The 57,671-nt window shown below is 73.1% G+C and carries 48 protein-coding genes, 1 rRNA gene, 1 pseudogene and 2 riboswitches (1 of these 52 running past the window's edge); of the genes and pseudogenes, 29 read left to right on the top strand and 21 right to left on the bottom strand.

The window, feature by feature from the left end:
* The 12 genes from rrf to ACIP37_RS32790 all read left to right on the top strand — a co-directional run.
* A 5S ribosomal RNA gene (gene rrf, locus ACIP37_RS32735) occupies positions 1-87 on the top strand; the annotation flags it as partial.
* A gap of 98 nt (positions 88-185) precedes the next feature.
* Entirely contained in the window at positions 186-806 is a 621-nt protein-coding gene (gene pgsA, locus ACIP37_RS32740; RefSeq protein WP_363585311.1) for a CDP-diacylglycerol--glycerol-3-phosphate 3-phosphatidyltransferase, read from the top strand.
* A 126-nt stretch (positions 807-932) separates the two neighbouring features.
* Positions 933-3,428 carry a mannose-1-phosphate guanyltransferase gene (locus ACIP37_RS32745; protein ID WP_063350200.1) on the top strand — a complete coding sequence of 832 codons (2,496 nt, stop codon included), beginning with the start codon at positions 933-935 and terminating at the stop codon, positions 3,426-3,428.
* A gap of 168 nt (positions 3,429-3,596) precedes the next feature.
* Positions 3,597-4,691, top strand: coding sequence for a DUF881 domain-containing protein (locus ACIP37_RS32750; RefSeq protein WP_363620831.1), 1,095 nt, complete (start codon positions 3,597-3,599; stop codon positions 4,689-4,691).
* Complete coding sequence (locus ACIP37_RS32755; RefSeq protein ID WP_030062488.1) at positions 4,688-5,020, top strand: small basic family protein; 333 nt, start codon at positions 4,688-4,690, stop codon at positions 5,018-5,020. Before ACIP37_RS32750 ends, ACIP37_RS32755 begins: the two co-directional genes overlap by 4 nt.
* Before the next feature lie 187 nt (positions 5,021-5,207).
* On the top strand, positions 5,208-6,104 hold the full coding sequence (locus ACIP37_RS32760; RefSeq protein ID WP_400811871.1) for a DUF881 domain-containing protein: 897 nt from the start codon (positions 5,208-5,210) through the stop codon (positions 6,102-6,104).
* 226 nt (positions 6,105-6,330) lie between these two features.
* Positions 6,331-7,212 carry an FHA domain-containing protein gene (locus tag ACIP37_RS32765; RefSeq protein ID WP_400811828.1) on the top strand — a complete coding sequence of 294 codons (882 nt, stop codon included), beginning with the start codon at positions 6,331-6,333 and terminating at the stop codon, positions 7,210-7,212.
* Positions 7,213-7,391: 179 nt separating this feature from the next.
* The gene (locus ACIP37_RS32770) at positions 7,392-8,087 is read left to right on the top strand and encodes a MerR family transcriptional regulator (RefSeq protein WP_363585318.1); all 696 of its coding nucleotides are present in this window, start codon (positions 7,392-7,394) and stop codon (positions 8,085-8,087) included.
* A 133-nt stretch (positions 8,088-8,220) separates the two neighbouring features.
* Positions 8,221-8,697 carry a bifunctional nuclease family protein gene (locus tag ACIP37_RS32775; protein WP_063350203.1) on the top strand — a complete coding sequence of 159 codons (477 nt, stop codon included), beginning with the start codon at positions 8,221-8,223 and terminating at the stop codon, positions 8,695-8,697.
* Positions 8,698-8,934: 237 nt separating this feature from the next.
* Entirely contained in the window at positions 8,935-9,579 is a 645-nt protein-coding gene (locus ACIP37_RS32780) for a MerR family transcriptional regulator (protein ID WP_363585308.1), read from the top strand.
* A 93-nt stretch (positions 9,580-9,672) separates the two neighbouring features.
* Positions 9,673-10,395, top strand: coding sequence for a vancomycin high temperature exclusion protein (locus tag ACIP37_RS32785; protein ID WP_400811831.1), 723 nt, complete (start codon positions 9,673-9,675; stop codon positions 10,393-10,395).
* A 51-nt stretch (positions 10,396-10,446) separates the two neighbouring features.
* The gene (locus tag ACIP37_RS32790; RefSeq protein ID WP_363631929.1) at positions 10,447-11,874 is read left to right on the top strand and encodes a DNA polymerase IV; all 1,428 of its coding nucleotides are present in this window, start codon (positions 10,447-10,449) and stop codon (positions 11,872-11,874) included.
* Positions 11,875-12,018: 144 nt separating this feature from the next.
* Here the strand turns inward: ACIP37_RS32790 and ACIP37_RS32795 are convergent, their stop codons facing one another.
* The 3 genes and pseudogenes from ACIP37_RS32795 to ACIP37_RS32805 all read right to left on the bottom strand — a co-directional run.
* Positions 12,019-13,515, bottom strand: a complete 1,497-nt coding sequence (locus ACIP37_RS32795; protein ID WP_363585306.1) for an MFS transporter — start codon at positions 13,513-13,515, stop codon at positions 12,019-12,021.
* A 179-nt stretch (positions 13,516-13,694) separates the two neighbouring features.
* Positions 13,695-14,375, bottom strand: a complete 681-nt coding sequence (locus ACIP37_RS32800) for a YsnF/AvaK domain-containing protein (protein WP_400811873.1) — start codon at positions 14,373-14,375, stop codon at positions 13,695-13,697.
* Between the two features lie 129 nt (positions 14,376-14,504).
* A pseudogene (locus ACIP37_RS32805) lies at positions 14,505-14,867 on the bottom strand (PRC-barrel domain-containing protein); the annotation flags it as partial.
* A 223-nt stretch (positions 14,868-15,090) separates the two neighbouring features.
* Positions 15,091-15,194, top strand: a riboswitch (glycine riboswitch).
* A gap of 237 nt (positions 15,195-15,431) precedes the next feature.
* Here ACIP37_RS32805 and gcvP point away from each other — a divergent pair.
* Positions 15,432-18,332: an aminomethyl-transferring glycine dehydrogenase gene (gene gcvP / locus ACIP37_RS32810; RefSeq protein WP_363585305.1), complete on the top strand. Its 2,901-nt coding sequence runs from the start codon at positions 15,432-15,434 to the stop codon at positions 18,330-18,332.
* Positions 18,333-18,423: 91 nt separating this feature from the next.
* On the opposite strand, the gene ACIP37_RS32815 is transcribed toward gcvP, so the two are convergent.
* Together ACIP37_RS32815 and ACIP37_RS32820 are read right to left on the bottom strand one after the other, a co-directional pair.
* Positions 18,424-18,615 (bottom strand): DUF5999 family protein, encoded by a 192-nt coding sequence (locus ACIP37_RS32815; RefSeq protein ID WP_363585304.1) that lies wholly within the window; start codon positions 18,613-18,615, stop codon positions 18,424-18,426.
* 394 nt (positions 18,616-19,009) lie between these two features.
* Positions 19,010-19,582, bottom strand: a complete 573-nt coding sequence (locus ACIP37_RS32820; protein WP_363631927.1) for a hypothetical protein — start codon at positions 19,580-19,582, stop codon at positions 19,010-19,012.
* Between the two features lie 367 nt (positions 19,583-19,949).
* Between ACIP37_RS32820 and ACIP37_RS32825 the strand changes: the two genes are divergently transcribed.
* Positions 19,950-21,455, top strand: coding sequence for a glutamate--cysteine ligase (locus ACIP37_RS32825; protein ID WP_363585302.1), 1,506 nt, complete (start codon positions 19,950-19,952; stop codon positions 21,453-21,455).
* 76 nt (positions 21,456-21,531) lie between these two features.
* Positions 21,532-22,320, top strand: coding sequence for a CPBP family intramembrane glutamic endopeptidase (locus tag ACIP37_RS32830; protein WP_363585301.1), 789 nt, complete (start codon positions 21,532-21,534; stop codon positions 22,318-22,320).
* Here the strand turns inward: ACIP37_RS32830 and ACIP37_RS32835 are convergent.
* The 6 genes from ACIP37_RS32835 to ACIP37_RS32860 all read right to left on the bottom strand — a co-directional run bounded on the left by ACIP37_RS32835 (position 22,298) and on the right by ACIP37_RS32860 (position 28,007).
* Complete coding sequence (locus tag ACIP37_RS32835; protein ID WP_380426624.1) at positions 22,298-22,834, bottom strand: HAD domain-containing protein; 537 nt, start codon at positions 22,832-22,834, stop codon at positions 22,298-22,300. The two genes, ACIP37_RS32830 and ACIP37_RS32835, sit on opposite strands and share 23 nt — an antisense overlap.
* Positions 22,835-22,930: 96 nt before the next feature.
* Complete coding sequence (locus ACIP37_RS32840) at positions 22,931-24,199, bottom strand: MFS transporter (RefSeq protein ID WP_363585300.1); 1,269 nt, start codon at positions 24,197-24,199, stop codon at positions 22,931-22,933.
* Between the two features lie 60 nt (positions 24,200-24,259).
* On the bottom strand, positions 24,260-24,961 hold the full coding sequence (locus ACIP37_RS32845) for an alpha/beta fold hydrolase (RefSeq protein WP_363631920.1): 702 nt from the start codon (positions 24,959-24,961) through the stop codon (positions 24,260-24,262).
* A gap of 54 nt (positions 24,962-25,015) precedes the next feature.
* Positions 25,016-26,425 carry a sugar porter family MFS transporter gene (locus tag ACIP37_RS32850; protein ID WP_363585298.1) on the bottom strand — a complete coding sequence of 470 codons (1,410 nt, stop codon included), beginning with the start codon at positions 26,423-26,425 and terminating at the stop codon, positions 25,016-25,018.
* Between the two features lie 242 nt (positions 26,426-26,667).
* Positions 26,668-27,321 (bottom strand): FMN-binding negative transcriptional regulator, encoded by a 654-nt coding sequence (locus ACIP37_RS32855; RefSeq protein WP_363585297.1) that lies wholly within the window; start codon positions 27,319-27,321, stop codon positions 26,668-26,670.
* Between the two features lie 14 nt (positions 27,322-27,335).
* Entirely contained in the window at positions 27,336-28,007 is a 672-nt protein-coding gene (locus ACIP37_RS32860) for a pyridoxamine 5'-phosphate oxidase family protein (protein ID WP_363585296.1), read from the bottom strand.
* Between the two features lie 34 nt (positions 28,008-28,041).
* Between ACIP37_RS32860 and ACIP37_RS32865 the strand changes: the two genes are divergently transcribed.
* Positions 28,042-29,379, top strand: coding sequence for an aminotransferase class I/II-fold pyridoxal phosphate-dependent enzyme (locus ACIP37_RS32865; RefSeq protein WP_400811835.1), 1,338 nt, complete (start codon positions 28,042-28,044; stop codon positions 29,377-29,379).
* A gap of 225 nt (positions 29,380-29,604) precedes the next feature.
* Positions 29,605-30,822, top strand: a complete 1,218-nt coding sequence (locus ACIP37_RS32870) for a GDSL-type esterase/lipase family protein (protein ID WP_363585294.1) — start codon at positions 29,605-29,607, stop codon at positions 30,820-30,822.
* Positions 30,823-30,964: 142 nt separating this feature from the next.
* Here the strand turns inward: ACIP37_RS32870 and ACIP37_RS32875 are convergent, their stop codons facing one another.
* Entirely contained in the window at positions 30,965-32,323 is a 1,359-nt protein-coding gene (locus tag ACIP37_RS32875; RefSeq protein WP_363585293.1) for an NAD(P)/FAD-dependent oxidoreductase, read from the bottom strand.
* A gap of 169 nt (positions 32,324-32,492) precedes the next feature.
* Here ACIP37_RS32875 and ACIP37_RS32880 point away from each other — a divergent pair, with 169 nt between their 5' ends.
* From ACIP37_RS32880 to purB, 4 genes are all read left to right on the top strand, one after another.
* The gene (locus tag ACIP37_RS32880) at positions 32,493-33,248 is read left to right on the top strand and encodes a HipA family kinase (protein ID WP_079136059.1); all 756 of its coding nucleotides are present in this window, start codon (positions 32,493-32,495) and stop codon (positions 33,246-33,248) included.
* Complete coding sequence (locus tag ACIP37_RS32885; RefSeq protein ID WP_363377905.1) at positions 33,245-33,661, top strand: DUF3037 domain-containing protein; 417 nt, start codon at positions 33,245-33,247, stop codon at positions 33,659-33,661. Before ACIP37_RS32880 ends, ACIP37_RS32885 begins: the two co-directional genes overlap by 4 nt.
* 99 nt (positions 33,662-33,760) lie before the next feature.
* Complete coding sequence (locus ACIP37_RS32890; RefSeq protein WP_363585291.1) at positions 33,761-34,216, top strand: MarR family transcriptional regulator; 456 nt, start codon at positions 33,761-33,763, stop codon at positions 34,214-34,216.
* 137 nt (positions 34,217-34,353) lie between these two features.
* Positions 34,354-35,784 carry an adenylosuccinate lyase gene (purB, locus tag ACIP37_RS32895; RefSeq protein ID WP_363631915.1) on the top strand — a complete coding sequence of 477 codons (1,431 nt, stop codon included), beginning with the start codon at positions 34,354-34,356 and terminating at the stop codon, positions 35,782-35,784.
* 7 nt (positions 35,785-35,791) lie between these two features.
* Here the strand turns inward: purB and ACIP37_RS32900 are convergent, their stop codons facing one another.
* A complete protein-coding gene (locus ACIP37_RS32900) occupies positions 35,792-37,324 on the bottom strand; it encodes an MFS transporter (RefSeq protein ID WP_363585289.1) in 1,533 nt (510 codons plus the stop codon).
* Positions 37,325-37,636: 312 nt separating this feature from the next.
* Positions 37,637-37,819: riboswitch (cyclic di-AMP (ydaO/yuaA leader) on the top strand.
* Between the two features lie 2 nt (positions 37,820-37,821).
* Between ACIP37_RS32900 and ACIP37_RS32905 the strand changes: the two genes are divergently transcribed.
* Positions 37,822-38,778 carry a LysM peptidoglycan-binding domain-containing M23 family metallopeptidase gene (locus ACIP37_RS32905; protein ID WP_363631913.1) on the top strand — a complete coding sequence of 319 codons (957 nt, stop codon included), beginning with the start codon at positions 37,822-37,824 and terminating at the stop codon, positions 38,776-38,778.
* Between the two features lie 270 nt (positions 38,779-39,048).
* On the opposite strand, the gene ACIP37_RS32910 is transcribed toward ACIP37_RS32905, so the two are convergent.
* Entirely contained in the window at positions 39,049-39,768 is a 720-nt protein-coding gene (locus ACIP37_RS32910; protein ID WP_363631911.1) for a DUF2470 domain-containing protein, read from the bottom strand.
* Positions 39,769-39,947: 179 nt separating this feature from the next.
* On the opposite strand from ACIP37_RS32910, the gene ACIP37_RS32915 reads away from it, so the two are divergent.
* Complete coding sequence (locus ACIP37_RS32915) at positions 39,948-41,162, top strand: MFS transporter (RefSeq protein ID WP_363585286.1); 1,215 nt, start codon at positions 39,948-39,950, stop codon at positions 41,160-41,162.
* A gap of 77 nt (positions 41,163-41,239) precedes the next feature.
* Here ACIP37_RS32915 and ACIP37_RS32920 read toward each other — a convergent pair whose 3' ends face one another.
* The 3 genes from ACIP37_RS32920 to ACIP37_RS32930 are packed head-to-tail and all read right to left on the bottom strand — an operon-like array spanning position 41,240 to position 43,582.
* Positions 41,240-41,665, bottom strand: a complete 426-nt coding sequence (locus ACIP37_RS32920) for a RidA family protein (RefSeq protein WP_363585285.1) — start codon at positions 41,663-41,665, stop codon at positions 41,240-41,242.
* A 26-nt stretch (positions 41,666-41,691) separates the two neighbouring features.
* The gene (locus tag ACIP37_RS32925; RefSeq protein WP_063350228.1) at positions 41,692-42,441 is read right to left on the bottom strand and encodes an IclR family transcriptional regulator; all 750 of its coding nucleotides are present in this window, start codon (positions 42,439-42,441) and stop codon (positions 41,692-41,694) included.
* A 37-nt stretch (positions 42,442-42,478) separates the two neighbouring features.
* Positions 42,479-43,582: a sugar kinase gene (locus tag ACIP37_RS32930; RefSeq protein ID WP_363631908.1), complete on the bottom strand. Its 1,104-nt coding sequence runs from the start codon at positions 43,580-43,582 to the stop codon at positions 42,479-42,481.
* A 126-nt stretch (positions 43,583-43,708) separates the two neighbouring features.
* Between ACIP37_RS32930 and ACIP37_RS32935 the strand changes: the two genes are divergently transcribed.
* From ACIP37_RS32935 to ACIP37_RS32955, 5 genes are all read left to right on the top strand, one after another.
* The gene (locus ACIP37_RS32935; protein ID WP_363585283.1) at positions 43,709-45,010 is read left to right on the top strand and encodes an alanine racemase; all 1,302 of its coding nucleotides are present in this window, start codon (positions 43,709-43,711) and stop codon (positions 45,008-45,010) included.
* Entirely contained in the window at positions 45,010-46,629 is a 1,620-nt protein-coding gene (locus ACIP37_RS32940; RefSeq protein ID WP_400811841.1) for an amidohydrolase family protein, read from the top strand. Before ACIP37_RS32935 ends, ACIP37_RS32940 begins: the two co-directional genes overlap by 1 nt.
* Positions 46,626-47,267, top strand: a complete 642-nt coding sequence (locus ACIP37_RS32945; protein WP_208869124.1) for a bifunctional 4-hydroxy-2-oxoglutarate aldolase/2-dehydro-3-deoxy-phosphogluconate aldolase — start codon at positions 46,626-46,628, stop codon at positions 47,265-47,267. The genes ACIP37_RS32940 and ACIP37_RS32945 overlap by 4 nt, the downstream gene beginning before the upstream one ends.
* Before the next feature lie 171 nt (positions 47,268-47,438).
* Entirely contained in the window at positions 47,439-49,019 is a 1,581-nt protein-coding gene (locus ACIP37_RS32950) for an alpha-amylase family glycosyl hydrolase (protein WP_400845006.1), read from the top strand.
* 173 nt (positions 49,020-49,192) lie between these two features.
* Positions 49,193-50,245: a hypothetical protein gene (locus ACIP37_RS32955; protein ID WP_363585280.1), complete on the top strand. Its 1,053-nt coding sequence runs from the start codon at positions 49,193-49,195 to the stop codon at positions 50,243-50,245.
* Positions 50,246-50,540: 295 nt separating this feature from the next.
* Here ACIP37_RS32955 and ACIP37_RS32960 read toward each other — a convergent pair whose 3' ends face one another.
* Complete coding sequence (locus tag ACIP37_RS32960) at positions 50,541-52,073, bottom strand: amino acid permease (RefSeq protein ID WP_363585279.1); 1,533 nt, start codon at positions 52,071-52,073, stop codon at positions 50,541-50,543.
* A gap of 180 nt (positions 52,074-52,253) precedes the next feature.
* Between ACIP37_RS32960 and ACIP37_RS32965 the strand changes: the two genes are divergently transcribed.
* A complete protein-coding gene (locus tag ACIP37_RS32965) occupies positions 52,254-53,021 on the top strand; it encodes an FCD domain-containing protein (RefSeq protein ID WP_363585278.1) in 768 nt (255 codons plus the stop codon).
* A 96-nt stretch (positions 53,022-53,117) separates the two neighbouring features.
* Here ACIP37_RS32965 and ACIP37_RS32970 read toward each other — a convergent pair whose 3' ends face one another.
* From ACIP37_RS32970 to ACIP37_RS32980, 3 genes are all read right to left on the bottom strand, one after another.
* On the bottom strand, positions 53,118-53,882 hold the full coding sequence (locus ACIP37_RS32970) for a (2Fe-2S)-binding protein (RefSeq protein WP_400811847.1): 765 nt from the start codon (positions 53,880-53,882) through the stop codon (positions 53,118-53,120).
* A gap of 148 nt (positions 53,883-54,030) precedes the next feature.
* Entirely contained in the window at positions 54,031-55,614 is a 1,584-nt protein-coding gene (locus tag ACIP37_RS32975; protein ID WP_363585275.1) for a metallophosphoesterase family protein, read from the bottom strand.
* Positions 55,615-56,122: 508 nt separating this feature from the next.
* Positions 56,123-57,671, bottom strand: the 3' portion of a protein-coding gene (locus tag ACIP37_RS32980; protein WP_400811849.1) for a peptide-N4-asparagine amidase. It continues 116 nt past the right edge of the window; only the last 1,549 of its 1,665 coding nucleotides appear in the window; its start codon lies beyond the right edge, outside the window — the gene reads right to left on this strand; its stop codon occupies positions 56,123-56,125.

Genomic DNA, 57,671 nt, shown 5'->3' on the forward strand with positions numbered 1-57,671 from the left:
GGTTACATTCCGAACCCGGAAGCTAAGCCTTTCAGCGCCGATGGTACTGCAGGGGGGACCCTGTGGGAGAGTAGGACGCCGCCGAACAATCATTCGAGAGAAGCCCCCGCCGGGTGAACCTGGCGGGGGCTTTTCTGTTGTAGGGTCAACGTGCATTGTCGTCACACGGGACAGGAGGCCCCCGGGTGGAGGTCCAGGAGACGCGGGTCCAGACCGATCGCGTCCTCACCATCCCCAACCTGCTCAGCATGGGCCGGCTGGTCGGTGTTCCGCTTTTTCTCTGGCTGATTCTCTGGCCGGTTTTCGACGGCCCCAACAACGATGGTTGGGCGCTGCTGATCCTGATGCTGAGCGGTGTCAGCGACTACCTCGACGGGAAACTCGCGCGGCGATGGGGGCAGGTCAGCCGGGTGGGGCAGCTGCTCGATCCGCTGGCCGACCGGCTCTACGTGCTGTCCACGTTGGTCGGTTTGACCTGGCGTGAGTTTCTTCCGTGGTGGGTGACGGCGATTCTGCTGGCCCGGGAAGTGTTTATCGGTGCGCTGCTGCCCATTTTGAACCGGCACGGTTACGGGCCGCTTCAGGTGAGTTTTCTGGGGAAGGCCGCGACCTTCAATCTGATGTACGCGTTTCCGCTTCTCCTGCTCGGCAGCGTGGACAGCTGGATCGCTCGGCCGGCCGAGGTGGTGAGCTGGGCCTTCATCTGGTGGGGGACCACATTGTACTGGTGGGCCGGTATTCTTTACGCGGTTCAGGCCCGGCGGATCACCCGTGCGGGCTCGACGGGCTCCGCGTCCGCAGTCTGAGACGTGATCTGAGAGAAGTCCCACGCCGTATCGGTGCGTCGGACGATACCTTCCGGGTAGGGATCCCTCTGGAACGGTTTGATGGACCTCTGTAGGTCCACCACCGCAAAGGAGGACGCACCCGTAATGAAAGCCGTTGTCATGGCAGGGGGCGAAGGAACCCGACTCCGCCCGATGACCTCCAGCATGCCGAAGCCGCTGCTTCCGGTCGCCAACAGGCCGATCATGGAGCACGTGCTTCGGCTGCTGAAGCGGCACGGCCTCTCCGACACCGTCGTCACCGTCCAGTTCCTGGCCTCACTGGTCAAGAACTACTTCGGTGACGGCGAGGACCTGGGCATGCATCTGACCTATGCCCACGAGGAGACGCCGCTAGGCACCGCGGGGAGTGTCAAGAACGCCGAGGACGCGTTGAAGGACGACTCCTTTCTGGTGATCTCCGGTGACGCACTGACCGACTTCGACCTCTCGGAATTGATCGACTTTCACCGCAGCAAGAACGCGCTGGTCACCGTCTGTCTCACCAGGGTGCCGAATCCCCTCGAGTTCGGTATCACGATCACGGACGACGACGGACGGGTCGAGCGCTTCCTGGAGAAGCCGACCTGGGGGCAGGTCTTCTCGGACACTGTGAACACCGGTATCTACGTGATGGAACCAGAGGTCTTCGACTACGTCGCGGCAGGTGAGTCCGTCGACTGGTCGAGTGACGTCTTCCCGCAATTGTTGAAGGAGGGCAAGCGGGTCTACGGCTACGTCGCCGAGGGCTACTGGGAGGACGTGGGCACCCACGAGAGCTACGGCAAGGCCCAGGCAGACGTCTTGGAGGGCAAGGTCGACGTCGAGCTCGACGGGTTCGAGATCTCGCCAGGCGTCTGGGTGGCCGAGGGCGCGGAGGTGGACCCGGAGGCCGTGCTGCGCGGGCCGCTGTACATCGGGGACTACGCCAAGGTCGAGGCCGGCGTCGAGATCCGCGAGCACACCGTGCTCGGCAGCAACGTGGTGGTCAAGCGCGGGGCCTTCCTCCACAAGGCGGTCGTGCACGACAACGTCTACATCGGGCCGCAGAGCAATCTGCGCGGCTGCGTGGTCGGAAAGAACACCGACGTGATGCGGGCCGCCCGGATCGAGGACGGCGCGGTGATCGGGGACGAGTGCCTGATCGGCGAGGAGTCGATCATCGGTGCGAACGTCCGGGTCTATCCGTTCAAGACCATCGAGGCCGGCGCCGTTGTCAACACGTCGGTGATCTGGGAGTCCCGCGGCCAGGAGCACCTGTTCGGCGTGCGTGGCGTGTCGGGGATCCTGAACGTCGAGATCACCCCGGAACTGGCCGTGCGGTTGGCCGGCGCGTACGCCACGACCCTGAAGAAGGGGGCGACCGTCACCATTGCGCGTGACCACTCGCGTGGTGCGCGTGCGCTCAAACGGGCGATGATTTCGGCGCTCCAGACGTCGGCCATAGACGTCCGCGACCTGGAGAACGTGCCGATGCCGGTGGCCCGGCAGCACACCGCGCGAGGGAGTGCGGGCGGGATCTTCCTGCGGACCACGCCGGGGGTGCCCGACTCTCTGGACATCCTCTTCTTCGACGAGCGCGGGGCCGATCTCTCGCAGGCCGGCCAGCGCAAGCTGGACCGCGTGTACGCGCGCCAGGAGTACCGGCGGGCCTTCCCCGGTGAGATCGGGGACCTGACCTTCCCGTCCAGCGTCTTCGACTCCTACGCGGGCAACCTGCTGCGGGCCGTCGACACCACCGGGGTCCGGGAGGCCGGACTGAAGGTGGTCGTGGACACCGCGCACGGCAGCGCCGGCCTGGTTCTGCCGAGCATCCTCGGACGGCTCGGAGTGGAGGCGCTCACCGTCTCCAGCGGGCTGGACGAGGCGCGGCCGACGGAGGACGCGGAGGAGCGGCGGGCCGGGCTGGCCAGGCTCGGTGAGCTGGTGGCCTCCTCCCGGGCGGCCTTCGGCGTCCGCTTCGACCCGGTCGGCGAGCGGGTCGCGTTCGTCGACGAACTGGGCCGGGTGATCGACGACGACCGGGCGTTGCTGGTGCTGCTGGACCTGGTCGCGGCAGAACGGCGCAGCGGGCAGGTGGCGCTGCCGGTGACCACGACCCGGATCGCCGAGCAGGTCGCCGCGTACCACGGCACCCAGGTCATCTGGACCACGACGACGCCGGACGACCTGGCGAAGGCGGCCGCCACCGAGGGCACGGTGTTCGGTGGGGACGGGCGCGGCGGGTTCGTGGTGCCGGAGTTCAGCGGAGTGCTGGACGGGGCCGCGGCCTTCGTGCGGTTGGTCGGCCTGGTGGCGCGGACCCAGCTCACGCTGAGCCAGATCGACGCGCGCATCCCGCAGGCGCACATCCGTCGTCGGGACCTGGCGACGCCGTGGGCGGCCAAGGGGATGGTGATGCGCTCGGTGGTCGAGGCGGCCGGCAGTCGGCGGCTGGACACCACCGACGGCGTCCGGGTCGTCGAGGCGGACGGGCGCTGGACGCTGGTGCTGCCGGACCCGGCCGAGGCGACCACCCACCTGTGGGCAGAGGGTCCGGACGACGAGGCCACGGAGGCGCTGCTGGACGAGTGGGCGGCGGTGGTCGACGGGGCCGGGAGGTGACGACACCGGCCTGATCGTCCGACGGTCCTGACGGTCGGGGCGCGCGGCATGGTCCGCGCGCCCCGCTGTCCGTTTTAACACTGTTCGCAATGATCCGTCACTTTGTGTCGTGTGTGCAGCTCAAGGGGTGTGCGCGGGCCCCTTCGCCGACGTGGGACGATGGTCCGCATGCCAGCGACGCCGACGCCGAGTGCCCCGAACGGACGGTACAACCGCCCGGACGCCTCGATGTCCCTGCTGACCAACGTCATGGACCACAGCCTCGACGAGGGCTACGCCGAGGCGGCTGCGGCGCGGGGCGGAGACCACGACAGCCGGATACCCAGGACGGCCCGAGGCCTGCTCACGCTGGCCGCCGGGCTGGCGTTGGTCGGGGTCGTGGTGACGGTCGGCGCGGTGAACGCGCACAAGGCGGAGCCGACGCTGGCCAAGGAACGGGACGCGCTGATCCACCGGATCAACGACACCAACGGCTCGGCCGACCACCTCCAGCAGCAGGTCCAGGACCTGCGGCGCAAGGTCGAGAGCACGCAGCAGCAGGCGCTCGCCACGGGCGACGGCGACCAGGGAGGTCTGACCGGCGCGGTGGGCCTGGGCGAGGTCGCGGGGCCGGGCGTCAAGCTGGTCCTGGAGGACGCGGCGGGGACCGGCGGCGGGGGAAACGTCGACCCGCGGGCCGGGCAGGGCTTCTCCAACAGCGGCCGGCTACGGGACCGCGACCTCCAGTTGGTGGTGAACGGCCTGTGGGGATCCGGTGCGGAAGCCGTGGCGATCAACGGTCAGCGGCTCACCGCGCTCTCGGCGATCCGGGCTGCGGGAGAGGCGGTGCTGGTGGACAACCGACCGCTCGTCCCGCCGTACAACATCCAGGCGATCGGGGATGGGCCGAAGCTGCTCACCGCCTTCGAGAACGACATGGCCGGGCAGTACCTGCGGCTGCTCCAGGAGAAGTACGGCATCAAGTCGACCATGTCCGCGCAGAAGAGCCTGACGCTGCCGGCCGCGGTGGGCGTGACGCTGCGGACCGCCCAGCCGGTCACGCCCGAGCCCTCGCCCCCGGCGTCCCCGTCGGCGGCTTCGGTCACCCCGACGCCGTCACCCACCGCCGGAACCTCCGGGAGCCCGAGCGCGTCCGTTTCACCGTCTGCGGGCAGCACCGGTCGGCGTACGCCGAGCGGGTCCGCGAAGACCACGACAGCCCACTCGTCCACGACGGCCCCGACCGGGTCGTCGTCCGCAGGGACAGGAGCAGCTAGACCGTGATTGCCGTACTGGGTCTCGTGATCGGGGTGGTCGTCGGACTCTTCGTCCAGCCCGAGGTGCCGGACGCCGTCGTGCCGTACCTGCCGATCGCGGTGGTGGCGGCGCTGGATGCCGTGTTCGGCGGCGTCCGGGCGATGCTGGACGGGATCTTCAACGACAAGGTGTTCATCGTCTCGTTCCTGTCGAACGTGGTGGTCGCGGCACTGATCGTCTTCCTCGGTGACCAGCTGGGCGTCGGCTCGCAGCTGTCCACGGGTGTGGTCGTCGTCCTCGGCATCCGCATCTTCTCCAACGCGGCCGCGATTCGGCGCCATGTCTTCCGCGCCTGAGCCGGGCCGCGGGGCGGCGGAGGAGCACGCGGACGGCGGCGGGAAGGCGTCGGAGCGGGCTGCCGAGGCGCCGGGGCCGGAGTCGGCGGCCGAGGCGGGCCCGGTCGAGCCGGTGGACGGGGCCGGGGAGGTCCAGCGCGCCGAACCGGCCGAGGAGCCGGGGAGGGCCGAGGGGCCCGTGGCGGCGGTGGGGGAGCCCGAGGAACAGGCTGCGGCGAAGTCTGACGCTAAGCCTGAGCTTGATGCGGAGGCGGCGCCCACGCCCGCGGTGCGGCTCGCGAAGGCCGCAGCGCCTGCGCCCGTGCCTGCGTCTGAGCCCGAGCCTGAGCCCGTGGTGGAGCCGGCCGCCCTGGACCGCGGTGCGGGACGGCGGCGCCTCAAGGCAGCCCTGTGGCCGCCGCGGATGTCGCGCGGGCAGCTGGTGGTGGCGCTGCTGCTGTTCTCGCTCGGTCTGGGGCTGGCGATCCAGGTGCGGTCGACCAACGACCACCACAGCCAGCTCCGCGGGGCCCGCCAGGAGGACCTGGTGCGCATCCTCGACGAACTGGACAGCCGTCAGCAGCGTCTTCAGCAGGAGAAGGCGGAGTTGGAGCAGTCCCTGGCCAAGTTGGAGAACAGTTCCAACCAGGCCAAGGAGGCCCAGGAGCAGACCAGGAAGAAGGCGACGGAGCTCGGCGTGCTCGCCGGTACCGTCAAAGCCACTGGTCCGGGCATCGTACTCACGGTCGATGATCCCCAAGGGCAGGTGAAGGCAGATATGCTGCTGGACACCCTGCAAGAACTTCGAGCGGCAGGGGCGGAGGCGATTCAGATCAACGATGTGCGCGTGGTGGTCAACACCTACTTCACCGACGTGTCGGGCGGCGGGGTGCAGATCGACGGGAAGAAGGTCTCGCAGCCCTATCGGTTCACCGTCGTGGGGAACCCGCAGGATCTGACACCCGCGCTGAACATCCCGGGGGGTGTCGTCCGTACTCTGGAGAGTCACCAGGCGCGGGCGACGATCACCCAGCAGCAGAAGGTGGTCGTGGACGCCCTCGTGGATCTGAAGACGCCGCAGTACGCCAAGCCGGCTTCGAAGTGACGGGGCGCCCGACGAACGGCCCGTCACCTGCGGGCGGCACCCGGTGCGGGGCGCCGCCGTCGCGTGGGCGAGACTGGGTCGTACCAGCACGCACCGGAGCACCAACAGCAGTACCAACCGTCGGAGTACCACTCCAGCAGGCCCGATCCGCAACCGGGCCCGCAGTCTGTCCGAGGTTCTCACCCTGCCCCGCGGGCGGGTCTGTCACACGCAAGGGGATTCGCCCGTGAGTTTCTTCTCGAAGTTGTTCGGTCGTAACAAGGGCCGTGGCGCGGCCTCCGTCGAGGCGCCGACCGCGCGGCACCGCCGGCCCGAGGACGAGGCCGCCGTGCCGGGCATGCGCCCCGCTCCAGAGGGGGCGCCGTACGCCGAGCAGCAGCTGTTCCGGGACGGCGCCGCCGCCCAGTACGCAGGGAATCCGGTGGGCTACGGCGCGTCGGTTGACCCTTCCGGCGACCCGCGCATAGGTTTCCAGTCAGGACCCTCAACCTCTGGTGGAGGGTTTGCCCCCGATCCGTACGCCGGGCACAACCCGTCGGGTGTGCCGCGCCAGGAGGCTGTGAACATGGCTGGCCCCACTCCGTGCCCCAGGTGCGGCAACCAGAACCCGTCATCGGCCCGGTTCTGCTCCAACTGCGGTACGGCCCTGCGCGGTGGCCTGCTTCCGGAGGGGGCGGCGGAGACCACGTCGACCATCTCCATCTCCGGCCTGGAGTCGTACGACCCCAACACCACGACCGGCACCGGCGCGACGCCGGCCCTGTCGGCCGAGGTGCTGTCGGCGATCGACGCGCTGCCGCCGGGCTCGGCCCTGCTGATCGTCCAGCGCGGTCCGAACTCGGGCAGCCGCTTCCTGCTGGACTCGGACGTCACCACGGCCGGCCGTCACCCGCAGGGCGACATCTTCCTGGACGACGTCACGGTCTCGCGGCGCCACGTGGAGTTCCGTCGGACGCAGGCCGGGTTCAGCGTCGCGGACGTCGGCAGCCTCAACGGCACCTACGTCAACCGGGAGCGGATCGACGAGGTGTCGCTGAACAACGGTGACGAGGTGCAGATCGGGAAGTACCGGCTGGTGTTCTTCGCCGGCCACAACCGGGGGTACTGAACCCAACGTCGGTAGGAGCCCGAGTGAGTACGAATACCCCTTCATCTTCTCTCGGGGCGGCCACCCCCGCATCGTCCGGTCCGCACGCGGACCGCGGCGCGCGCGGGGTGGTCGCGGGCCCCAGGCAGCCGGTCCGCCCGGACCGGCCGGGTGGGCGGCGGCGCGGCGGTGACGAGCTGCTGAGCATCGGCGCGGTGTTGACCTTCCTGCGCGACGACTTCCCCGAGGTCACCATCTCCAAGATCAGGTTCCTGGAGGCGGAGGGGCTGGTCGAGCCGCAGCGCACGCCCTCGGGGTACCGCAAGTTCAGCCCGGCCGACGTCGAGCGGCTGGCCTACGTCCTGCGGATGCAGCGTGACCACTACCTGCCGCTGCGGGTGATCCGCGAGCACCTGGACGCCATCGAGCGCGGTGAGGCACCGCCCGCGCTGCCGCCCTCCGCCGACACCCGACCCGGGCCGGTGGAGGAAGCGGACCGGGAGCTGGGGGCCTCGGCCGACGTCCCGTCCGGAGTCCGGCTGGGGCGTGCCGAACTGCTGGCGGCCGCCGAGTCCGGTGAGCGCGAGCTGTCCGAATGGGAGTCCTACGGTCTGGTCGCGCCCGGTCCGGACGGCGGGTACGACGGCGAGGCGCTGCAGGTGGCCCGGCTGGTCGCGGAACTCGGCCGGTACGGGCTGGAACCGCGGCACCTGCGGGCCATGAAGGCCGCGGCGGATCGGGAGATCGCGCTGGTGGAACAGGTGGTGGCGCCACTGCGCCGGCACCGGAACCCGCAGACCAGGGCCCATGCCGAGGCCACCGCGCGGGAGCTGGCGACACTGTCCGTGCGGCTGCACGCGGCGATGGTCCAGGCCGGTCTGCGCAGCCGCGGATAGCGTCCCCGTGGGATTCCCGCGGGGCTCCTGCGGGGTGGCCGTCCAGACCCCGGGCGGTCGGCGTGCACCGCGCTGACCAGCGGCGTCGGCCCTGCGCTTTCATATCCGGGGCCTGAGCCATAGGGTTGCCTGTGTGAATGAGCTCGACGTCGTGGGTGTCCGAGTGGAGATGCCTTCCAACCAGCCGATCGTGCTGCTGCGGGAGGTCGGGGGCGATCGGTACCTGCCGATCTGGATCGGTCCCGGCGAGGCGACCGCGATCGCCTTCGCCCAGCAGGGCATGACGCCGGTCCGCCCGCTGACGCACGACCTGTTCAAGGACGTCCTGGAGGCGCTCGGGCAGCAGCTCACCGAGGTCCGGATCACCGACCTGCGGGAGGGCGTCTTCTACGCCGAGCTGGTCTTCACCGGCGGGGTCGAGGTGAGCGCCCGGCCGTCCGACGCGATAGCGCTGGCCCTGCGCACCGGCACGCCGATCTACGGGAGCGAGGAGGTGCTCGCCGAGGCGGGCATCGCGATCCCGGACGAGCAGGAGGACGAGGTCGAGAAGTTCCGCGAGTTCCTCGACCAGGTGTCGCCCGAGGACTTCGGGGGCAGCGGTCCGCAGTAGTGCGAACCGGATTTCCCTACAGGTCAGGCCGTTGTTTGGCTTGCCGTTTTGCCAAAAACCGTCGACCTACCCACACTAGGGGCACGAAAAACCACTCTCCTGAGTGATGTGGTTTGGCTGGCCCGGCGTGGCGATCGTTGACGGGTCATAGGGGACTGCCTACCGTCAGGAGTGGCTGTCCGGGTGACCGATGCCCGCAGTTCGGGTTGCCCGCAGCACCAGTGGACGGAGGCAGGCATGAGCAGCACCGGCGATGACACGGCCGTGGGAGGCCTGTGTGCCGTGCACCTGCCGCGCACCGCTCGCACCGTGACGGACCTGCCCCGGGTGGGCAGGTTCCCGGCCGTGCAGCCCGGTCAGCCCGCCATCGAGCGGCTGGCCCCGACGTCCGAACTGATCGGCTACCGCGGTCCGACGGCCTGCGCGGCGGCCGGCATCACGTACCGCCAGCTGGACTACTGGGCCCGGACCGGACTGCTGGAGCCCAGCGTCCGTTCGGCGTACCCGGCCACCAGCCAGCGGCTCTACAGCTTCCGCGACATCCTGCTGCTGAAGATCGTGAAGCGGCTGCTCGACGCGGGCGTCTCGCTGCAGAACATCCGGGTGGCGGTCGCCCATCTGCAGGCGGCCGAGCAGGGCGACCTGGCCGGGATGACGCTGATGTGCGACGGCGCGACGGTGTACGAGTGCACCACACCGCAGCAGGTGGTGGACCTGCTGAAGGGCGGTCAGGGCGTGTTCGGCATCGCGGTCGGAGCGGTCTGGCGGGAGCTGGAGCTGACGCTCGGGCGGCTGCACGCGGAGCGCACCGACACCGGCGAGACGCTGGTCGGCCACGACCCGTCCGACGAGCTGGCCCAGCGGCGCAACCGGGCGGTCTGAACGCAGAACTGACGAGGCCGCGGGCCCGGACGGGGAACCGTCCGGGCCCGCGGCCTCGTCGTTGCGCCTGGTGAGGCGATCGAGGGAGGACACGTGGGGTTCGGCACCGGGATAGCGGGTCTGCTGCGGCGTCGGGGCGGGCTGCTGAAGGTCCGGTTTCGGCGGCGGTCCGTGCAGCGCAGGGCCTTCCAGACGGCGACGGTGCTCTGCTCGCTGGCGCTGGCGCCGAGCGCGTGGCTGTGGTGCTCGGCCGGGGACCGGGTCGGCACGGTGGCCGGCGTGCCGTCCGCGCCGGTCGCGGTGGTCTTCGGCGCCGGGCTGGACCAGGGCAAGCCGTCGCCGTACCTGGAGCACCGGCTGAGCGCGGCGCTGGACCTGTACCGGGCGGGGAAGGTGCAGGCGATCCTGGTGACCGGCGACAACGGCCGGGACAGCTACGACGAGCCGGACGCGATGCGGACGTACCTGATCGAGCACGGGGTGCCGGCGGTCCGGGTGGTGGGCGACTACGCGGGCTTCGACACCTGGAACTCCTGCACCCGGGCCCGGCGGGTCTTCGGGGTGGAGCGGGCGGTGCTGGTCAGCCAGGACTTCCACGTCCGCCGGGCGCTGGCCCTGTGCGAGGCGGCGGGCATCGACGCGTACGCGGTCGGGGTGCCGGAACCGCACGACGGCACTTGGCTGTACGGCGGGCTGCGGGAGATCCCCGGGGCGGGCAAGGCGGCGGTCAACGCCTGGCTGCGGCCGGACCCGCTGTTCCTCGGCCCCCGGGAGGACGGCATCCCGAAGGCGCTGGCGGACGCCGCGCAGCGCTAGGGCCTGCCCGGGTTCGTACGCATTGTCGGACCCCTGCGGGATGATCGGCGGGTGCGATCACTGCCGAGCATCATCCACCTCGACATGGACGCCTTCTTCGCGGCGGTGGAGCAGGCGGCCAAGCCGAGCCTGCGCGGCAAACCGGTGGTCGTCGGCGGGCTCGGCGGGCGCGGGGTGGTCTCCACCGCCTCGTACGAGGCGCGGAGGTTCGGGGTGCACTCGGCGATGCCGATGGCGCAGGCGCGCCGGCTCTGCCCCAACGCGGCCTTTCTGAGCGGCCGGTTCGAGGCCTACAGGCAGGTCAGCGAGCTCGTGATGGGTCTGCTGCGCGAGCTGTCGCCGCTGGTGCAGCCGCTCAGCCTGGACGAGGCCTTCGTCGACCTGGAGGCCGGCCCCTACGGTCCGGTGCTGGCGGAGTCCGACCACGAGACCGGGGAGCGGCTGGTGCTCGCCCTGGCGGAGGACCTGCGGGCGGACATCCAGCGGCGCACCGGGCTGACCGGGTCGGTCGGGGCGGCCGGATCCAAGCTGATGGCGAAGATCGCCTCCGAGCAGGCCAAACCGGACGGGCTGGTGCTGATCGAACCCGGGCAGGAACGGGCCGTGCTCGGCCCGATGCCGGTCCGGGCGCTGCCCGGGATCGGGCCGGCCACCGAACAGGTGCTGCGGCGGGCCGGACTGAACACCGTGGCGGACCTCGCCGAGGCGGGGGAGGGCGAACTGGTGCAGCTGCTCGGGCGGGCGCACGGCGCGGGTGTGCACCAGATGTCGATAGGGCTGGACGACCGGCCGGTGGTGGCCGACCAGGACGCCAAGTCGGTCTCGGTGGAGGACACCTTCGAGGTGGACCTCGCCGACCGGGAGCGGGTGCTGCGCGAGGTGGAGGTGCTGGCCGCCCGGTGCGTGCGGCGGCTGCGCGCGGCCGGGCGCTCGGGGCGGACGGTGGTGCTCAAGGTCCGGCGGTTCGACTTCTCGACGCTGACCCGTTCGGAGACGCTGCGCGGGCCCACCGACGACGAGGCGGTGGTCATCGAGACGGCGCGTCGGCTGGCCTCCCAGGTGGACATCACCGGCGGGGTGCGGCTGCTCGGGGTGGGGGTCGCCCAGCTGGCCGACTACACCCAGGAGGACTTGTTCGCGCAGGCCCTGCGGGAGGAGGCGGCCGAGCACGCGGAGGCGGAGGTCGAGACGGCCGAGGAGGAACCGGAGGCGGTCGCGCCGCGCCGCTGGATGCCCGGGCAGGACGTCCGCCATACCGAGCTGGGGCCCGGGTGGGTGCAGGGCAGCGGTGTCGGGCGGGTCACCGTGCGGTTCGAGACGCCGTGGAGCGGGCCGGGGCGCATCCGGACCTTCGCGGTGGACGATCCGGCGCTGGAACCGGCCCGTCCGCTGCCGCTTTGGGGGGCCGAGGGGCCGGAGGAGACGGGGGCGCCCGGGGAGAGGGAGGGGCCGGAGGAGACGGGGGCGCCGGGGGTGTGAAACGCGAAGCGGCCCCGACCGGTGGGGGGAGTACCGGTTGGGGCCGCATACCGTGCCGGACTTCGTGCGGTCGTGATGCCCTCGCGACCGTCCGAAGGCCGGGCCGCCGCGCCCTGTCCCTGAGCGCGGCGGCCGGACGCCTGGTCAGGCGTCGGTCTTGGCCAGCTCGGGGCTGGAGTTCCGCTCGGCCGTCCCGCCCGAGGCGACGACGGTGGCGGCCGGCTTGACGCCGCGGATCAGGAACGGGACGACGCCGGCGACGGCGCAGACGACGGCCGCGGCCCAGAACGCGTGCTTGTAGGCGTCCAGCGTGGGCAGCAGCAGCGGGATCTGCGGCGGCAGCTTCATGGTGTCGCCGGTCAGGATGGCGGCCATCACGGCGGTGCCGATCGCGCCACCGACGGTGCGCAGCACGGCGTTCATGCCGTTGGCGATGCCGCTCTGCTCCACCGGGACGGCGCCGTTGATGTAGGCCGGCATCGCGGAGAACGCCAGGCCGATGCCGAGGCCGAAGATCGCCGAGGATGTGTAGATGTCGCCCTCGTGGCTGTGCCGCACGGCCAGGTAGGCCATCGCGACGGCACCCAGGACGCCACCGAGGACCAGCGGCAGGCGCGGGCCGCGGCGGGCGATCAGCATCGCGCCGACCGGAGCCGCCACCATCGAGCCGATCGCGGACGGCAGCAGCAGCAGACCGGCATGCAGGACGGTCGCGGTGAAGCCGTAGTGGGTGAGCTTCTCCGGGGTCTGGGCGAAGTTGCTGATCACCATGAACGAGCCGTACATGCCGAAGCCGATCAGCAGGCCGGCCAGGTTGGTGAAGGCGACGGCCGGACGGGACATCATCTTCATGTCCACCAGGGGGTGCGCGACCTTGGTCTCGATGACCCCCCAGATCAGGGCGACGACGGCGGCCACGGCGAACAGGCCGAGGGTCTTGGTCGAGGTCCAGCCCCAGTGGTTGCCCTGGCTGACCGCGACGAGCAGCGCGGAGAGCCAGCCGGCCAGGGTGAGGGCGCCGAGCGGGTCGGCGCCGCCCTCCTTGTCGGTGACCGGGTCGGACGGGACGCGGAACGCGACCAGGGCGACCGCGATCAGGCCGAAGACCAGGCCCATCCAGAAGATCGACTTGTAGCTCCAGTGCTCCAGCAGGAGACCGGTCGCGACCAGGCCGAGGCCGGAGCCGACACCCATCGAGGCGCTGATGGCGGCGACGCCGCCGGTCACCTTCTGCTTGGGCAGCTCGTCGCGGACGATGCTGATCGCCAGCGGGAGCACGCCACCGCCGGCGCCCTGAAGGACGCGGGCGACGACCAGCCAGGTGAAGGAGTGGGTGCTGACCGCCAGTGCCGAGCCGGCGACCAGACCGGCCAGCGAGATCAGCAGCATCGGCTTACGGCCCCGGAGGTCGCCGAAGCGGCCCAGCAGGGGAGTCAGCACGGCGGCGGAGAGCAGGTTGGCGGTCATGAGCCAGGTGACGCTGGACGCGGAGACGCTCAGTTCCTTGGCCAGCGAGGGCAGGATCGGGACGACCGCGGTCTGCACCACGCTGAACGACAGCATCGCCAGGATGAGGGCCGGCAGGACCCGGGCGCTGCTCTGCTTCTCGGCCGCGGTGGTGGGCTGTGGTGCCTCACTCACGGTTGCTTCCTCCCGTACATAGTGAATGAACTGAAGTAACCATGCCGGGAGATACTTCAGAGTGTCAAATATCCATTGGTGACGCTTTGGCAAAATCGAAGGATTCCGGCCGGGCGGCGACCGGGACGAGGCATGCCGAGGGCCCCGGACCGATGGGTCCGGGGCCCTGGGGCGAGGGGTCAGGCGAACGGGCGCAGCACGGCCGGGCGGGGGGCCTCGGCCGCCGGCGTGGCCACCGGGGTCGCCGGGGCGGCGGCGGTGTTGTCGTGGATCTCGACGTGCTCGCGGCGCAGCTCGTCCCGGATCACCTCCTCGGCGGTGTAGCGCTCCACCACCAGGCGGACCCGCTCGATCGGGGTGAGGTACTTGCGGACCACCGGGCGCTCCTCGCGCAGGGTGACCTCCTCCACCGCCTCGGCGATCTCCTTCTCGGTGAGCGAGGCGCGCTCGGCCTCGCTCACCGGCATCCGCTCCACCCGGACGCGCTCGCGGACCACCGGGACGCGGCGCTCGACCTGCTCGCTGGTCACGTACTTGCGCAGCTTCGCGGTGCCCACGATGTGCCAGTCCGTGGTGATGTCCAGGCGCTCCTCGCGGCAGGTGATCTCCACCGGGCCGTTGGGGGACGACGGGGCCGGACCGGTCGAGCGCTCCGAGGCCGGCGGGGCCACGGCCGAGTTCGTGGTCGCGGTGGTCGTCACGATCGGGGCGGGTTGCGGCTTGGGCTCGGTCGTCGTGGGGGCGGCCGCGGGTGCGGGGGTGTTGAGGGTCCGCACGCTGACCTCCGTCGCGGTGCCGGTGGGGTCGGCAGGGGCGGTGGTCGGGGCGGGGTCGAGGGAGTGGAAGGCGATGGGCTTCACGGGCTCGGCCGCCGAGGTGGTGCCGAAGTCGAGGTCGGGGCGTGCGGGTCGGCCGCCGTCCCGGCCGACCGGGCGGTCACTCTCGCGGCCGGCCGGCCGGTCACCCTCACGACTGGCGGGCCGGTCGCCGTCCCGACCGACCGGGAGGTCACTGTCCCGACCGACCGGGCGGCCGTTCGCCGGGGTGTCCAGGCCGTAGTAGCGGTAGAGCTGGAGCTCCTGGGCGGGCGACAGGTGCTGGCCGACGCCGAAGTCCGGCGACTCCTTCACCAGCGACTTGTCGTACGGCACCCGGAGCTCGTCGCCGGAGAACTCGCTGGTGGTGAGCGGGACGAAGGCGTCCCGGCCGAAGATGCCGGTCCGGACGGCTGCCCACTCCGGCTGGCCGGTGGCGTCGTCCAGGTAGACCTCGTCGACCGTGCCGATCTTGTCTCCGTTGCGGTCGACCGCCTTGTGGCCGATGAGGTCCCGGGGATCGATATCGGTTTGCACTCTTTCCTCCAGTGCGCTGCGCCTGCGGAACTCCCGCAGGACCGTGGCCGGAGCACCCGTTCCGCCTGCCACTTCACACCAAAGGCCATGAATCGGACGGGCGCGACCGGGGTGCGCCGGACGGGCTCCGGGCTGGACCGTCCGGGGGACGCGCGTAGACCCCGAGCGACCCGACGCGACCGTGATCAGGGGGCCTGCCGCTGGTACCCTGGGCGGCGACCGCCGAGCCCGCTCGGGAGAGTCCCCGGCCACGGAAAGCGCTGGTCGGGGCGCCGAAGGAGCAACTCCTCCCCGGAATCTCTCAGGCATCCGTACCGTGTGGGGTAGGTCACTCTGGAAAGCAGGGCAGGACCGTCGGCAGGGAGCCGACGGGCACCACCCTCACCGACGGTGCAAGCCGGCGGCGTGCCCACAGCGCGCCGTGCGGGTGAAGCTCTCAGGTCCCGATGACAGAGGGGGAGGCCTGTCGGGTTCGCCCGCCCGGGTCGAGCCGCTGTCCGCAGCGGCTCCGGCCGGTCGGCGTGCGCACCCCCGCCGGTCCGTGACCAGGAGGCCTCGACCACCATGAACGCCCAGCCGAACGCGGGACGCCCCACCGGCGCCTCGACCCTCACCGAGCTTGAGCTGGCCAGCCCCTTCGAGAACCGCCACATCGGCCCCGACGACGCCGCGCAGCAGAAGATGCTGGCGTCCATCGGCTACGGCTCGCTGGACGAACTCGCCGCCACCGCCGTTCCCGAGGCGATCCGCTCCATCACCGGCCTGGACCTGCCCGGCGGCCGCAGCGAGGCGCAGGTGCTCGCCGAACTGCGCGAGCTGGCGAGCCGCAACCAGGTGCTCCAGCCGATGATCGGCCTGGGCTACTACGGCACCTTCACCCCGCCGGTGATCCTGCGCAACGTCATGGAGAACCCGGCCTGGTACACCGCCTACACGCCGTACCAGCCGGAGATCTCCCAGGGCCGCCTGGAGGCGCTGCTCAACTTCCAGACCCTGGTCTCCGACCTGACCGGCCTGCCGACCTCCGGCTCCTCGCTGCTCGACGAGGGCACGGCGGCCGCCGAGGCGATGGCGCTCGCCCGCCGCGTCACCAAGGTCAAGGGCGGCGTCTTCCTGGTCGACGCCGAGACCCTGCCGCAGACCACCGCGGTGATCAACACCCGCGCGGTGCCGACCGGTGTCGAGGTCGTCGTCGCCGACCTGTCCGAGGGCATCCCGGCCGAGATCGCCGAGCGCGGCGTCTTCGGCGTGCTGCTCCAGTACCCGGGCGCCACCGGTGTGGTCCGCGACCTCACCCCGGTCATCGAGCAGGCGCACGGCCTCGGAGCGATCGTCGCGGTCGCCGCCGACCTGCTGGCGCTGACCCTGCTCGCCTCGCCGGGCTCGCTCGGCGCCGACATCGCCTGCGGCACCTCGCAGCGCTTCGGCGTGCCGATGGGCTTCGGCGGCCCGCACGCCGGCTACCTGTCGGTGCGCGCCGAGTACGCCCGCTCGCTGCCCGGCCGCCTGGTCGGCGTCTCGGTCGACGCCGACGGCAACCGCGCCTACCGCCTGGCGCTGCAGACCCGCGAGCAGCACATCCGCCGCGAGAAGGCCACCAGCAACATCTGCACCGCCCAGGTGCTGCTCGCCGTCATGGCCTCGATGTACGCCGTCTACCACGGTCCGGACGGCCTGGCCGACATCGCCCGCCGCACCCACCGCTACGCCGCCGCCCTCGCCGAGGGCCTGCGGGCCGGCGGCGTCGAGCTGCTGCACGGCGAGTTCTTCGACACCGTCACCGCCGTCGTCCCGGGCCGTGCCGCCGAGATCGCGGCCGCCGCCCGCGCCAACGGCGTCAACGTCCACCAGGACGGCGCGGACCGGATCTCGGTCTCCACCGACGAGACCACCACCCGCGAGCACCTCGCCGCCGTCTGGGCCGCGTTCGGCGTCCCCGCGGTCGAGGTCGCCGAGGGCGCCGACGCGCTGCCGGCCGCGCTGCTGCGCCAGGACGAGTACCTGACCCACCCGGTCTTCCACAGCCACCGCTCGGAGACCGCCATGCTGCGCTACCTGCGCCGCCTGTCGGACCGGGACTACGCGCTGGACCGCGGCATGATCCCGCTGGGCTCCTGCACCATGAAGCTCAACGCGACCACCGAGATGGAGGCCGTCACCTGGCCGGAGTTCGGCCAGCTGCACCCCTTCGCGCCGATCGAGCAGGCCCAGGGCTACCTCAGCCTGATCCGCGAGCTGGAGCGCCAGCTGGTCGAGGTGACCGGCTACGACGCCGTCTCGATCCAGCCGAACGCGGGCTCGCAGGGCGAGCTGGCCGGCCTGCTGGCCGTCCGCGCCTACCACCACGCCAACGGCGACACCCAGCGCGACGTCTGCCTGATCCCGTCCTCCGCGCACGGCACCAACGCGGCCTCCGCGGTGATGGCCGGCATGCGCGTGGTCGTGGTGAAGACCCTGGTCGACGGTGACGTGGACGTCGAGGACCTGAAGGCCAAGATCGAGCAGCACCGGGACAGCCTCTCCGTGCTGATGGTCACCTACCCCTCCACCCACGGCGTGTACGAGACCCAGATCACCGACATCTGCGCCCTGGTGCACGAGGCCGGCGGCCAGGTGTACGTGGACGGCGCCAACCTGAACGCCCTGGTCGGCCTCGCCAAGCCGGGCAAGTTCGGCGCGGACGTCTCGCACCTGAACCTGCACAAGACCTTCTGCATCCCGCACGGCGGCGGCGGCCCGGGCGTCGGCCCGGTCGCGGTGCGCGCCCACCTGGCGCCGTACCTGCCGAACCACCCGCTGCAGCCGGAGGCCGGTCCGGCCACCGGAGTCGGCCCGATCTCGGCGGCGCCGTGGGGCTCGGCGGCCATCCTGCCGATCTCCTGGGCGTACGTCCGGCTGATGGGCGGCGAGGGCCTCAAGCGCGCGACCCAGGTCGCGGTGCTGAACGCCAACTACATCGCCAAGCGGCTGGCACCGCACTTCCCGGTGCTCTACACCGGCCCCGGCGGGCTGGTCGCGCACGAGTGCATCATCGACCTGCGCCCGCTGACCAAGGAGACGGGCGTGACGGTGGACGACATCGCCAAGCGCCTGATCGACTACGGCTTCCACGCGCCGACGATGTCCTTCCCGGTGGCCGGCACGCTGATGATCGAGCCGACCGAGTCCGAGGACCTGCACGAGATCGACCGGTTCTGCGACGCGATGATCGAGATCCGGGCCGAGATCGACAAGGTCGGCTCGGGCGAGTGGGCGGCCGCGGACAACCCGCTGCGCAACGCCCCGCACACCGCCGCCGAGCTGGCCGGCGACTGGGCGCACGGCTACTCGCGGCAGGAGGCGGTCTTCCCGGCGGGCGTGAACCCGGCGGACAAGTACTGGCCGCCGGTCAGCCGGATCGACGGCGCGTACGGCGACCGCAACCTGGTCTGCTCCTGCCCGCCGCTGGAGGAGTACGGCGTCTGATCCGGACCGGACGTACGGCAGGGCCCCGACGGCACGTACCGTCGGGGCCCTGCCCGTTGTCGTCGTTCGGCGGCTGCCCCCGCCGGTGCGGTCAGGCCGCGCGGGCGACGGGGCGGCGCGGCGCGATCACCCGGCCGTCGGGCAGCAGCTCTCCGGTGTCCTCGAACAGCACGACGCCGTTGCAGAGCAGGCTCCAGCCCTGCTCCGGGTGGCAGGCCACCGTGACGGCCGCCTCGCGGTCCTCGGACTCGGCCGACGGGCACTCAGGACGGTGCTGGCACATACGTACCCTCGCTTCGCTCTGCGATCCTCCCCCGTGGTGCGGCCGCCGGCGGAGCCGTCGGGAGCCGCCGCGGTAGCCGGATCCTGTCCGCGCGCCGACCAGGTGTGGACCGGCGCTCAAGTGGGTAGGACAGGTGGTCCTTCCACGCTGGTTCCCAGTGTCGGCATCTACGGTCGCGCGCGCAGGGATTTCGTGACATGCGCCACAACTCCCGGGTAGAGATCACCCGTTCAGGCGGGTCCGGCGGGAAACGGCGCACCGATGGGTCAGCTGCGGCATGGCCCGAGGAGGTCAGGGCGGATGGCCCGTCCGGGTGGTTCGGGCGGGCGAGGGCGACGCGCACGCCGCCGGGCCCCCGGGTGGTGGCCCGGCGGCCCGGCGGCGTGGGGTCGGCTCAGGAGGAGCCGAGCAGCAGTGGCTTGGCGAGCGGCGCCCGGGTGAGCAGCGGCAGCAGCTCGCCGGCCGGGTAGGCGCGGTGCGCGGTGACGCCGAGCGGGGCCGGGGCCAGCGGGATCAGCTGGTCGGCGGCCGGGTCGGCGTCGGGGCCGTGCAGCCACAGTGCTGTCGCGTACTGCCCGGGGAAGGTCAGCAGCCGGGGCTGCTGGCGGGACCGGGAGCCCTGGGCGAGCTGCCAGGCCTGGCGCAGCGCCCGGACCGTCGAGTCGAGGTAGGGGCCGGCGGTGAAGTGCGAGAAGGTGTGGCCCTCGACGGCCTGGACGACCTCCGCGGCGGCGGCGACCTCGGCGCCGTCCTTGATCAGGAATCGCCAGCCCGTCCGGCGGGCGGCGCGCAGCTCCGGGCGCGGCCCGTCCAGGACGTGGACGGCGAGCGGGTGCGCGGGGAGCAGCGGGCCGACCGGATGGCGCAGTGCTGCGGCGGCGGGTTGGCGCAGCGCGGTCTCCGAGTCGAGTGCGGCCAGGACGGCGCGCAGGGCGCTCGGCGGGGGCTGGGGGGTCTGCAGAGTCATGGCGGGGTCCGCCTCTCCGTGCGAGATCGGCGTGCGAGTGCGGCATACCGGCGTGGCGCGGCGTGTCATCGGTGACGGGACCTGGCCGTGTCCGGTTGTGCATGATCGCGGTGCCGGCGCGGTCGCCGCCGTCGACGAGGGTTTCGAGGCGGAGCGGGCCGGCCGGAGCGCAGTGCGAATTCTATCGAACAGGTGCGCAGGGTGACCTGTTTATCACAGGCGGTGGCGCCGGGCAAGTCGGCAGATCTGCTGAATATCCGTCAGTTTCCTTGCATTGCAAGCCAGTACGAGCATTCGGGTATCGATCTTCGAGGTGGGCATGATGCTTGCACGGTCGGGTCGGCCGGTGTCTCAGGAGGAGGGGACCGTGGGCGAGAAGGTCGTGGCGACTCGGGCTGATCTGGCGGACCGGCAGCTGTACCGGCGCAAGCTCCAGGCCTGCCTCGACGCGCTGGGGCGGATGCTGCGCGAGGACCGGTTCGACCGGCCGCGGGCGGTCATGGGCCTGGAGATCGAGCTCAACCTGGCCGACGAGGACGGCCTGCCGGCACTGCGCAACGCGCAGGTGCTGAGCGCGATCGGCTCCAGCGACTTCCAGACCGAACTGGGCCAGTTCAACGTCGAGGTGAACATCGTGCCGCACCGGCTGTGCGGGCACGTCTTCGAGGATCTGCGCGAGGAGCTCGAAACCGGGCTGCGCTACGCCGACCGGCGGGCCGCCGAGGCCGGTGCCCGGATCGTCATGGTGGGGATCCTGCCGACCCTGGAGCACGGTCACACCGGCCTGGACGCGATCTCCCACAACCCGCGCTACAGCCTGCTCAGCGACCAGATCCTGGCCGCCCGCGGCGAGGACATCGCGCTGGACATCGAGGGCGTCGAACACCTCCAGCTGGAGACCATCACCATGGTGGCCGAGGCCGCCGCGACCTCCCTGCAACTGCACCTTCAGGTGACCCCGGAACGCTTCTCCTCGGTGTGGAACGCGGCCCAGGCGATCTGCGGGGCGCAGCTCGCGCTCGGCGCCAACTCGCCGTTCCTGTTCGGGCGGGAGCTGTGGCGGGAGACCCGTCCGGTGCTGTTCCAGCAGGCCTGTGACACCCGTACGGCGGAACTCAAGGCGCAGGGCGTCCGGCCGATCACCTGGTTCGGCGAGCGCTGGGTGGACTCGGCGTACGACCTGTTCGAGGAGAACCTGCGGTACTTCCCCGCCCTGCTGCCGATCTGCGACGACGAGGACCCGCTGAAGGTGCTCGCCTCCGGCGGCGCGCCCCGGCTCGCCGAGATGCGGCTCCACAACGGCACGATCTACCGCTGGAACCGGCCGGTGTACGACATCGCGGGCGGGACCGCGCACCTGCGGGTGGAGAACCGGGCGCTGCCGGCCGGGCCGACGGTGGCCGACACGCTCGCGAACGCCGCCTTCTACTACGGGCTGGTCCGGGTGCTCGCCGAGCAGCCCCGGCCGGTCTGGACCCGGCTGCCGTTCGAGCGGGCCGACGAGAACTTCCGGCAGGGCGCCCGCTACGGCATCGACGCGGTGTTCCAGTGGCCGCGGGCGGGCCGGGCGGGCCGCGGCGGCGGGCTGACCACGGTGTCCGCCGTCGACCTGGTGCTCAACGAACTGCTGCCGATGGCCCACCAGGGCCTGGACGAGTGGGGCGTGGAGCCCGCCGACCGGGACCGCTACCTGGGGATCATCGAGCAGCGCTGCCTGCGCCGCACCAACGGCGCGGCCTGGCAGAGCGCGACCTTCCACCGGCTGCGCGAGCAGTACGGGATGGACCGCCCGGCCGCGCTCGCCGCGATGACCAGGCGCTACATCGAGCACATGCGCACCGGCGAGCCGGTGCACACCTGGCCGGTCGGGTAGCCGGACCGCTGTGTCAGGATGATCGCTCCGGCGGTCGGCCGACGGCCGGAGCGACGCCCGCCACGCTGGAGCCCCCGTGACCACCCTCCCGACCGCACCGGAGACCGCGAAGCCCACGCGCCGGCTGCTCGGCGTGGAACTGCTGATCGTCCTCGGCCTCTCCCTCGGGGCCAGTGGCGTCAGCGCGCTGATCAGCTTCGCGGCCTCGCTCACCGAACCGATCCAACTCGGCCAGCAGGTCGCCACGTTGAACGGCTCGCGGGCGCCCGGCCGGCCCTGGCTGGACCTGGTGTGGCAGCTGTACTACATCGGGCGCGGGCTGATGCCGGTGGTGCTGGTCGGGTACCTGCTGGTGCGCGAGGGCGCCGCGCTGCGGGTGCTCGGCTTCGACCTCGGGCAGAAGCTGCGCGACCTCGGCCGGGGCGCCGCCGTGGCGGCCGCGATCGGCGGCTCCGGGCTGGTGCTGTACCTGGCCTCGCAGGCGGCCGGCTACAACCTGACGGTGGCGCCGTCCGGGCTGCCGGACGTGTGGTGGCGGATCCCGGTGCTGGTGCTCTCCGCGTGGCAGAACGCCGCCCTGGAGGAGGTCGTCGTCCTCGGCTACCTGCTGCGCCGGCTCGGGCAGCTGGGCTGGTCGTGGCCGGCGGCGGTGGTGGCGAGTTCGGTGCTGCGCGGCTCGTACCACCTGTACCAGGGGGTCGGCGGGCTGGTCGGCAACATGGTGATGGGGGCGGTGTTCTGCCTGCTCTACCGGCGCTGGGGGCGGGTGATGCCGCTGGTCGCGGCGCACGCGTTGATCGACACGGTGGCCTTCGTCGGGTACGCGCTGCTCGCCGGGCACGTCAGCTGGCTGCCGACCCCCTGAGCGGGAGGCGGCCGGCCGGGGTGCGCGGCGGCCGGGCGAGCAGGCGGTCGACGTGCCGACGCTCCAGGCCCGGGCCCGGGTCGATCGGCAGCAGCAGGCGGTCGCGGCGCCAGAGGGAGTTGCGGACCAGCCGCGGCGGGATGACGTCGTCCACCCAGGCGAACGGGCGGCCTGCGGCGTAGCGCAGCAGCGGGGCCCACTTGCGGGCCGAGAGCAGCTCCATCAGCGGGACGCGCGGGTCACCGGGCTGCGGGACGTCGCCGGTGAAGCGGACCAGCGGGAGGGCGGGCAGGCCGATCGCCGGGGCGATGTGCGCATTGGCGTGCTCCTCCCAGGTGGTGGCCCACACGAGTTCGTAGGTGCCGGCCAGCTCGCGCAGCCAGGCGCCGTGCCGGGCGGAGAGGAGCACCGAGTAGCCGAGCAGGGTGTGGGTGTCGAACCCGGCGTCCGGGTGCGGGCAGACCGGGTTGAGCACCCCGTCGACGTCCAGGAACAGCAGCGGCTTCGGCACCAGTGGCCCCCAGAGACGGTGGTGTGACTTACCTGGTCGGACGAACCTGGCGTACCAGTGGTTGCGTACGGCCGGGCGCACGCGGGGCGCACGGGGCGCTCACGGCGCGGCCACCGGCTCGGCGGCGGCCACCGGTGCGTCGACGGTGCTCCTGCGGGCCAGCCGGCGGACCTGAGGCTCCAGCAGCACGACCGCGCTGAGCACCAGGCAGACGACGGCGCAGGCCCACAGCGCGCCCGAGAGGCCGAGCACCGTGGCCGCCGGGCCGGCCAGCGCGATGCCGATCGGGGACAGCGAGAAGGAGCCGAGCTCGTCGTACGCGGCGACCCGGGAGAACATCTCCTCGGGGATCTCCTGCTGGAGCGCGACCATCCAGTTGACGCCGAAGACGGTGACGCCGACCCCGGACAGGAACATCGCGAGGGCGAGCAGCGGCAGCGGCGCCTCCGCCGCCAGCGCCAGGGCGGGCACGCCGAACAGGAACACCCCCCAGTTGCCGACCAGCAGGATCCGGCGGGGCCGCCAGCGGGCCATCAGCACGCCGGTCACCACCAGCCCGACGCCGTAGGCGGCCATCGCCAGGCCCCAGTCGGACGCCCCGCCGAGGCGCTCCTTGGCGACCGTCGGCCCGTACACCGACTCGACCGCGCCGATGCAGGCGACCAGGACGGAGAACTGCGCCACGACCACCCAGAGCCAGCGGCGGGAGGCGAACTCCCGCCAGCCCTCCCGCAGATCGCGCAGCATGCTGTGGCCCTGCGGGGCGGGCGCCTGCTCGGCCTCCAGGAAGAACCGGAGCGAGGCGGCGACCAGGAAGCAGGCGCCGTCCAGGGCGAGCACCCAGCCGGGGCCGACGGCGGCGGTGAGCGCGCCGCCGAGCGCGGCGCCGCCGATCTGGGAGGCGTTCTGGCCCATCCGGAACACCGAGAAGGCCCGGGCGGCGTGCTCCGGGGCGACGGCCTGCAGCATCATGCCGCCGGAGGCGGGGGAGTAGAGCGCGTACCCGGCGCCGCCGGCGGCGGAGAGCAGCATCAGCTGCCAGAGCCGGATGTCCCCGGCCAGCACCAGTGCCGCCAGGACGACCTGGGACAGGCCGCTGAACAGGTTGGCGGCGACCATGAGGTGGTGCCGGGGCATCCGGTCGGCGAGGGCACCGCCGACCACCAGGAGCAGGACGGTGGGCAGCAGCCGGGCGGCGGTGACGTAGCCGACCTCGGACGTGGTGCCGCCGTGGCCGAGCACGGCGAAGGCCGTGGCGATGGGGGCACCGGCGTTGCCGAGGCCGCTGACCACGGTGGCGGCGGTCTGGATGCGGAAGTTGCGGCTCGCCCAGGCGAGGCGGCGGGGGCGCGGAGGTCGGGTCGGCACCTGGAGACTATGGCCGCGGCTCGTACGGCTGTCCAACGGGTTTTCACGGCTGGGACGGGCTCAGCCCAGGTGGCCCCAGAGGAAGGTGAGGGTGCGGCGCCAGGCGGTCGCGGCCTGGAGCGGGTCGTAGGTGCCGAGCGGGTTCTCGTCGTTCATGAAGGCGTGGCCGGCCGGGTAGAAGTGGATCTCGGGGCGGACGTCGGTGGCCTCGCCGATCCGGATCGCGGCCTCGTCGACGGCGGCCATCGGGATCGAGCCGTCCAGTTCGCCGTAGTGCCCCAGGACGTGGGCGGTCAGGCCCCGGTAGTCGAAGTCCGGGTCGGGCGGGAGGCCGTAGAAGGGCACCACCGCGGCGACCCGGTCGCCCTCCCGGGCGGCCAGCAGCAGGGCGAAGCCGCCGCCCATGCAGAAGCCGACCACGCCGACCGCGTCGCCGACCACGCCCTCCAGGGCGAGCAGGTGGTCGACGGCCCCGGAGAGGTCCTCGACGGCCCGCTCGACCGGGAGTTCGCGGGTGAGCCGGGCCGCCTCGGTGCGGTCGTGGGTGGTGGCGCCGCCGAACAGGTCGGGGGCCAGCACGGTGAAGCCCTCGGCGGCGAACCGGTCGGCCATCGTCGCGACGTGCGTGGTGAGGCCCCACCACTCCTGCACCACCACCAGGCCCGGCCCGACGCCCTGGGGCGGGCGGGCCAGGTACCCGTGCGCGGTGCGGCCGTTGCTCGGGAAGGCGACGTTCTGCCGGGAGCCGCCCTGGTCAGGCATGGGTTCCTCGCGGTGGGTCGGGCCGGATGCGGCGGGGACTCGACGGGGGCGGGCTCAGCCCATCTCCTCCAGGGCGCGGCCCTTGGTCTCCTTGATGCAGAAGGCCACGAACGGGATGGAGAGCAGCGCGAAGGCCGCGTAGATGACGTACGTCGCCGACAGGTTCCAGTCGGCGAGGTCGGGGAAGCTGACGGTGATCGCCCAGTTGGCGATCCACTGGGCCGAGGCGGCGACGGACAGCGCGAGCGCGCGGATCCGGTTGGGGAACATCTCGCCGAGCAGGACCCAGACCACCACGCCCCAGGAGAAGGCGAAGCAGAGCACGAAGACGTGCGCCGCGACCAGGGCGACGGTGGCGTGGGTGTTGTCGAGCGTGGCGGTGTCACCCGTGCCGTGCCGGTACGAGAACGCCCAGGCGGCGGTGCCCAGCGCGAGCGCCATGCCGATCGAGCCGGCCAGGGCGAGCGGCTTGCGGCCGATCCGGTCCACCAGCGCCATCGCGATCACCGTGCCGATCACGTTGATGATCGAGGTGGAGAGGCTGATCAGCAGCGAGTTGGACTCGTTGATGCCGACCGACTGCCAGAGGAACGAGGAGTAGTAGAAGATCACGTTGATGCCGACGAACTGCTGGAACACCGAGGCCCCGATGCCGACCCAGACGATCGGCAGCAGGCCGAACCGCCCGCCGAGCAGGTCCTTGAGCCGGGGCTTGTGCGAGGACTCCAGCACCGTGCGGATCTCCGCGACCCGGGCGTCCAGGTCGACGTCCTCGCCCTCCACCTCGCGCAGCACCTTGCGGGCCTGATCCTCCCGGTGGTCGGCGATCAGGTAGCGCGGCGACTCCGGGATGGCGAGCGCCATCAGCCCGTACACCAGGGCCGGGATGGTCTCCACGCCGAGCATCCACTGCCAGGCCTGGATGCCGCCCAGGTGGCCGGTGGACTCGCCGCCGGCGGCCTGGTTGATCGCCCAGTTGGCGAGCTGGGAGACGGTGATGCCGAGCACGATCGCCATCTGCTGGAAGGACGCGAGCCGGCCCCGGTAGGCGGTCGGCGCGACCTCGGCGATGTAGGTGGGCGCGATCACCGAGGCGATGCCGATCGCGATGCCGCCGACCACGCGCCAGGTGGCGAGCACCTGGATGCTCGGCGGGAACATCGAGCCGATGCCGCTGATCGCGAACAGGGTGGCGGCCAGCAGCATGGTGCGGACCCGGCCGAGGTGGTCGGCGAGCCGGCCGGCGGCCACCGCGCCGGCCGCCGAGCCGAGCAGCGCGATGGCCACCACGAAGGCCGTTTCGCCGTTGCCCACGGCGAAGTGCTTCTGGATGCCCGTCACCGCACCGTTGATCACCGCGCTGTCGTAGCCGAACAGGAACCCGCCCATCGCGGCGGCGGCGGAGATGAAGATGACGTGCCCGAGGTGGGCCTCGCCCGCCCGATGGCTGTTGAGTGTGGACAAGCGCGCTCCCCGAGGTGGACGGGCCCGCTCTGACGGCCGAGTGGGCAGGACTCGTCTCACATTCGAGCAGCGACGGGGCCGCCCTGCTCGAATTGGAGGCCGATCGGGTGATCCGGGGTCAGTCATCCGCGGTGTGATGGGCCGTTCGCGCCGGGAGCGTGAACGGTCGGACGCGCCCCACGGTCAGCCGGCGCGCCTGCCGGGCCAGTTGACGTGCCCCCCGGTCACTCGGTGCGTCCCGGTCAGCCGACGCGCCGCTGGTGCCGGCGCAGCAGTTGGGTGCGGGCGGCGGCGTCCTGGTCGCGCCGGGGGTGCGGGGCGTTCGCGCGGTCGGCCTCGCGCTCGGCCAGCCGGTCGGCGATCGCGTGCTGGGCGTCGGCCGGCTTCTTGTCGTCGTACTTGAACTTGGCCCGCACCTCGCGGACCGTCAGGCGGAGCCCGCGCAGGCCGGGGAGCAGCCGGGAGAACTCGCCCTCACCGGGCACCACCCGGGTGTCCGGCGTCTCCGGCTGGAAGTGCGCCAGCTGGCGGTTGAGGATCTCCGCCTTGCCCGCCGCGGACTCGACGAGCTCGGCGGTGCAGTGGAAGTGGACGGAGGCGTAGTAGCTGGTGGGCGTGCCCGGCTCGCCGCGCCAGTGGCCGGGCGCGAAGGCGTAGCCGTCGGTGACCGCGAGGGTGACCTGCGGGTCGGCCCGGACGGCGGCCAGCAGCGGGTTGGGCGCGGCGAGGTGGAGCAGGATCTCGCCGCGCCCGGCGTCCAGCAGGAAGTGCGTCGGGACGAGCACCGGGCCCTCGCCCGGTCCGCCGTTGGCGGCGAGCAGGCCGAAGTCGCGGCCCTCGGCCAGCCAGGCGCGCCACTCCTGTTCGTCGCCGCGGTCCCAGGATCTGATCAGCATCGGCGGGCCCTCCGTCAGCGGGGGTAGCCGCGCAGGTGCGCGGGCAGCGGGACGGTGGTGGAGGCGGCCGGCTCGGGGGTGCCGTGCACGGTGGTGACCGGGATCAGGCCGGACCAGTGGGGCAGGTCGAGGTCCTCCGGGTCGTCGTCGGCGCCGTCCGCGCGGGTCTTGGCCGAGACCTCGTCCAGGTCGAGCCGGAGGACGGCGGTGGCGGCGAGTTCCTTGGCGTTGGCCGGGCGGACGTCGGCGGAGCGGCCGGGGATCGCGTGGTCGACCAGCGCGGCCAGCGCGACGTCCAGCTCCTCGGGGTCGGTGACCTGGTGGGCGGTGCCGTGCGCGATGACCGAGCGGAAGTTGACCGAGTGGTTGAACGCGGACTTGGTCAGCACCAGCGCGTCGACCAGGGTGACGGTGAGGCAGACCGGCAGGCCCTGGTCGGCGGAGGCGTTGCGCAGCGGACGGCTGCCGGTCGAGCCGTGGACGTACAGCCGGCCGCCGACGCGGGCGTAGATGGTCGGCAGGACGACGGGGGCGCCGTCGGCGACGAATCCGAGGTGGCAGATGTACGCGTGGTCGAGGATGTCGTGGATCGCCTCCTGCTCCCAGGTGGCGCGGTCCTTGTAGCGGGTGGGGGTGGTGCGGGGGGTACGGGAGTAGCTGGCGGAGCCTTCGGAAGGGGCCGACATGACAACCTCTATGTACTAGTGCATAATTTACTTTGTGCTAGGAGACTATCCGCTGAAAGGGCGACGCGCCAGCGAAATCGCGTCCCACATCGAACAGGGCGTGAGCACCGGGCGCCTCGCCCCCGGAACCGCGCTGCCCCCGCTGCGCGACCTCGCCGCCGAACTCGGCGTCAACCCCAACACCGTCGCCGCCGCCTACCGGCTGCTCCGCGACCGCGGGGTGATCGAGACCGCCGGCCGCAAGGGCAGCCGGATCCTCCCCAGGCCCGCGCTCACCCCGCGCGACCAGATCCGCGTCCCCGTCCCCCCGCACGCCCGCGACCTGTCCGGCGGCAACCCCGACCCGGCTCTGCTGCCCGACCTCGCCCCGGTCCTCGCGGCCGCCGCCGGGGCCGCCCGCGCCGAGCCCGTCCTGTACGGGCACCCGGCCGTCGACCCCGGGCTGCTCGCGCTCGCCCGCGCCTCCTTCGAGGCCGACGGCCTGCCCGGCGGCCCGATCGCCGTCGCCTCCGGCTCGCTCGACACCATCGAGCGCATCCTCGCCATCCGGCTGCGCCCCGGCGACGCCGTCGCCGTCGAGGACCCGGGCTGGGGCAGCCTGCTCGACCTGCTGCCCGCGCTCGGCCTGCGGCCCGCGCCCGTCCGGCTGGACGACGAGGGCCCCCTGCCCGACTCGCTCGCCGCCGCGCTGGCCGAGGGCGCCCGTGCGGTGGTGGTCACCAGCCGGGCGCAGAACCCGACCGGCGCCGCGCTCACCGCCCGCCGGGCCGAGGAGCTGCGGGCCGTCCTGGCCGAGCACCCCGGCGTGCTGCTGATCGAGGACGACCACGGGCACGGCATGGTCGACCAGCCGTACCACTCGCTGGTGGGCGCCGGCGCGCGGCACTGGGCCGTGGTGCGCTCGGCGGCCAAGGCGTACGGCCCGGACCTGCGGCTCTCGGTGGCCGTCGGTGACCAGGACACCATCGGGCGGGTCACCGGGCGGCTGCGCCTGGGCGCCGGCTGGGTCAGCCACCTGCTCCAGCGGGCCGTCGCCGAACTGTGGCGCACCGACGCGGTGCCGGTCGCCCGGGTGGCCGGCGTCTACCGGGCCCGCCGGGACGCGCTGCTCGGCGAGCTCGCCGCGCGCGGCATCGAGGCGCACGGCGAGAGCGGGCTGAACGTCTGGGTGCCGGTGTCGGACGAGACCTCCGTGCTGGTGGCGCTGGTGCAGCGCGGCTGGGTCGCGGCGCCCGGCGCGCGCTACCGCGTCCAGTCCCCGCCCGGGCTGCGGCTCACCGTGGCCCAGTTGGAACCGGCGGACGCGCAGCGGCTGGCCGAGGACCTGGCGGCCGTGCTGGGGGCGGGCGGGGCCGGTTCGCGGCTGGTGTGAACCGGGCCGCGCCGGTCCGGTTCGACCCGTGCGCTCCGCCGGTCTGAACCCGGTGCTCCGCTGGTCTGAACCCGGCGGTAACAAAGCGGGAAACCTGGTGCAGATACCTAGCGGTAACCAGTGCGGGCATGTCATGTTCATCGCGCCACCGGCCGGCGGCCCACCCTCACCTAGGCGTCTCCCCGTCCCCACCGCACGGGGAGACCGAGCCGCAGGAGTTCCGCCGTGCCCGAAAACAGTTCGAGCATCACCCGCAGCGCCCCTCGACTCCGCCGACGGCTGCTCACCGCGGCCCTCGCCCTCCCGCTGGCCGCCGGCGGTCTGATGGCCGGCGGCCTCGCCACCGCCGCGTCGGCCGCCGCGGCCCCCTCCGTACCCCTCGCCGCACCGGGCGGCCCCACCGCCAGCGTCACGCTCGGCGACAGCTACATCTCCGGCGAGGCCGGCCGCTGGATGGGCAACGCCGCCGGCACCAGCGGCAGCCGGGCCGGTACCGACCGCGCCTGGAACGGCAGTTCCGCCGACGCCTCCCGGATCTACGGCCCCACGGCCGCGAGCGGCTGCGACCGCTCCGACGTCGCCGAGGTGCTCAGCGCCTCCACCGGCGCGCAGAACGAGATCAACCTGGCCTGCTCCGGCGCCGTCACCGCGAACATCTTCCGCGCCGCCAACGGCGGCCAGACGCTCAAGGGCGAGGCCCCACAGGCCGACCAACTCGCCACCGTGGCACGGCAGAACAGCGTCAAGCTGATCACGCTGTCGATCGGCGGCAACGACCTCGGCTTCAGCGGCATCATCTCCAACTGCGTCCAGGACTACCTCATCTGGTACTCCTACTGCCACGACTCCGCGCAGTCCTCGATCGACTCGAAGATGCCCACGGCGATGGCCGGCGTCGGCAAGGCGATCGACGAGATCCGCGCGGTGATGGCCGGGGCCGGCTACGCGCAGGGGGACTACCGCCTCGTCCTGCAGTCCTACCCCTCGCCGATCCCGCGCAGTGCCGAGATGCGCTACCCGGAGAGCGGCTGGACCCGCTCGAACACCGGCGGCTGCCCGTTCTGGGACGGTGACGCCGACTGGGCGCGCGACTCGATGGTGCCGCAGATCTCCAAGTCGCTGGCCGGGGTCGCGGCGTCCAAGGGCGCCCAGTTCCTCGACCTCTCCGACATGCTGCAGGGCCGCGAGGTCTGCTCGACGGCCACCCGGCAGCCGACCGCCACCGCCGGACCGTCCGCGACCACCAGCGAATGGGCGCGCTTCCTGGACGGCGGCCTCAACTCCACGCAGGGCGTGCTGCAGGAGTCGATGCACCCCAACTACTACGGGCAGCAGGCGCTCGGGCGCTGCCTGACCCTGCTGTGGGGGCAGAGCAGCGGCGACTACGCGTGCCGCAACACGGCGGGGCAGGACGCGGGCGGGATGTACCTGGCGGCGCGGTGACGTCGTGACACCGGGACGTTGTGACGCTGGGTTGTTCCGGCGCGCGGCTGTCGTGACGCCGTGATGTCGTGACGCTGGGCTGTTGTGACGCGATGCCCGGTGCCCGTTTCCGGATCGGTTCCGGAGGCGGGCGCCGGGCGGCTCAGCCCTTGGCGAGCAGGGCCTGGGCGTGCGCCCGGACCTGATCCTTCGTCAAGTAGGAGTCGGTGTACTCGAAATCGCGCATCCGGGCGGGCTGGCGGGCGAGGAAGCCGGTCCGGACGAAGTCGTCCCCGGCGGTCGCGTTGAGCAGCCAGTTGGCGCCCACCCGGAACTTGGCCGCGTTGGTGCGCATCGCCATCAGGTGGTAGCCGCGGGCCACCAGCTGGGCCGGCACCCCGTGCAGCTCCACGCCGAGCGGCTTGGACACCGCGTCCTTGCCGCCCAGGTCGACCACAAGGCCCAAGTCCTTGTGATAGTAGGGCTCCAGAGGTTGGTTGCGGAGCGCGGCGATCACGTTGCCGGCCACCACGCGGCCCTGCCGGGCGGAGTGCTGGGCGGTCGGCGGGCAGACCGCGCCGTCGCCCTTGGCGAGGTCCGGCACGGCGGCCGCGTCGCCCAGCGCGAACACGCTCTCGAACTGCGGCACCCGCATCTCCGCCGTCACCGCGAGCCGGCCGCGGACCGTCTCCGCGTCCAGCGTGCCGATCAGCGGGCTCGCGGCCACCCCGGCGGTCCAGATCAGCGTGCGGCAGGGCAGTACTCGGCCGTCGGTGAACTTGACCGACTCGGCGCCGACTTCGGCCACCGAGACGCCCAGCGACACCTCGATCCCGCGGCCGCGCAGCACCTCCAGAGCGGCCAGGCCCAGCGCGTCGCCCAGCTCCGGCATCAGCTTCGGGGCGATGTCGATCAGGTGCCACTTGATCTGCCGGGCGTCCAGGCGCGGGTAGCGGTGGGACGCGGCGGTGGTCAGGCGTTGCAGGCAGGCGGCCGTCTCGGTGCCCGCGTAGCCGCCGCCGACGACCACGAACTGGAGCCGGGACTCGCGCTCCCGCTGGTCCAGGGTGGCCGAGGCGAGGTCGAGTTGGGCGATCACGTGGTCGCGGACGTAGGCCGCCTCGGCGAGCGTCTTCATCCCGCGGGCGTAGTCGGTCAGGCCGGGGATGTCGAAGGTGCGGGTGACGCTGCCGGGGGCGAGGACCAGGTAGTCGTACTTCTGCGCCACCACCTCGTCGGTGATCTTGCGGACCACGCACACCTTGGAGGCCGGGTCCACGCCGATCGCGCCGCCCGGAACGATGTGGGTGCGGCGCAGCGTGCGGCGCAGGGAGACCGCGACCGACTGCGGGGTCAGCACGCCGGCCGCGACGTGCGGCAGCAGGGGCAGGTAGAGCTGGTAGCTGAACGGTGTGACCAGCGAGATCTCGGCCTCCGACGGCGCGAGCTTGCGTTCGAGTCGGCGGGCGCACTCCAGGCCGGCGAAGCCGCCGCCCACGATCAGGATCCGAGGTCGTTCCATCGCTCATCCCTTTGCCGTGCAGGTCGTAACCGCGAAGGTCCCCATTGCTGTCCGCCACACTCGCACGGAGCAGCGGGGGCTGCCACCGGGGTGGGGCGGATGGTGGAGGGGTGGGACGGGGCGTACGGAGGGGAGGAGGTGACGGGTCGGCACCGATAGGCTGTCGGGCGTGCTCCCCGAGGTGACGGCGGTCCGTTATGTGACGCCACTGCGAGAAGGCGGCTCGATGCCGGGCCTGGTCGAGGCCGACGACCGGCGGCTGTACGCGCTGAAATGGGTCGGCGCGGCGCAGGGTCGGAAGGCGTTGGTGGCGGAGGTGCTGGCCGGGGAGTTGGGCCGGCGGCTCGGGCTGCCGGTGCCGGAGCTGGTGACGGTCGACCTGGATCCGGTGCTGGCCCGCAGCGAGCCGGACCAGCAGGTCCAGGACCAGATGCGGGCCAGTGGCGGGACCAACCTCGGGATGGCCTTCGTCAGCGGCGCGCTCAACTTCGACCCGCTCTGCTTCGAGGTGGATCCGGAGCTGGCCGGCCAGGTGCTCTGGTTCGACGCGCTGATCGGCAACGTCGACCGCTCCTGGCGCAATCCCAACCTGCTGGTGGCGACCGGCGGGCTGCGGCTGATCGACCACGGCGCGAGCCTGATCTTCCACCACCACTGGGCGGGCGCCGCCGCCTGGGTGCGCCGCCCGTACGACGCCTCCGACCACGCGCTGCTGCGGGCCCGGCCGGACCTGACGGCCGCCGACAAGGCGCTCGCGCCGCTCGCGGAGGCCGCGATCGAGGGCGCGGTGGCGAGGATCCCGGAGGTCTGGCTGCTGGACGAGCCCGGCTTCGACTCGCCCGAGGCGGTGCGCGCCGCGTACCGCGCCCAGCTGACCGGCCGACTGGCCGGTCCGCGCGACTGGCTGCCGGAGGTGCCCGCATGACCGAGCCGAGGACGCCCGCGCTGCCGGCCGCCGTCGAGCTGCACGACTACGAGTACGCCGTGATCCGCGCGGTGCCGCGGGTGGAACGCGGCGAGTGCGTCAACGTCGGGGTGCTGCTGTACTGCCGCCAGAACGGGTACCTGGCCGCGCGCACGCACCTGGACCAGGCCCGGCTGCTGGCGCTCGACCCGGTGGCGGACGTGAACGGGGTGCGGCGGGCGCTGCACGGAATCGAGGCGGTGTGCGCCGGGGGCCCGCAGGCCGGTCCGGCGGCGGGGGACAGCCCGGGGCAGCGGTTCCGCTGGCTGACCGCTCCGCGCAGCGCGATCGTCCAGCCGGGGCCGGTGCACACCGGGCTGACCGCGGACCCGGAGCCGGAGCTGCGGCACCTGTTCGATCAGCTGGTGCTCTAGGCTCTGTCGACCGGCCGGTGCCGCAGTTCCGGTCAAGCCGTCGACGGTTGCCGTGGTCAAAGCTTGAGTTGCTGAAGCACTTGGCCGTACGCTGACCCCATGGGTTCGACAGCGACGACGACCGTACCGACCAACGCCGAGTTGATGGAAGCGTTGGCCGCCGTCGGCGCCGCGTATTTCCAGGACTTCGCGGCGGCCGCGGCCCGGCACGGGCTCTCCTCCTCGCAGGCCAAGGCGCTCGGCGCGGTGCAGGAGCCGGTGCCGATGCGGGCGCTGGCCGGACGGCTGGGCTGCGACGCGTCCAACGTCACCGGGATCGTGGACCGGCTGGAGTCGCTGCGCCTGGCCCACCGGGAGGCCGCCGCCGGCGACCGCCGGGTGAAGATCGTCGTGATCACGGACGAGGGCCGGGAGATCCTGAACCGCATCCGCGGCGAGATGGCCCGCACCCACCAGGCGTTCGAGGCGATGACCGACGAGCAGCGGATCGCGCTGCACTCGATCTGCGCGCAGGTCCTGCCAGTACTGGCCGGCCGGTCCGGCGCCGCCCAGTAGGCCGCCCGGCAGCGGGCCGCCCCGCGCCCGGCGGGAACCGTCGGGCGGGCCCGGTCGGAGCCGTCCGCTCCGGCCCGGGCCGGAGCCGCCCGATGCGCCGACGTTCCGGCTGACCTCGGCTGTTAGGCTTGCGAAGCGTGAGCGCGAAGCCCCAGATCCCCAATGTCCTGGCCTCCCGGTACGCCTCGGCGACCCTGGCCCAGCTGTGGTCCCCCGAGCACAAGGTGGTCCTTGAGCGCCACCTGTGGCTCGCCGTCCTGAAGGCCCAGCAGGACCTCGGTGTCGAGGTACCGGCGAACGCCGTCGCCGACTACGAGCGGGTGATCGACCAGGTCGACCTCGGCTCGATCGCCGCCCGTGAGCGGGTCACCCGCCACGACGTGAAGGCCCGGATCGAGGAGTTCAGCGAGCTCGCCGGCCACGAGCAGATCCACAAGGGCATGACCTCCCGGGATCTGACCGAGAACGTCGAGCAGCTGCAGATCCGCCAGTCGCTGGAGCACGTGCGCGACCGCACGGTGGCCGTGCTGGTCCGGCTGGCCCGCCTGGCCGCCCAGCACTCCGAGCTGGTCATGGCCGGCCGCTCGCACAACGTGGCCGCGCAGGCCACCACCCTGGGCAAGCGCTTCGCGTCGATCACCGACGAGCTGCTGGTCGCCTTCCGTCGCCTGGAGGAGCTGATCGCCCGCTACCCGCTGCGCGGGATCAAGGGCCCGGTCGGCACCGCCCAGGACATGCTGGACCTGCTCGGTGGCGACACCGACAAGCTCGCCGAGCTGGAGCGCCGGGTCGCCGGGCACCTCGGCTTCGAGAACGTGCTGATCAGCGTCGGCCAGGTTTACCCGCGCTCGCTGGACTTCGAGGTGCTCACCGCCCTCGTCCAGCTGGCCGCCGCGCCGTCCAGTCTGGCCAAGACCATCCGTCTGATGGCCGGCCACGAGCTGGTCACGGAGGGCTTCAAGGAGGGCCAGGTCGGCTCCTCGGCGATGCCGCACAAGATGAACACCCGCTCCTGCGAGCGCGTCAACGGCCTGGCCGTCATCCTGCGCGGCTACGCCTCGATGACCGGCGAGCTGGCCGGCGACCAGTGGAACGAGGGTGACGTCTCCTGCTCGGTGGTGCGCCGGGTCGCGCTGCCGGACGCCTTCTTCGCCTTCGACGGCCTGCTGGAGACCTTCCTGACCGTCCTCGACGAGTTCGGCGCCTTCCCCGCCGTGATCGAGGCCGAGCTGGACCGCTACCTGCCGTTCCTCGCCACCACCAAGGTGCTGATGGGCGCGGTGCGCGCGGGCGTCGGCCGGGAGGCCGGGCACGAGGTCATCAAGGAGCACGCCGTCGCCTCCGCGCTGGCGATGCGTGCGGGCGCCCGCGAGAACGAGCTGCTGGACCGGCTGGCCGCCGACGAGCGGATCCCGCTGGACCGGGCCGGGCTGGACGCGCTGCTGGCCGACCGGCTCTCCTTCACCGGTGCGGCCGGTGCCCAGGTCGCCGAGGTGGTCCGCCAGGTGGAGGCCGTCGCCGCCGCCTACCCGGAGGCCGCCAAGTACGCGCCCGGTGACATCCTCTGACGATTCGTCAGCTGGCTGAGGGCCCTGCTGCCGATCCGGTGGCGGGGCCCTCGTCCGTGTGGACGTGGCCCGGGTCGAGCGGCGGGGTGGTGCCGCAGGCCCACTCGCAGTCCGGCTCGGCCACCGGGCGGTCCACCGGCGCGAGCACGTTGCCGCGGACGGTGGCGAAGGCCGTCAGACCGCCGGTGACCAGCAGCCCGGCGCAGATCAGCATCGCGGTGCGGAAGGCCGAGTCCACCGCGGACGGCACCCGGTAGGCGTCGCCGCTCAGCCCGGCGAGCGAGGGCAGCGCGGCGACCGCGAGCAGCCCGGCCGCGCGGGCGGCGGCGTTGTTGACGCCGCTGGCGATGCCCGCGTGCCGGACCTCGACGGCGGCCAGCACCGTCGCCGTCAGCGGCGCGACCAACAGGGTCATCCCGCAGCCCAGCACCGTGACGGCGGGCAGCACGTCCGCCCAGTAGGAGGAGCCGGGGCCGGTGCGCAGCATCAGCAGCACCCCGGCGGCGCACAGCAGCGGACCGACGGTGAGCGGGATCCGGGGGCCGATCCGCTTGCCCAGCCGCCCGGCGCGCGCCGACAGGGTCAGCATCAGCACGGTGATCGGGACCAGGGCGAGGCCGGAGACCAGCGGGGAGAAGCCGGAGACGATCTGCAACTGCACCACCAGCAGGAAGAACACCCCGCTGAACGCCGCGTAGACGCAGAGGGTGACCAGGTTGACGGCGGTGAACAGCCGGGAGGAGAAGAGGCCGAGCGGCAGCATCGGCTCGGCGGCGCGGCGCTCGACCGCGATGAAGGCCGCGCCGAGCAGCAGGCCGATCGCGCCGGTGAGCCAGACCGCGGGGGACAGGCCCTCCCCGGCGGCGGTCAGCGCGTAGGTGATCGCGCCGAGGGCGAGCGCGGCGAGCAGCGCGCCGGGGACGTCGAAGCGGCCGACGGCGCTCTCGTTCCGGCTCTCGGGGACGAACCGGGAGGTGACCGCGACCACGGCGGCCGCGAGCGGAAGGTTCAGCAGGAAGATCCACCGCCAGCCGGGGCCGTCCACCAGCCAGCCGCCGAGGAAGGGGCCGACCGCGGCCGACACCCCGCCGAGGCCCGACCACAGGCCGACCGCCGCCGAGCGGTCGTCCGGGTGGAAGACGGCTTGCAGCATGGCGAGCGAACCGGGGGTGAGCAGCGCCCCGCCGATGCCCTGGACGGCGCGGGCGGCGATCAGCACGTGGATGGTGGGGGCGGCGGCGCAGGCCGCGGAGGCGGCGGCGAACCAGAGCACGCCGATCAGGAAGACCCGGCGCCGGCCGTACCGGTCGCCGAGCGCGCCGCCGAGCAGGATCAGTCCGGCCAGGGTGAGCAGGTAGGCGTTGAGCGTCCACTGCAGGGACGCGAGGGAGGCGCCGAGATCGGTGCCGATGCGGGGCAGCGCGACGTTCACCACGGTGCCGTCGAGCATCGCCATGCTGGAGCCGAGCACCGTCGCGAGGAGGACCCAGCGTCCCCGCGAGGTGCCCAGGCGCAGTGTTCCTGCTTCGGAGGTGGCCACGGGCCGATCCTGCGCCCGTGGGGCGTACGTGACAAGGGTCACCGGGGGGTGTGTCGGTGGGTGCGCGGTGCGTGAGCGGGCGGGTGCGCAGCGGTGGCGGAATCGGCGCAGCGTCGTGGATCAGTGGCGCCGGGTGAATGGATTGTGCACGTACGGTGCAGCCGATCATTCGGAGGGTCACCGCAGCTCGGGGGGTTGTTGCCGGTTCAAGTGATCGACATTGCTTCACCCGAACGGATGGGTTTTAGTTCAGCGACCGCCCGGCCAGTCCGGACGGATCCACCGGGTGGAACGCCGAATCCTGCCGCTGCCCGGTGGCTCGCACCGAACTCTGTACGGCAGGAGCGGGGGACCCACAGGTAAGTCGCCGGACCGGAAACGGCACGCTTTCGCGTACCCGGATCCAGGGCCGGCTAGGGGTGAAGCCGCATGTGCGGCCGGGCAACTCCAGCCCGAACCCGACAGCTCACCTCGCAGGCGTCGGAGAGGAAAATTCCATGCCTGCACAGGCTCGTCGTATCGCCCTGCCCCGCGCCGCCCGCATCGGGATCGCCACCGCCGTCACCGGTGTCTCCTTCGCCCTGCCGCTCGTCACCGCGATGAGCGCCCAGGCCCACCCCGCGCCGGCCGCCGCGGTCACCGCCGCCCCGGCCGCCGCTCCCGCCGACCAGGCCCAGGCCTCGTCGCAGGAGAGCTACCGCGTCGTCAGCGGCGACACCCTGTCCCGGATCGCCGACGCCCAGCACGTCGACGGCGGCTGGCAGGCGCTGTACGACCACAACCGTGAGGTCGTCGGCGGCAACCCGGACCTGATCTTCCCCGGTCAGCGGCTCGTGATCGCCGGCCAGGCCGCCCCGGCCAAGCCCGCTGCCCCGGCGAAGCCCGCCCAGCCGTCCGCCCAGGACGCCGCGCCGGCCACCACCGCCAAGCCGCAGGCCCAGCCGGAGGTCCGGACCGAGGCGGCCAAGCCGTCCGCCCAGCTCCAGGCCCAGCTGCAGACCGCCGCGCCGTCCGCCGTGGTCACCGCCGTGCCGGTCGCCGCCGCTTCGGCCTTCGTCGCCCCGCTGGCCGGCCCGAAGCTGGGCACCGCGTACGGCGTGGCAGGCTCGATGTGGGCCTCCGGCCACCACACCGGCCAGGACTTTGTCGCCTCCACCGGCACCCCGCTGCGCGCCGTCGGCAACGGTGTCGTGGTGAAGGCCGGCAACGGCGGCGCCTACGGCAACGAGGTCGAGATCAAGCTCGCCGACGGCCACTACGCCGAGTACGCGCACCTCTCCTCGATCGGTGTGAAGATCGGTCAGGCCGTCAAGGCCGGACAGCAGATCGGCCTCTCCGGCGCGACCGGCAACGTGACCGGCCCGCACCTGCACTTCGAGATCCGCAACGGCTCGGAGTACGGCTCGGACATCAACCCGGTCGCCTACCTGCGGGCCCACGGCGTCGCGCTCTGACCCGTACCGGATGTACCGGATGTGCCGGATGTGCCGGATGAGGAACCACCGCTGCTACGGGGCGAATCGACCGCCCGGGATGGTCATGTCGGGTGACCGCTCGACCGGGTGATCGCCGCAGCAGTGGACATGGGCGCGGGACACGCCCAGGCCGGCCCGGCTCGCGAGACTTCTCTCGCGAGCCGGGCCGGCCGCTGTCGTTTCCGGGCCTTGGTGGGTGCCCCCAAGGCGAATTGACGATGCGTCAGGCCGACGCTCTGGTGGGCCGGTTCAGAGCCGGTGGGCGGGCAGCCCGTGCTGGGCGGCGGTCAGCAGCTCGTGCATCCGCTGCCCGAAGTCCTCGGTGTCGGCGGCCGGTTCGGGGAAGACCAGGCGGACGTCGCGGTGGCCGTGCGGGTGGTCCAGGCGCAGGACCAGGCCGTGGCGGTCCAGGGCGAGCGGGCGGACCTCCGGGTGCTGGGCCAGCAGGTCCGGGTCGAGCAGCCGGGTGAGGACGGCGAGGGCGTCGGCGTGGTCGTCGGCGAGGTGGGTGAGCATGGCGGCCTCGTAGCGGGCCAGCGGGTCGGGCGTGGCGAGGGCGAGGTCGCCGGCGGTGAGCGCGCCGGTGCCGTACGGGGTGGCGAGGACGGCGTGGGCGACGTCCACGCGCAGGTGGACGCTGAGGCCGTCGTCGGCGAGGTGGGCCAGGTGCAGTCGGCCGGCCAGGGTGAGGCGGGCGCGGATCCGGTCGCGGACGGCGACGGGGGAGATGTCGGTGACGTCCAGGACGACGGCGAGTCCGTCGGTGGCGCGGGCGGCGGCGGTGGCGAGCGGGTCGCCCAGTGGGGCGCGCAGGCGCAGCCGGGAGCCGTGGACGGAGACCGGGGAGTCGAGGTCGTGGTGTTCGCCGAAGGCGCGGACGGTGAGCGAGGAGGTCGCGCTGAGCAGGCTCTGGACGCGCTCGGCGGTGGTGGGTTCGGGCACCTCGGCGTCGCCGGCGGGCAGGCTCATGACGGACCTCCAGTTAGTTAGGTGAGCCTAACCTAATCTCCGCTCGAGGGTGTGGCAAGTGGCGTGGCCGGGATTGCTGTCGTCGGGGATAGGTGGCGCTTGCAAGTACCCGCGGGTGTCTCGTATTGTCGACGCTGGTAGTTGCATGCGCAACGGTTCTCTCTGGAAAGCGGTCCCTCATGCCCCTCGCGCTCCTGGCGCTGGCGATCAGCGCCTTCGGTATCGGCACCACCGAGTTCGTGATCATGGGCCTGCTGCCCGAGGTCGCCGGCGACTTCTCGGTCTCCATCCCCACCGCCGGTCTGCTGATCTCCGGCTACGCGCTCGGCGTCGTGGTCGGCGGCCCGCTGCTCACCATCCTCGGCACCCGGGCCCCCCGCAAGGGCATGCTGCTGACGCTGATGGGCCTGTTCGTGGTGGGCAACCTGATCGCGGCCGTCGCCCCCGCCTTCGGGCTGCTGATGATCGGGCGGATCGTCAGCGCCTTCGCGCACGGCGCGTTCTTCGGCATCGGCTCGGTCGTCGCCGCCGACCTGGTCGCCCCGCACAAGCGGGCCGGCGCCATCGCCCTGATGTTCACCGGCCTCACCGCCGCCAACGTGCTGGGCGTCCCGATGGGCACCCTGCTCGGCCAGCACTTCGGCTGGCGCTCCACGTTCTACGTCGTCGCCGGGCTCGGCCTGCTCGGCCTCGCCGGGATCGCGGCGCTGGTGCCCGTCCAGCCGCGGGCGGGCGCCGCCCGGCTCGGCCCCGAACTGGCCGTCTTCCGGACCCTGCGGCTCTGGCTCGCGCTCGCCATGACCGTGCTCGGCTGGGGCGGCATCTTCGCGATGTTCACCTACATCACGCCGATGATGACCGAACTGGCCGGCTTCGCCCCGAGCAGCGTCACCTGGCTGCTCTTCCTGTTCGGCGTCGGCCTGTTCGTCGGCAACCTGCTGGGCGGCTGGTTCGCCGACCGCGCGCTGATGCGCAGCCTCACCGTGATCCTCGCGGTGCTCGCGGTGCTGCTGTTCGCCTTCACCTTCGCCGCGCACAGCAAGCCGGCCGCGATCGTCCTCATCCCGCTGATCGGGCTGTTCGGCTTCGCGACCGTCGCGCCGCTGCAGAAGCGGGTCATGGACCAGGCGGCGGGCGCGCCGACGCTGGCCTCGGCCGCCAACATCGCCGCGTTCAACCTGGGCAACGCGCTGGCCGCCTGGCTCGGCGGGCTGGTCATCTCCGGCGGCCTCGGCTACGACGCGCCGAACTGGGTGGGCGGGCTGCTCACCGCGGTCGCCCTCGGTGTGACGGTGTTCGCGGCGGCGCTCGACCGGCGCGGCGCGGCGGGCGAGGGGCGGGTCGTGGCGCGCTCGGGGGCCCCGGCCGAGCAGGGCGTGCCCGCGGGGCGGTGAGCGAGGGGGACGGCGGAGGGCCCGGACGCCTGGTGCGCGTCCGGGCCCTTGCGGTGGTCGGGCCGCTCGACGGTGTCTCAGGCGACGACGGCCTGGGCGTCGATCTCGACCAGCATCGGCTCCTGCGGCAGCTCGACGAAGATCGTGGTGCGGCAGGGCTTCACGCCGCCGGGCTTGATGTTCTCGTCGATGAACTCGGCGTACACCTCGTTCATCAGCGGGAAGTCCGCCCGCTTGGTGAGGTAGACCCGGAACATCACCACGTCCTCGATGGTGGCCCCGCCGGCCTCGACGATCGCCTTGACGTTCTCCAGCGTGCGCCGGGTCTGCGCCTTCACGTCGCCGTGGTACAGGTACTCGCCGGTCGCCGGGTCCTGCGGGCCCTGGCCGGAGACCTGGAGGATCGGGCCCTTGCGGACGCCCTGGGAGAACATCCAGGCGGGGGCGGGGGCGCCGTCGGTGCGGACCTCGGTCTTGCCGCTGGTCGGGTGCTGCTCGTTCATGGGGTTCCTTACGGTCTGACGGTTGATCAGTTGTGGTCCGGGCGGCCGCAGTCGGCCGAGATGGCGCGGGTGGTGGCGAGCAGCTGCGGGAGGAGGTCCAGCACCTGCTCGTAGGGGAGGACGACGTCCGGCACCGAGATGGACGCGGCGGCGACGACCCGGCCGCTGGCGTCCCGGATCGGTGCGGCCACGCAGTTGATGAACGCCTCGTGCTCGGCGTGGTCCTGCGCCCAGCCCTGGACGGCGACCTTCTCCAGCTCGGCGAGCAGCGCCTCGGGCGTGCTGAGGGTGCGGGGGGTGTGCGGGGTGAAGTCGATCCCGGCGGCCACCCGGCGGCGTTCGGGCAGCGGCAGGTCGGCCAGCAGCACCTTGGAGACGGCGGCGCTGTGCAGGGCGGCGCGCAGGCCGATCCGGGAGTACATCCTGACCGGGTGCCGGGAGTCGAACTTGTCGATGTAGACGACCTCGCCGCCCTCGTACGCGGCCAGATGCACGGTCTGGCCGGTGGTGGCGTTCAGCTCGGCCAGGTGCGGGGCGGCGATCCGGCGGACGCCGCGCTGTTCCAGGGCGAGGCCGGAGAGGGCGAACAGGCCGGCGCCCAGGTGGTAGCGGTAGGCGGCGTCACGGTAGACGAACCGTTCCTCCTCCAGGCTCTGGAGCAGTCGGAGCACGGTCGTCTTGTGGACGCCGAGCACCTCGGCCAGCTGGTCGAGGGAGCGCTCGCCCTCGCCGAGTTCGGCGAGCAGGCGCAGGGCGCGGGTGACGGTCTGGCTCATCGTGCTCCGCCGGGGTCGTTCGGGCTCGGGTTCGTGCTCATTGTGCCCGGGCCCGCCGGGTGTCGCGGGACCGGTCCGCGGGGACGGCCGGGCCGGTGATGCCCTCCACCGAGACCCGGGTGGCGGCCCAGTCGGCGGGCGAGGCGTCGAGCAGCGCGGCCACCACGGCGGCGGGCGGCAGTTCGGCCTGGTCGCCGTGGGCGGTCAGCGCGCAGGCGGCGCTCAGGTGGCCGAGCCGCAGCCGGCGGCGCTGGTCCAGGCCGCGGATGGTGCCGGCCAGGTAGCCGGCGGCGAAGGCGTCGCCCGCGCCGGTGGCCTCGACCACCTCGACGGCCAGGGCCGGTTCGCTCACCGCCGTGCCGTCCCGCTCCAGGGCGGTGACCAGCCGGGCGGCGTCCTTGACCACCACGGTGGCCGGGGAGGCGAAGCGGCGGCGCAGCGCGGCCGGTTCCCCGGTGCCGAACGCGGCCTCGGCCTCGTCGGCGCCGATCAGCAGCAGGTCGGCGGCGTCCAGCAGCGGCGGCAGGACGGCCGGGTCGCGGTCGTGCCAGAGCGCGGGGCGCCAGTTGAGGTCGAAGCTGACGGTCCGCTCCGGGCGGCGGTCGGCGAGCAGGGCGCGCAGCAGCGCCAGGCAGTCGTCGGAGAGCGCGGCGGTGATGCCGGACAGGTGCAGCAGGCGGGCGCCGGACAGCAGCCGGACGGCCGCCGGGTCGGCCAGCAGGGCGGGGGAGAGCGCGGCGGCCGCGGAGCCGCGCCGGTGGTAGTGCAGCCGACTGCGGCCGGGGCCGAGGTCGTGGTGGTGGCCGGTGGCGCCGCCGACCTCCTTGAGGTACAGGCCGGTGGGGCGGTGCGGGTCGACGGCGACCGCCGAGACGTCCACGCCGCGGGCGGCGACCTCGGCGAGCAGCCGGCGGCCGAAGCCGTCGTCGCCGACCCGGCTGATCCAGGCGGTCGGGACGCCGAGCGCGGCCAGCGCGCCGGCCACGTTGGACTCCGCGCCGCCGACCGACAACCGGAAGTTCTCCACCGCCTCCAGCGGGCCCGGCCGGTCCGGCAGCAGCACCGCCATGGACTCGCCCACGCACACGGCCGTCGGGGAAGGACCGGGGCGGGCCGGGCCCGGGGTGTCCTGTCGCGGCATCTGCTGGGCTCCTCCGTCTGCGGCGGCCGTTCCGTTGACCGTGATCCGGCGCCGATGCTAGAACCGTCATGCCAACATGTGCAACCCTCATTGCACATGTTGCAACACGGCAGATGGAGGAAGACGGTGGAGCAGACCTTCGCAAGCATCGGCACCGGGCCGGGCATCGACGACGGCGCGGTGGCGGCCCTCGCCGACGAGACGCTCGACTGGCGGTTCAAGGCCGCCCCTCCGGAGGCTTGGGGGCACTCCGTCCGCGACTGGCTGGCCACCGGACCCACCCTCACCGGGCTCGGCACCCCGCTGCTCACCCTGGACGGTGCCGCGCTCGACCACAACCTCCGCACCATGGCCGACTGGTGCGCCAAGGCCGGGGTCGCGCTCGTGCCGCACGGCAAGACCACCATGGCGCCCGCCCTGTGGCAGGCGCAGCTCGCCGCCGGCAGCCACGGCATCACCCTCGCCAACCTGCCGCAGGTGCGCGTCGCCCGGGCCTTCGGAGTCGAGCGGATCCTGCTCGCCAACACCCTGCTCGACCCGGCCGGACTGGCCTGGCTCGCCGCCGAACTGGCCGCCGACCCGGCGTTCGCCTTCGTCTCCTGGGTGGACTCCACCGAGAGCGTCCGGCTGATGGACGAGGCGCTGCGCGCCGCCGGGGCCCAGCGGCCCGTCGAGGTCCTGGTCGAACTCGGCGGCCCCGGCGGGCGCACCGGCGCCCGCGGCGTGGACGCGGCCGTCGAGATCGCCGCCGCCGTGCTGCGCGCCCCCACCCTGCGCCTCGCGGGCGTCGGCGGCTACGAGGGCGCGCTCGCCCACGACGCCACCGCCGACGGGCTGGCCACCGTCCGCGACTACCTCAAGGCGCTCGCCGACCTGCACGGCCGACTCGCCCGCGCCTACCCGGACGACGCCCGGCCGATCGTGACGGCCGGCGGCAGCGCCTACTTCGACCTGGTCGTCGAGGAACTGGCAGGCCTGCCGGACGCCCTCGTGGTCCTGCGCTCGGGCGCGTACATCGCCCACGACGACGGCTTCTACCGGGGCATCTCGCCGCTGGTCCGGGGTGCCGGCGCCACGCCGTTCCGCAGCGCGCTGCACGGCTGGGCCCGGGTGGTGTCCCGGCCCGAGCCGCAACTGGCCCTGCTGGACGCCGGCAAGCGCGACCTGCCCTTCGACGAGGGCCTGCCCGAGCCGCAACGCGTGCGCGGCGGCGCAGAGTTGACCGGCACCGCGGCCCGGATCACCGCACTCAACGACCAGCACGCCTTCCTGCGCGACGCGGGCGACCTCGCCCCGATCGGCGCGGTGCTGCGGCTCGGCGTCTCCCACCCGTGCACGGCCTTCGACAAGTGGACCGCGATCCCGGTGCTGGACTCCGCCGACGCGGCCGAGCCGAAGGTCACCGGGCTGGTCAGGACGTTCTTCTGATGGCGGGCGGCAGAGCGCCCGACACCGTCTTCCGGGGCGCCACCGTCGTCGACGGCACCGGCGCGGACCGCTACCGGGCGGACGTGCGGATCGCCGACGGGCTGATCACCGGGATCGGCCACGGCCTCGACGCGCCGACGGTGGTGGACGCCGACGGGCTGGTCCTCGCCCCCGGCTTCATCGACATGCACGCCCACTCCGACCTCGCCCTGCTGCTCGAACCCGAGCACCCGGCCAAGGTCACCCAGGGCGTCACCTGCGAGGTCCTCGGCCAGGACGGCCTGTCCTACGCCCCGGTGGACGACGCCACGCTGCCCGCGCTGCGTCGCCAACTGGCCGGCTGGAACGGCGATCCGGAGGGCTTCGACTGGGACTGGCGCGGCGTCGCGGGCTACCTGGACCGGATCGACCGCACCGGCGTCGCCGTCAACGCCTGCTACCTCGTCCCGCACGGCTCGTTGCGGATGCTCGCCATGGGCTGGGCCAACCGGCCGCCCACCCCGGCCGAACTCGACCGGATGCGCCAGGAGTTGGCGCAGGGCCTGCTGGACGGCGCGGTCGGCATGTCCAGCGGCCTCAGCTACACCCCCGGGATGTACGCGGACACCTCCGAGCTGGTCGAGCTGTGCACCGTGGTAGCGGCCTACGGCGGCTTCCACGCCCCGCACCAACGCTCGTACGGTGAGGGCGCGTTGGAGGGCTACGCGGAAATGGTGGAGATCGCCCGGCGGACCGGCTGCGCGCTGCACCTGACCCACGCCACGATGAACTTCGGCGTCAACCGGGGCCGGGCCGGCGAACTGCTGGAACTGGTCGACCAGGCGCTCGCCGACGGCGTCGACCTCACCCTGGACAGCTACCCCTACCTGCCGGGCTCCACCACCCTGGCCGCCCTGCTTCCCAGTTGGGCCACCGAGGGCGGTCCGGTGGCGACACTCACCCGGCTCGCCGACCCGGCCGCCCGCGAGCGGATCCGGTACGAGGTGGAGGAGAAGGGCAGCGACGGCTGCCACGGCGTCGTCACCGACTGGGCGACGATCCAGATCTCCGGCGTCCGGACGGCCGAGCTGGCGCGGGCGGTCGGCCGGACCGTCGCCGAACTCGCCGCCGAGCGGGGCCGCAGCGGCACGGAGGTCTTCCTCGACCTGCTGCGCCGCGACGAACTGGCCACCACGATCCTCCAGCACGTCGGGCACGAGGAGAACGTCCGGGCGATCATGCGCCACCCGGCGCACACCGTCGGCAGCGACGGACTGCTGGTCGGCGCCCGGCCGCACCCGCGCGCCTGGGGCACCTTCCCCCGCTACCTCGGCCACTACAGCCGGGAGTTGGGCGTGCTGACACTGGAGGAGGCGATCGCCCGGATGACCGGTCGGCCCGCCGCCCGGCTCGGGCTGCACCGGCGCGGCCTGATCGCCCCCGGCCACCACGCCGACCTGGTGCTCCTCGACCCCGAGAAGGTCCGGGACGCCGCCACCTTCGAGCACCCCCGGCTGCCCGCCGAGGGCGTCCAGCACGTGTACGTCAACGGCACCGCCGTCGTCCGGCAGGGCCGCACCACGGGCGCCCGGCCCGGGCGCGCCCTGCGCCGCACCGACCGAGGAACCAGATCCCTGTGAATCCCCCCTCCGTGAACCCCCTCGCCGATCTGCGGGACGACCCGGTGATCGCCGTGGTCCGCGCGCCCCGCATCCCGGACGCGGCCGCGCTGTGCGCCGCGCTCGCCGACGGCGGCATCAACTGGACCGAATTCACCTACACCACACCGGAGGTGACGACGCACCTGCGGCGTGCCGCGGACGCGGGCTGGCGGGTCGGCGTGGGCACCGTGCTGACCGCTGAGCAGGCCGAGCGCGGGGTCGCGAGCGGGGCGTCCTTCCTGGTCACCCCCGGCTGCCGGCCCGAGGTCGCGCAGGCCGCCCGGGCCGCCGGGGTGCCGGTGGTGCTCGGGGCGCTCACCCCGACCGAGGTGGCCCGGGCGGTGGACCTCGGGGCCGCCGCCGTGAAGATCTTCCCGGCCCGGGCGTTCGGCCCCGGCTATTTCAAGGACCTACGCGGCCCGTACCCGGACGTCCCGCTGGTGGCCTCCGGCGGGGTGAACGCGGGCAACGCCGCCGACTTCCTGGCGCACGGCGCGCTCGCGGTCTGCGCGGGCACGGACGTGGTGCCGCCGGACGCGGTCGCGGCGGGGGACTGGGCGGAGATCACCCGGCGGGCCCGGGCGTTCACCGCGGCGTGCGCGGTGGCGCGGGCCTGAGGGGCCGGTGGGCGGCGGGGTGCCGGGGCGGTCGGTCGGCGAGTTGTCGGGACGGCCTCGGCGGGCTGTCGGCGGGCTGTCGGCGCGGCCGGGGATGGGCGAGAATCGTGCTCCCCAGCCCCGGCCCCAGCCCTGGCCCCGGCCCCCGGATCCGGCAGGAGGACCCACCCCATGACCCCGCCCCGCCCCGGCCCCGACTGGCTGGCCGACGCCGTCCTGTACCAGATCTACCCGCAGAGCTTCGCGGACTCCGACGGCGACGGCATCGGCGACTTCGCCGGCATCGCCGCGCACCTCGACCACCTCGCCTGGCTCGGCGTCGACACCGTCTGGCTCAACCCCTGCTTCGCCTCCCCGTTCCGCGACGCCGGTTACGACGTCGCCGACTACCTCGCCCCGGCCCCGCGCTACGGTGCCACCGAGGACCTGGTCGCGCTGGTCGAGGCCGCCCGCCGCAAGGGCATCCGGATCCTGCTCGACCTGGTCGCCGGCCACACCTCCGACCGCCACCCCTGGTTCCTGGCCGCCGCCGAGGACCCGTCCGACCACCGGTACATCTGGTCCGACCAGCGGGTGGACGGCTTCGTCGCCTCGCCCGGTAGCCGCCCCGGCTGGTACCGGCCGAACTTCTTCGACTGCCAGCCCGCGCTCAACTTCGGCTACGCGCGCCCGAGTTCCGAGGAGCCCTGGCGCCAGCCGGTGGACGCCGAGGGCCCGCGCGCCAACCGGGCGGCCCTGCGCGACATCATGGCGCACTGGCTCGGCCTCGGCCTGGCCGGCTTCCGGGTCGACATGGCCTCCTCGCTGGTCAAGGACGACCCGGGCCTGGTGGAGACCGCCAAGTTGTGGACCGGGCTGAGGGACTGGCTGGACCGCGCCCACCCGCAGGCCGCGCTGTTCGCCGAGTGGGGCGATCCGGCGGCCGCCGTCGCGGCGGGCTTCCACGCGGACTTCTTCCTGCAGTTCGGCGGTGCCGACCACGGCCTGGCGTTGCGCTCGCTGTGGAACAACGGCGCCGGCACGGTCGAGGAGTTCTGGCAGCAGGGCCCGTGCTACTTCGAGGCCGAGGGGCGCGGCACCCCGCAGGTGTTCCTGGACGCCTGGCGCGCCGCCGCCGAAGCGGCCGGGGGTGTCGGCCACATCGCCCTGCCCACCGCCAACCACGACTTCTCCCGGCTGGCCACCGGCCCGCGCGCCGACGGGCAACTGGCCGCCGCCTTCGCGTTCCTGCTCACCTGGCCCACCCTGCCGGCCGTCTACTACGGCGACGAGATCGGCATGCGCTACCTGCCCGGACTGCCCGACGTCGAGGGCAGCGTGCTCGGCCCGCGGTACAACCGGGCCGGCTCGCGGACCCCGATGCAGTGGGAGCCCGGGCCGACGGCGGGCTTCTCCAGCGCGTCGCCCGAGCGCCTCTACCTGCCCGTCGACCCGGACCCGCGGCGCCCGGACGTGCTCTCCCAGCGGGCCGATCCGACGTCGCTGCTGCACACCGTCCGGCGGCTGATCGCGCTGCGCCGGGCGCATCCGGGGCTGGGTGCCTCCGGCGGGGTGGAGGTCCGGCACGCCGGGTACCCGCTGGTGTACACCCGGGCCGGACGGTACCTGGTGGCGGTGAATCCGCGCCGGGAGCCGGGGGCGGTGCGGCTGGAGCACGGCGGGGTGCGCCCGCTGGAGGTGCGGGGCGTGCGGGTGGCGGACGGGGAACTGCGGGCGGACGGCTTCTCGTACGGCGTGTTCGAGCTGTCCTGAGCGCTCGGCCGTGTCCCCTGCTGGGGCGGCCGGCTTTCGAACGGCGTCAGATAGTTGTAAGCTACATCCAAGATAGTTGCATTTACCACCTGATGTAGGCGCATTCGACACCCCTCATGGTTGTATTTGCCACCTATCTTGACTCGACGCCACCGGAGGACGGTACGAACGCCATGAGCACATCCCAGACCCCTGCCGCAGCGCCCGCCCTGGGGCACTCGCTCAAGCACCTCGCCCTCCACCTGATCACCCCGCTGCTGATGTGCCTCGGCATGGCGCTCGCCTACCAGGGCGCCTTCCACCAGCCCGAGCCGCACCACCTGAAGGTCGCCGTGGTCGGCACCACCCCGCAGGCGCAGGGCCTGGCACAGGCGATCCAGGCCAAGGCCGGGGCGGCGGTCGACGTCCGCACCCTGCCAGACCGGGCGACCGCCGAGCAGCAGCTGCGCGACCGCGACCTGGTGGGGGCCTTCCTCCCGGATGCCAGGAGCCCCGAACTGCTCGTCGCCAAGGGGAACTCGGACACCTCGGCGGTGGCCGCCACGGCGGTGTTCAGCAACGTCACCGACCGGCAGGGCGTGCCGTTGCACGTCACCGATCTCACCACCCCGGCCGAGGGCGACCCGACCGGCCAGGGCCTGTTCTTCCTGCTGGTCGCGCTGAGCATCGGCTCCTACGCCAGCGTCGCCGTGATCGGCGCGGCCGGCGCCGGGCTGAGCATGCGGATCCGGGCGCTGGTCGGCGTGGCGGTGTCGCTGGTGGTGAGCGTGATCGGGATCGTCACCGCCGGACCGGTCTTCCACGTGGTCGACCACGACCTGGCCGCGGTGTGGGCGCTCGGGTGGCTCTACTCGGCGGGCGTCGTCCTGATCGGCATCGGCCTGCACAGCTTCCTGAAGAGGTGGACCACCCTGGCCCTGATGGTGCTGTTCGTGATGCTGAACTTCACCAGCTCCGGCGGCGTCTTCCGGCCCGAGCTGCAGAACGGCTTCTTCGGCGCGCTGCACGGCTTCTGGACCGGCGCCGGCTTCCTGGAGGGCGCGCGCAGCATCCTGTACTTCGACGGCGGCGCGGGCCTCGGCGGGCACGTCGTGACCCTGGTGGTCTGGCTGCTGCTGGGCGGGGCCGCGCTGGTGGCCGCCGCGCTCTACGAGGGGCGCGGGCGCCGGGCGGTGGAGAGCCCGGTGGAGGCCGAGGGGGAGATGGCGGAGGCGGTCGCGGTCTGACCGCACCGCACGCGAGTGCTTCACCCGCCGCCAAGGGCATCGGCACCGGGTGGGGACCGGCGGCCCGCGCCCGGCTCTGGACAAGCCGGACGCGGGCCGGTTTCGCGGCTCCGGTTCCGTGACTCAAGCTCTGTGGCTCCGGGTTCCGTGGCTCCGGGTTCCGTGGCTCCGGGTTCCGTGGCTCCGGGTTCCGTGGCTCCGGGCTCATGGCTCCGGGCTCATGGCGCGCCTTCGGGGTGCCCGTCGTCCGGGAGGCGGTCGAGGGCGGCGACGGGGATTCCTCCAGGGGTGAGGGTCATCGGGCGTCCCCGGCGGGGGCCGTCGCGTCGCCGGACGGGGCGTCGCCGCGCAGGTGCGGGCGGGCCAGCAGCAGGTAGAGCCCGCCGGCCGCGAGCACCGCCACGGCCGAGAGCAGCACGAGGTAGTCGTCGTACCAGGCGGCGTCCGGGGTGCGGCCCCAGCAGATGTTGACGATCGCGGCGAGCCCGTACACCAGCGCGCCGATGTTCACCGCCAGGCCCCAGCGGCCGAGCCGGAAGTCCCCGCTCGGGCGCCAGCCGCGCAGCCGGGCGCGCAGGGCGGCCAGCACCACCATCTGGAAGGCCAGGTAGATGCCGATGCTGGAGAAGGAGATGATCTTCGTCAGGGCGCCCTCGGAGAGCGCCGAGGCGCCGACGATGATCACGCCCGGCACTGCCGCAGCGAGCAGCAGCGCGTACGGCGGTACCCGCAGGCGGTCCGAGACGGTGGCGAGCAGCCGGCTGCCCGCGATCATCCGGTCCCGGGCGAAGGAGTACGCCAGCCGGCTCGCCGCCGCCTGGAGGCTCAGCACGCAGGACAGGAAGGAGATCAGCACCACGCCGATCACCACCCGGGCGCCGGTGGCGCCGAACGCGTCGTGCAGCACCGAGGCCACCGGGTCCTTGTCGTCGCCGGAGACCACCGCGCCGATGTCCTGGATCGACATCACCAGCGCCAGGCTGACGCCGATCGCCGCCGCGCCGCCGACGTAGAGGGTGCGCCGCATCGACTTGGGGATCTGTCGACCGGGGTTCGGCACCTCCTCGGCGACGTCGCCGCACGCCTCGAAGCCGAAGAAGAGGAAGACCGCGATCAGTCCGGCGGCCAGGAAGGCGTCGGTGTACGAGCCGCCGTCGCCCGCGCCGAAGCGGTCGAAGACCACACCGAGCCCGTGGTAGCGGTGGGTCAGCAGCAGCCAGGCGCCGACCGCCAGGGCGCCCAGCAGCTCGGCGGCGAAGCCGAACACGGCCGCCGCCGACAGCACCTTGGTGCCGCCCAGGTTGATCACGGTGGCGAGCAGCAGCAGGCCGAGCGCGCACCAGACGGTCGTCGCGGTGCTCGGTTCGACGCCCAGCAGCGCGGCCACGTACGGGCCGGCGCCGTAGGAGACCGCGGCGATGGTGGACATCAGCGCCAGCAGGTACACCCAGCCGGTCAGCCAGCCCCAGGTGCGGCCCCAGAGCCGGCGCGACCACGGGTACACCCCGCCCGCCACCGGGAACTGGGCGACCACCTCGCTGAACACCAGTGCCACCAGCAACTGGCCGACCCCGGCGATCAGGAAGCTCCACACCATCGGCGGGCCGGCGGTCGCGAGGGAGGAGGCGAAGAGTGTGTACACGCCGACGACCGGGGAGAGGTAGGTGAAGCCGAGGGAGAAGTTCGCCCAGAGGCTCATGTCGCGTTTGAACTCGGAGGCGTAGCCGAGGGCGGCCAGCCGTGCGGCGTCGGCATCGGCGCCGAGGTCGGGGCCCTGAGGGGGGAGGGGGCCGGTCGGGGAGGTGGCACGTGCGCTGGCATCGGTCATGACCTGCTCCTGCTCTTGGGAACGTGGCGTGACGCGTGAGGGCTTACCGGGGGGTGGTGCTCGGACCGGGATCGCGGGAAAACATACGAGATCGGGTTTCTAGCGGCAAGGGTGCGTGCCCGACCGGGAGGTACCCTGCCGGAAGCACCCAGTCCGACGGTGATCGAGGAGAGGGTCGGCGTGGCGACGATCGGGAGCGCGACCCCGCTGCTCAGCGCCGTCCTCGCGCCGCTGACCGACCTCGGCCGCGCCGATGCCGTGGCCCGCCGGATCACCGAGGCGATCGCCCTCGGCCTGGTCGCCGACGGGGATCAACTGCCCAGCGAGAACGACCTCGCCGACCAGCTCGGCGTCGCCAACGGCACCGTCCGCGAGGCGCTCGCCCTGCTCCGCGAGGCCGACCTGATCGAGACCCGGCGTGGCCGCAACGGCGGCAGCTTCGTCCGCACCCCCGGCGAGGGCCCCGAGCGCCTCCAACTCGCCCGGCTGCGCGACCTCGCCACCGTCGACCTGCGTGACCTCGGCGACGAGGAACTGGCCGTCTCCGGCACCGCCGCCCGGCTCGCCGCCGAACGCGCCCCCGTCGACCTCGCACCCCGGCTCACCCGGCTGGTGCACGACCTGCGCGACGCCGCCGGGCCCGCCGAACAGCGCCGCGCCGACGCCCGTTTCCACATCGAACTCGCCGTCGCCGCCCAGTCCGTGCGCCTCACCCGGCTCGCCGTCCGGCTCCAGGCCGAACTCGGGCCGCTGCTCTGGCTGCCCGCACCGCACGGCCCCGACCAGGAACGGTTCGCCGAGCAGCACCGGGAGATCCTGGTCGCCGTCCTGGCCGGCGACGCGGCCGGGGCCCGGGCCGCCGCCGAGGTGCACACCGTCGCCTGCGTGCACCACCTGGTGCGGGGGCACCTCCAGCTGGCGGACGAACGGCTGACGGCTGACGGCTGACGGGTGACCGGAGGCCCGGTGGTGGGGCGGGCGGCGGTGCCGTCGGCGGCGGCGAACCGGGAGGTGGTCCGGACATGACCTCCACTCCTGGATGTATCAGCCCCGTCTTGGTGCGGGCGGCCGGGTGAAGCAGCAGTCGCCGCAGACCCCGGCGCCCGGCCCCACCCGGTAGTACAGGCAGCAGCTGGTCCGCCGGAAGGCGGCGCCGCGCGGGCCGGTCCGTAGCGTCCCGGTACCGGCCAGTGGCGGGCGCGCGAGCAGCTCCGCCACCAACGCCCTTGCGGGGACCGGTGCGTGGGCGTCCAGGACCCGCAGCGTACCGGCCAGGGCGGAGGCGGCGTTGCCCGACAGCAGCCGGGCGGAGAGCGGGACGGCGGACCGCACCGCCGCCGCCAGCGGCTCCAACTGGCCCACCAGGACAGCCTCGTACAGCTGGTCGGCGAGCGGGAGCGAAGTGGGGAACGGAGCGGGGAGCGGGGGCTCCGGCGGCGTCCAGAGGTCGAGCGGCCCCTGATCCGGGATCCGTACCCAGGCGTGCTCCAGTGTCGGGACCGTACCCAGCAGGACGGCCGCCCCGAGGCCCACCGACCAGAAACGGGCGGCCAGTCCGAGGTGCAGGATCGACGCGGCGACCCGCGGCTCGGCGGTGCCGAGCCGCTGCGCCACCACCCGGATCCGCAGGGCCAGCGGCGCGTCCGGCCCGGCGCCGTACAGCTCGGGCAGCGGCCGGAAGCCCGGGGGCGGCCCCGCGCCGGGCGTGGCGGGGGTGTCGAGCGCGAAGTACGGGCCGACGGCGGCGAGTCGGCCGTAGTCGGGGCGGCCGGTGTTCCCGGTGCCGTCGGCGGGGCGGTCGACGGGCATCGGGCGGGCCTCCAGGGCGTTCAGGCGTTCGGTGCGCTCGGTGCGTTCGGGCGCGCGGAGGAACGGTACCGCGCCTGTCGGGGGGTGAGCGCGCTGCCGGGGCGGTGGCGCCGGTCCGGGCCGGCGCCACCGCCCCGGGCGCCCGGGGTCAGCGTCCCCGGCCGCCGCCGCGGGCGCCGCGCGGGCGGGTGAGGGTGAAGCGGTCGACGGGGACGAGGTCTCCGTACGGGCCGCTGACGGAGTAGTACGTGACGTCGATGGTGGTCCGGCCGCCGCGCTCGCCCGGGTCGACCTCGAAGGCGGCGAAGCCGTACGGGTTTTCGGCGTCCCGGAAGGCGGACCAGGGGGCGTCCTCGATCACGTACTGCGGGGGCCGCTTGCCGGTGGCCGGGTCGACGGCTCCGACGCCGGTGATGACGCGGGCCTTGGCGGGCTCGAAGAAGAGGTGGTTGGAGGGGGCGGAGGTGCCGCCACCGCCGATCACCAGGTGGACGGTGCCCCGGGTGGTGTCGATGGTGGCGGTGTCGGTGGCGACCGGGACGGGGGTGCGGGTGTCGGTCTGCTGCTGGCCGCGGATCGGGTGCGAGCGCTCGTAGTGGTGCTCGTGGCCGCAGACCACCAGGTCGACGCCGTACTTGTCGAACAGCGGCACCCAGGTCTCGCGGATGCCGAGGTCGGCGCCGTTGAACTTGTCGGCGGTGGAGATGACGACCTGGTGCATGCAGACCACGATCCAGTCGATCTCGGGGTTCGCGTTGGCGGCGGCCAACTCCCGCTCCAGCCAGCGCTGCTGGGCGCCTCCGGAGTAGCCGTGGACGTAGGAGTCGCCGGCGTCCTGGTAGGCGACGTCGTCGTTGTTGAGGCTGATGACGCGGACCGCGCCGGCGGTGAACGCGTACCAGAGGCCGTGCAGTTCGTCGTCGGAGCCGGACGGGGGGAGGTCGAAGTAGGCCTGGTAGGCGCCGTAGCCGGTCGGGCCGTTGCCGCGCTCGTTCTCGTGGTTGCCGGCGGCGGGCATCCAGGGGCGGTGGCGGGCGGAGCGGGTGTTGTTCTCGAACCAGTCGGACCAGGTGCGGACCCGGTCGGTGGCGAGGTTGGCGTAGCAGAGGTCCCCGTTGACGAGGTGGAACAGCGGGGCGATCCGCTCGACTCCGGCGGTGGTGTCGCCGGCGGCGGGGCTGCCCAGGTTGTCGTTGGCGTAGCCGTTCGCGGTCTTCTTGCCGAGGGTGGGGGTGCCCTGGTCGCCGAAGCTGGTGAAGGTGAAGGCGGCCCGGCCGCGCGGGGCGGTGCGGACGGTGCCGAGCTCCGGGGTGGCACCGTCGTGGACGGCGGCGTACACGTAGTCCGTGTCGGGGTGCAGGCCGCTCAGCCGGGCGTGGTGGATCTGGACCTCGGTGCCGGACTTGGCGTCCCGGTAGGTGTTGGTGTCGGCCTGCACGCTGCGGCCCAAGCCGCCGTGCGAAGTGCCGTACCGGACACGGGGGTTGCCGACCGAGGCGGTGGTGTGCCAGGAGACCACGACCTCGCGCGAGGCGTCCGAGCCGAACTGGAGGTGCAGCCCGGCGACGCGCGGGGCGCCGGAGCGGTCCGGCCGCTCCAGCAGCAGCGGAGAGGCGGCGGCGGGCGTGGCCGCGATGCCGGAGAGGGAGACGGCGCCGCCGAGACCGAGACCGGTGGCACCGGCCAGGATCCCGCGCCGGCTGACGGGGAGATGTCCACTGGAAGCGTTCATGGCCGCCAGCCTCACCGCGCGTTGGTGAACCGCGCCGGGGCCGTGACGTGAACTTCCCGCCGGGCCGCATCGGCGGCGGACGGGGAGCGCCGGGTCGGCATCGCCGTCCACGCCTGGGGGACGGGCTACCCGGTGCCGCAGTGATGGGTGCCGCAGTGACGGGCGCCGCGGCGATGGGCCCCGCGGTCACAGGCGCCGCAGTGACGGGCCCTGCCGCGACGGACGCGTCCACGGAGCCGAGGGGGCGCTCCGTGGACGCGGGGAACCTACGAGGCGGGGGTGGCCTCCGGACATCGTGTCCTCCGGCCTGGCAGTTCGATCGTCGACCGAGGTAGTGCCAGTGGCAGACCCTGATCCGTCTCGATCTGTCACCACTGCCTCCTGCGGTCGAACTCCTTCAGCTGCCTCGCAGGTCCACCTCCCATCATGCGCTTCCCACGCCGTGTGCACCAGGGGTCAACCGCCCGAAATCGGATGGATTTCGCAAGTCGGGAGATTCGGGGCGGTGTTACGGCTTCGGCCAGCCGTCGACGAAGGCGAGCGTGCGGTGGTACGGCCCGTCGGGCCCGGTGCTGCGGTAGTCCTCGGTGCTGGTGCCGGTGCGGACGGTGGAGTCGCCGTCGTGGCGGCGGGCGGTGGGGCGCAGGGTGTGGTCGACGGTCGAACGCTCGGTGACGTGGCCGCCGGTGGCCGCGGTGGCCTCGCGGTGGTAGCCGAGGTCCATGGCGGTCCGCTGGTCGGTGTTGCCGGCGGCGTCGTGGGTGACGCGGTAGGTGACGTCCAGCGGTTCGCCCTCGCGCACGGTGGTGGTGCGGTGCGGGCCGCCGCCCCAGGTGGCGGTGGTGCGGGTGAGGTCGGTGCGGTTGTGCAGGGTCACGTCGTTGCCGCTGTCGCGCAGCTGCTGGGCGGAGCGGAAGGCGAGGTCGTCGCGGACCTCGGTGGTGATCCGGCCGTGCGAGGTCTGGACCCAGCCGCGGGCGAGGTCGTGCCGGCCTGCGGTGACGGTCCAGTCGCCGCTGCCGCCGCCGTGGTCGGTGAGCCGGGTGTCGACGGCGGCCTCGGGGGCGACCCGGTGGTCGGTGAGCTGCCCGGTGGTGCGGGCGGTGCCGTGGTCGACGTCGGCGAAGAGGTTGACCTGGCCGGTCCAGGTGTCGTTGTTCTGCGCCTCGGTGGCGTTCACCGCGATGCCGATGGTGTGCGGGCGGCCGTCGAGCAGCAGTCCGACGTAGGGGGTGAGGTCGAGCCGGTAGGCGGGCAGGTCGAAGGCGAAGACGCCGGGGACGGGCCGCCAGAGCAGCGGATCCCACCCGCCGGTGTAGATGACGGGGTAGGGCCAGACCGCGCCGGCCGTCCGCCCGTCGACGGTGAGCCGCAGTTCGCGGAACGGGCCCTTGCCGCAGGAGCCGAGGCCGGGGTTGGCGCTGACGAAGGCGTCGGGCGCGGAGGCGTAGGCGAACTCCTCGCAGGCGCCGCCGCCCCGGGTGTAGACCTCGGCGGTGAGGCGTTCGAGGTTCTGCGGGAAGGTGAGCTCGCGGGTGGCGGCGGGGGCGGCCTGGGTGAGCGCGAACGGCCCGGTGGTGAGCAGGCGGTCGGCGGCGCGGGCGGCGGGCCGGCGGTCGTCCGCGGTGTAGAAGGTGACACTGGCGCTGATGGTGAAGACGCCGGTGTAGGTGGCGTCGGTGACGTTGGCGAGGTCGAGGGAGAACGGCTGCGGGCCGGCGGCGAACAGCGGGGCGTAGCGGGTGAGATCGCGTTCGAGCTTCCATTCGATGCCGTCCTTGGACGGCTCGGGGGTGGAGGAGAGCAGCACCTGGACGCCGCCGACGCGGGCGCTGAAGATGCGGTCGAACTGCCGCCCGGCGACCTGCCCGTGGAGGTCCAGGACCACCGCCGACCAGGGCCCGGCGCAGTCGGCGGGCGGGGTGAGGGTGGTGGTGTACGGGGTGTCGGGCGGGTTGCCGTACCCGTTGCGGAACTGCTGGTCGTGCATCACCTCGACGGTGCAGGAGCGGGTGTCGGGGCGGGTGAGCGGCCGGGTGGCGGTGACCGGGTCGTGG

Origin of the sequence: Kitasatospora sp. NPDC088861, assembly GCF_044750105.1 — a bacterium.
Lineage (GTDB): Bacteria > Actinomycetota > Actinomycetes > Streptomycetales > Streptomycetaceae > Kitasatospora.

What these genes read in the sequence shown, in the direction of transcription:
- ACIP37_RS32745 (WP_063350200.1), top strand. Translation starts at nt 933, where the DNA reads ATGAAAGCCGTTGTCATGGCAGGGGGCGAAGGAACCCGACTCCGCCCG.
- ACIP37_RS32750 (WP_363620831.1), top strand. Translation starts at nt 3,597, where the DNA reads ATGCCAGCGACGCCGACGCCGAGTGCCCCGAACGGACGGTACAACCGC.
- ACIP37_RS32780 (WP_363585308.1), top strand. Translation starts at nt 8,935, where the DNA reads ATGAGCAGCACCGGCGATGACACGGCCGTGGGAGGCCTGTGTGCCGTG.
- gcvP (WP_363585305.1), top strand. Translation starts at nt 15,432, where the DNA reads ATGAACGCCCAGCCGAACGCGGGACGCCCCACCGGCGCCTCGACCCTC.
- ACIP37_RS32815 (WP_363585304.1), bottom strand. Translation starts at nt 18,615, where the DNA reads ATGTGCCAGCACCGTCCTGAGTGCCCGTCGGCCGAGTCCGAGGACCGC.
- ACIP37_RS32820 (WP_363631927.1), bottom strand. Translation starts at nt 19,582, where the DNA reads ATGACTCTGCAGACCCCCCAGCCCCCGCCGAGCGCCCTGCGCGCCGTC.
- ACIP37_RS32845 (WP_363631920.1), bottom strand. Translation starts at nt 24,961, where the DNA reads ATGCCTGACCAGGGCGGCTCCCGGCAGAACGTCGCCTTCCCGAGCAAC.
- ACIP37_RS32855 (WP_363585297.1), bottom strand. Translation starts at nt 27,321, where the DNA reads ATGCTGATCAGATCCTGGGACCGCGGCGACGAACAGGAGTGGCGCGCC.
- ACIP37_RS32860 (WP_363585296.1), bottom strand. Translation starts at nt 28,007, where the DNA reads ATGTCGGCCCCTTCCGAAGGCTCCGCCAGCTACTCCCGTACCCCCCGC.
- ACIP37_RS32875 (WP_363585293.1), bottom strand. Translation starts at nt 32,323, where the DNA reads ATGGAACGACCTCGGATCCTGATCGTGGGCGGCGGCTTCGCCGGCCTG.
- ACIP37_RS32885 (WP_363377905.1), top strand. Translation starts at nt 33,245, where the DNA reads ATGACCGAGCCGAGGACGCCCGCGCTGCCGGCCGCCGTCGAGCTGCAC.
- ACIP37_RS32890 (WP_363585291.1), top strand. Translation starts at nt 33,761, where the DNA reads ATGGGTTCGACAGCGACGACGACCGTACCGACCAACGCCGAGTTGATG.
- ACIP37_RS32905 (WP_363631913.1), top strand. Translation starts at nt 37,822, where the DNA reads ATGCCTGCACAGGCTCGTCGTATCGCCCTGCCCCGCGCCGCCCGCATC.
- ACIP37_RS32910 (WP_363631911.1), bottom strand. Translation starts at nt 39,768, where the DNA reads ATGAGCCTGCCCGCCGGCGACGCCGAGGTGCCCGAACCCACCACCGCC.
- ACIP37_RS32915 (WP_363585286.1), top strand. Translation starts at nt 39,948, where the DNA reads ATGCCCCTCGCGCTCCTGGCGCTGGCGATCAGCGCCTTCGGTATCGGC.
- ACIP37_RS32920 (WP_363585285.1), bottom strand. Translation starts at nt 41,665, where the DNA reads ATGAACGAGCAGCACCCGACCAGCGGCAAGACCGAGGTCCGCACCGAC.
- ACIP37_RS32925 (WP_063350228.1), bottom strand. Translation starts at nt 42,441, where the DNA reads ATGAGCCAGACCGTCACCCGCGCCCTGCGCCTGCTCGCCGAACTCGGC.
- ACIP37_RS32930 (WP_363631908.1), bottom strand. Translation starts at nt 43,582, where the DNA reads ATGCCGCGACAGGACACCCCGGGCCCGGCCCGCCCCGGTCCTTCCCCG.
- ACIP37_RS32940 (WP_400811841.1), top strand. Translation starts at nt 45,010, where the DNA reads ATGGCGGGCGGCAGAGCGCCCGACACCGTCTTCCGGGGCGCCACCGTC.
- ACIP37_RS32950 (WP_400845006.1), top strand. Translation starts at nt 47,439, where the DNA reads ATGACCCCGCCCCGCCCCGGCCCCGACTGGCTGGCCGACGCCGTCCTG.
- ACIP37_RS32955 (WP_363585280.1), top strand. Translation starts at nt 49,193, where the DNA reads ATGAGCACATCCCAGACCCCTGCCGCAGCGCCCGCCCTGGGGCACTCG.
- ACIP37_RS32960 (WP_363585279.1), bottom strand. Translation starts at nt 52,073, where the DNA reads ATGACCGATGCCAGCGCACGTGCCACCTCCCCGACCGGCCCCCTCCCC.
- ACIP37_RS32970 (WP_400811847.1), bottom strand. Translation starts at nt 53,882, where the DNA reads ATGCCCGTCGACCGCCCCGCCGACGGCACCGGGAACACCGGCCGCCCC.
- ACIP37_RS32975 (WP_363585275.1), bottom strand. Translation starts at nt 55,614, where the DNA reads ATGAACGCTTCCAGTGGACATCTCCCCGTCAGCCGGCGCGGGATCCTG.